This is a genomic window from Paenibacillus kyungheensis (assembly GCF_028606985.1).
Taxonomy (GTDB): domain Bacteria; phylum Bacillota; class Bacilli; order Paenibacillales; family Paenibacillaceae; genus Saccharibacillus; species Saccharibacillus kyungheensis.
The window spans coordinates 4,367,844-4,425,514 of record NZ_CP117416.1; the positions used below are offsets into that span (position 1 = coordinate 4,367,844).

Annotated in this window: 60 protein-coding genes, 11 tRNA genes and 3 rRNA genes (2 of these 74 cut by a window edge); 8 read left to right on the forward strand and 66 right to left on the reverse strand. The window is 41.3% G+C overall.

The genetic code is table 11. The features are described 5' to 3' along the window. Positions 1–631: the 5' portion of an O-methyltransferase gene (locus PQ456_RS18890; protein ID WP_273613641.1), read on the reverse strand. 38 nt of this gene lie to the left of the window's left edge; the window shows 631 of its 669 coding nt (coding positions 1–631); it begins with the start codon at positions 629–631; its stop codon lies beyond the left edge, outside the window. A gap of 141 nt (positions 632–772) precedes the next feature. Here PQ456_RS18890 and PQ456_RS18895 point away from each other — a divergent pair, with 141 nt between their 5' ends. Beyond that, entirely contained in the window at positions 773–1,672 is a 900-nt protein-coding gene (locus PQ456_RS18895; RefSeq protein WP_273613642.1) for a LysR family transcriptional regulator, read from the forward strand. 26 nt (positions 1,673–1,698) lie between these two features. Here the strand turns inward: PQ456_RS18895 and PQ456_RS18900 are convergent, their stop codons facing one another. Then, the gene (locus tag PQ456_RS18900) at positions 1,699–2,994 is read right to left on the reverse strand and encodes an MFS transporter (protein ID WP_273613643.1); all 1,296 of its coding nucleotides are present in this window, start codon (positions 2,992–2,994) and stop codon (positions 1,699–1,701) included. A gap of 593 nt (positions 2,995–3,587) precedes the next feature. On the opposite strand from PQ456_RS18900, the gene PQ456_RS18905 reads away from it, so the two are divergent. The 7 genes from PQ456_RS18905 to PQ456_RS18935 all read left to right on the forward strand — a co-directional run bounded on the left by PQ456_RS18905 (position 3,588) and on the right by PQ456_RS18935 (position 12,800). Further along, positions 3,588–5,219, forward strand: coding sequence for a helix-turn-helix domain-containing protein (locus tag PQ456_RS18905; RefSeq protein WP_273613644.1), 1,632 nt, complete (start codon positions 3,588–3,590; stop codon positions 5,217–5,219). Next, entirely contained in the window at positions 5,220–7,004 is a 1,785-nt protein-coding gene (locus PQ456_RS18910) for a sensor histidine kinase (RefSeq protein WP_273613645.1), read from the forward strand. It begins immediately after the preceding gene. A 22-nt stretch (positions 7,005–7,026) separates the two neighbouring features. Beyond that, positions 7,027–8,010, forward strand: a complete 984-nt coding sequence (locus PQ456_RS18915; RefSeq protein ID WP_273613646.1) for a substrate-binding domain-containing protein — start codon at positions 7,027–7,029, stop codon at positions 8,008–8,010. Positions 8,011–8,029: 19 nt separating this feature from the next. Then, positions 8,030–9,319, forward strand: coding sequence for an extracellular solute-binding protein (locus PQ456_RS18920; RefSeq protein ID WP_273613647.1), 1,290 nt, complete (start codon positions 8,030–8,032; stop codon positions 9,317–9,319). A 209-nt stretch (positions 9,320–9,528) separates the two neighbouring features. After that, positions 9,529–10,860 carry an ABC transporter substrate-binding protein gene (locus PQ456_RS18925; protein WP_273613648.1) on the forward strand — a complete coding sequence of 444 codons (1,332 nt, stop codon included), beginning with the start codon at positions 9,529–9,531 and terminating at the stop codon, positions 10,858–10,860. 103 nt (positions 10,861–10,963) lie between these two features. Next, positions 10,964–11,860 (forward strand): carbohydrate ABC transporter permease, encoded by an 897-nt coding sequence (locus tag PQ456_RS18930; RefSeq protein ID WP_273613649.1) that lies wholly within the window; start codon positions 10,964–10,966, stop codon positions 11,858–11,860. Between the two features lie 88 nt (positions 11,861–11,948). Further along, positions 11,949–12,800 (forward strand): carbohydrate ABC transporter permease, encoded by an 852-nt coding sequence (locus PQ456_RS18935; protein WP_273613650.1) that lies wholly within the window; start codon positions 11,949–11,951, stop codon positions 12,798–12,800. Between the two features lie 147 nt (positions 12,801–12,947). On the opposite strand, the gene glmS is transcribed toward PQ456_RS18935, so the two are convergent. From glmS to rpsL, 64 genes are all read right to left on the reverse strand, one after another. Beyond that, positions 12,948–14,780 carry a glutamine--fructose-6-phosphate transaminase (isomerizing) gene (gene glmS / locus PQ456_RS18940; RefSeq protein ID WP_273613651.1) on the reverse strand — a complete coding sequence of 611 codons (1,833 nt, stop codon included), beginning with the start codon at positions 14,778–14,780 and terminating at the stop codon, positions 12,948–12,950. Positions 14,781–15,597: 817 nt separating this feature from the next. Further along, the gene (glmM, locus tag PQ456_RS18945) at positions 15,598–16,941 is read right to left on the reverse strand and encodes a phosphoglucosamine mutase (protein ID WP_273613652.1); all 1,344 of its coding nucleotides are present in this window, start codon (positions 16,939–16,941) and stop codon (positions 15,598–15,600) included. A gap of 177 nt (positions 16,942–17,118) precedes the next feature. Next, positions 17,119–18,729: a CdaR family protein gene (locus tag PQ456_RS18950; protein ID WP_273613653.1), complete on the reverse strand. Its 1,611-nt coding sequence runs from the start codon at positions 18,727–18,729 to the stop codon at positions 17,119–17,121. After that, entirely contained in the window at positions 18,729–19,553 is an 825-nt protein-coding gene (cdaA, locus tag PQ456_RS18955) for a diadenylate cyclase CdaA (protein ID WP_273613654.1), read from the reverse strand. Before cdaA ends, PQ456_RS18950 begins: the two co-directional genes overlap by 1 nt. Positions 19,554–19,860: 307 nt before the next feature. Beyond that, positions 19,861–20,472, reverse strand: a complete 612-nt coding sequence (locus PQ456_RS18960) for a zf-HC2 domain-containing protein (protein WP_204827021.1) — start codon at positions 20,470–20,472, stop codon at positions 19,861–19,863. 125 nt (positions 20,473–20,597) lie between these two features. Continuing rightward, on the reverse strand, positions 20,598–21,167 hold the full coding sequence (sigW, locus tag PQ456_RS18965) for an RNA polymerase sigma factor SigW (RefSeq protein ID WP_069325697.1): 570 nt from the start codon (positions 21,165–21,167) through the stop codon (positions 20,598–20,600). 304 nt (positions 21,168–21,471) lie between these two features. Next, a complete protein-coding gene (gene ppc / locus PQ456_RS18970) occupies positions 21,472–24,267 on the reverse strand; it encodes a phosphoenolpyruvate carboxylase (RefSeq protein WP_273613655.1) in 2,796 nt (931 codons plus the stop codon). A gap of 369 nt (positions 24,268–24,636) precedes the next feature. Beyond that, positions 24,637–24,710: transfer RNA gene (locus PQ456_RS18975), tRNA-Gly, on the reverse strand. A gap of 7 nt (positions 24,711–24,717) precedes the next feature. Further along, positions 24,718–24,791 (reverse strand) — tRNA-Pro (locus PQ456_RS18980). Between the two features lie 27 nt (positions 24,792–24,818). After that, positions 24,819–24,895: transfer RNA gene (locus PQ456_RS18985), tRNA-Arg, on the reverse strand. 20 nt (positions 24,896–24,915) lie between these two features. Beyond that, positions 24,916–24,990, reverse strand: a tRNA-Gly gene (locus tag PQ456_RS18990). Between the two features lie 8 nt (positions 24,991–24,998). After that, positions 24,999–25,080, reverse strand: a tRNA-Leu gene (locus PQ456_RS18995). A 12-nt stretch (positions 25,081–25,092) separates the two neighbouring features. Next, positions 25,093–25,168 (reverse strand) — tRNA-Lys (locus PQ456_RS19000). A gap of 5 nt (positions 25,169–25,173) precedes the next feature. Next, a tRNA-Gln gene (locus PQ456_RS19005) sits at positions 25,174–25,248 on the reverse strand. Between the two features lie 24 nt (positions 25,249–25,272). Further along, positions 25,273–25,348, reverse strand: a tRNA-Val gene (locus PQ456_RS19010). Positions 25,349–25,359: 11 nt separating this feature from the next. After that, a tRNA-Glu gene (locus PQ456_RS19015) sits at positions 25,360–25,431 on the reverse strand. Positions 25,432–25,440: 9 nt separating this feature from the next. Further along, positions 25,441–25,513, reverse strand: a tRNA-Thr gene (locus PQ456_RS19020). Between the two features lie 3 nt (positions 25,514–25,516). Next, a tRNA-Asn gene (locus PQ456_RS19025) sits at positions 25,517–25,592 on the reverse strand. A gap of 52 nt (positions 25,593–25,644) precedes the next feature. Then, positions 25,645–25,761 (reverse strand): 5S ribosomal RNA (rrf, locus tag PQ456_RS19030). Between the two features lie 62 nt (positions 25,762–25,823). Further along, positions 25,824–28,746, reverse strand: a 23S ribosomal RNA gene (locus tag PQ456_RS19035). 281 nt (positions 28,747–29,027) lie between these two features. Then, positions 29,028–30,580: ribosomal RNA gene (locus PQ456_RS19040) — 16S ribosomal RNA — on the reverse strand. The 16S, 23S and 5S rRNA genes sit together here with 11 tRNA genes alongside, the layout of an rRNA operon. 339 nt (positions 30,581–30,919) lie before the next feature. Further along, positions 30,920–31,150 carry a hypothetical protein gene (locus PQ456_RS19045; RefSeq protein WP_069328383.1) on the reverse strand — a complete coding sequence of 77 codons (231 nt, stop codon included), beginning with the start codon at positions 31,148–31,150 and terminating at the stop codon, positions 30,920–30,922. Between the two features lie 168 nt (positions 31,151–31,318). Beyond that, positions 31,319–31,945, reverse strand: a complete 627-nt coding sequence (locus tag PQ456_RS19050) for a stage II sporulation protein M (protein ID WP_273613656.1) — start codon at positions 31,943–31,945, stop codon at positions 31,319–31,321. 114 nt (positions 31,946–32,059) lie between these two features. Further along, positions 32,060–33,169: an Mrp/NBP35 family ATP-binding protein gene (locus tag PQ456_RS19055; RefSeq protein WP_273613657.1), complete on the reverse strand. Its 1,110-nt coding sequence runs from the start codon at positions 33,167–33,169 to the stop codon at positions 32,060–32,062. A 235-nt stretch (positions 33,170–33,404) separates the two neighbouring features. Then, positions 33,405–34,574 carry a sulfate adenylyltransferase gene (gene sat / locus PQ456_RS19060; RefSeq protein WP_273613658.1) on the reverse strand — a complete coding sequence of 390 codons (1,170 nt, stop codon included), beginning with the start codon at positions 34,572–34,574 and terminating at the stop codon, positions 33,405–33,407. Between the two features lie 139 nt (positions 34,575–34,713). Further along, a complete protein-coding gene (locus tag PQ456_RS19065; protein ID WP_204827276.1) occupies positions 34,714–35,406 on the reverse strand; it encodes a phosphoadenylyl-sulfate reductase in 693 nt (230 codons plus the stop codon). A 365-nt stretch (positions 35,407–35,771) separates the two neighbouring features. After that, positions 35,772–36,164: a 30S ribosomal protein S9 gene (gene rpsI / locus PQ456_RS19070; protein WP_069328378.1), complete on the reverse strand. Its 393-nt coding sequence runs from the start codon at positions 36,162–36,164 to the stop codon at positions 35,772–35,774. A gap of 19 nt (positions 36,165–36,183) precedes the next feature. Then, the gene (rplM, locus tag PQ456_RS19075) at positions 36,184–36,621 is read right to left on the reverse strand and encodes a 50S ribosomal protein L13 (RefSeq protein ID WP_273613659.1); all 438 of its coding nucleotides are present in this window, start codon (positions 36,619–36,621) and stop codon (positions 36,184–36,186) included. A 268-nt stretch (positions 36,622–36,889) separates the two neighbouring features. Continuing rightward, entirely contained in the window at positions 36,890–37,669 is a 780-nt protein-coding gene (gene truA / locus PQ456_RS19080; protein WP_273613660.1) for a tRNA pseudouridine(38-40) synthase TruA, read from the reverse strand. 144 nt (positions 37,670–37,813) lie between these two features. Beyond that, on the reverse strand, positions 37,814–38,179 hold the full coding sequence (rplQ, locus tag PQ456_RS19085) for a 50S ribosomal protein L17 (protein ID WP_069328375.1): 366 nt from the start codon (positions 38,177–38,179) through the stop codon (positions 37,814–37,816). Positions 38,180–38,214: 35 nt separating this feature from the next. Continuing rightward, complete coding sequence (locus PQ456_RS19090) at positions 38,215–39,159, reverse strand: DNA-directed RNA polymerase subunit alpha (protein ID WP_069328374.1); 945 nt, start codon at positions 39,157–39,159, stop codon at positions 38,215–38,217. 139 nt (positions 39,160–39,298) lie between these two features. Then, positions 39,299–39,694 (reverse strand): 30S ribosomal protein S11, encoded by a 396-nt coding sequence (rpsK, locus tag PQ456_RS19095; RefSeq protein ID WP_017815387.1) that lies wholly within the window; start codon positions 39,692–39,694, stop codon positions 39,299–39,301. Positions 39,695–39,710: 16 nt separating this feature from the next. Beyond that, positions 39,711–40,076, reverse strand: a complete 366-nt coding sequence (gene rpsM, locus PQ456_RS19100; protein ID WP_069328373.1) for a 30S ribosomal protein S13 — start codon at positions 40,074–40,076, stop codon at positions 39,711–39,713. A 23-nt stretch (positions 40,077–40,099) separates the two neighbouring features. Next, entirely contained in the window at positions 40,100–40,213 is a 114-nt protein-coding gene (gene rpmJ, locus PQ456_RS19105; protein ID WP_003333770.1) for a 50S ribosomal protein L36, read from the reverse strand. 113 nt (positions 40,214–40,326) lie between these two features. After that, positions 40,327–40,542: a translation initiation factor IF-1 gene (gene infA, locus PQ456_RS19110; RefSeq protein WP_017815385.1), complete on the reverse strand. Its 216-nt coding sequence runs from the start codon at positions 40,540–40,542 to the stop codon at positions 40,327–40,329. A gap of 2 nt (positions 40,543–40,544) precedes the next feature. Continuing rightward, positions 40,545–40,841: a KOW domain-containing RNA-binding protein gene (locus tag PQ456_RS19115; RefSeq protein WP_204827282.1), complete on the reverse strand. Its 297-nt coding sequence runs from the start codon at positions 40,839–40,841 to the stop codon at positions 40,545–40,547. Between the two features lie 29 nt (positions 40,842–40,870). Next, positions 40,871–41,620: a type I methionyl aminopeptidase gene (map, locus tag PQ456_RS19120; RefSeq protein WP_204827274.1), complete on the reverse strand. Its 750-nt coding sequence runs from the start codon at positions 41,618–41,620 to the stop codon at positions 40,871–40,873. 5 nt (positions 41,621–41,625) lie between these two features. After that, on the reverse strand, positions 41,626–42,273 hold the full coding sequence (locus PQ456_RS19125) for an adenylate kinase (protein WP_069328371.1): 648 nt from the start codon (positions 42,271–42,273) through the stop codon (positions 41,626–41,628). A gap of 94 nt (positions 42,274–42,367) precedes the next feature. Next, on the reverse strand, positions 42,368–43,666 hold the full coding sequence (gene secY, locus PQ456_RS19130; protein ID WP_204827272.1) for a preprotein translocase subunit SecY: 1,299 nt from the start codon (positions 43,664–43,666) through the stop codon (positions 42,368–42,370). Next, positions 43,666–44,106 carry a 50S ribosomal protein L15 gene (gene rplO, locus PQ456_RS19135; RefSeq protein ID WP_069328369.1) on the reverse strand — a complete coding sequence of 147 codons (441 nt, stop codon included), beginning with the start codon at positions 44,104–44,106 and terminating at the stop codon, positions 43,666–43,668. Before rplO ends, secY begins: the two co-directional genes overlap by 1 nt. Positions 44,107–44,151: 45 nt before the next feature. Then, a complete protein-coding gene (gene rpmD / locus PQ456_RS19140) occupies positions 44,152–44,337 on the reverse strand; it encodes a 50S ribosomal protein L30 (protein WP_204827271.1) in 186 nt (61 codons plus the stop codon). Between the two features lie 12 nt (positions 44,338–44,349). Next, entirely contained in the window at positions 44,350–44,847 is a 498-nt protein-coding gene (gene rpsE, locus PQ456_RS19145; RefSeq protein ID WP_069328367.1) for a 30S ribosomal protein S5, read from the reverse strand. A gap of 26 nt (positions 44,848–44,873) precedes the next feature. Continuing rightward, positions 44,874–45,239 (reverse strand): 50S ribosomal protein L18, encoded by a 366-nt coding sequence (gene rplR, locus PQ456_RS19150; RefSeq protein WP_204827270.1) that lies wholly within the window; start codon positions 45,237–45,239, stop codon positions 44,874–44,876. A gap of 81 nt (positions 45,240–45,320) precedes the next feature. Then, complete coding sequence (rplF, locus tag PQ456_RS19155) at positions 45,321–45,863, reverse strand: 50S ribosomal protein L6 (protein WP_273613661.1); 543 nt, start codon at positions 45,861–45,863, stop codon at positions 45,321–45,323. Between the two features lie 31 nt (positions 45,864–45,894). Further along, positions 45,895–46,293, reverse strand: coding sequence for a 30S ribosomal protein S8 (gene rpsH, locus PQ456_RS19160; RefSeq protein WP_069328364.1), 399 nt, complete (start codon positions 46,291–46,293; stop codon positions 45,895–45,897). A 32-nt stretch (positions 46,294–46,325) separates the two neighbouring features. Next, positions 46,326–46,511 carry a type Z 30S ribosomal protein S14 gene (locus PQ456_RS19165; protein WP_037291562.1) on the reverse strand — a complete coding sequence of 62 codons (186 nt, stop codon included), beginning with the start codon at positions 46,509–46,511 and terminating at the stop codon, positions 46,326–46,328. A gap of 68 nt (positions 46,512–46,579) precedes the next feature. Then, complete coding sequence (rplE, locus tag PQ456_RS19170; protein WP_204827268.1) at positions 46,580–47,122, reverse strand: 50S ribosomal protein L5; 543 nt, start codon at positions 47,120–47,122, stop codon at positions 46,580–46,582. A 33-nt stretch (positions 47,123–47,155) separates the two neighbouring features. Then, positions 47,156–47,512 (reverse strand): 50S ribosomal protein L24, encoded by a 357-nt coding sequence (gene rplX, locus PQ456_RS19175; RefSeq protein ID WP_069328362.1) that lies wholly within the window; start codon positions 47,510–47,512, stop codon positions 47,156–47,158. 56 nt (positions 47,513–47,568) lie between these two features. Beyond that, entirely contained in the window at positions 47,569–47,937 is a 369-nt protein-coding gene (gene rplN, locus PQ456_RS19180) for a 50S ribosomal protein L14 (protein WP_069328361.1), read from the reverse strand. A gap of 37 nt (positions 47,938–47,974) precedes the next feature. Next, a complete protein-coding gene (gene rpsQ / locus PQ456_RS19185; protein ID WP_017815371.1) occupies positions 47,975–48,238 on the reverse strand; it encodes a 30S ribosomal protein S17 in 264 nt (87 codons plus the stop codon). 48 nt (positions 48,239–48,286) lie between these two features. Continuing rightward, on the reverse strand, positions 48,287–48,487 hold the full coding sequence (rpmC, locus tag PQ456_RS19190) for a 50S ribosomal protein L29 (protein ID WP_017815370.1): 201 nt from the start codon (positions 48,485–48,487) through the stop codon (positions 48,287–48,289). Next, the gene (gene rplP, locus PQ456_RS19195; protein ID WP_069328360.1) at positions 48,477–48,911 is read right to left on the reverse strand and encodes a 50S ribosomal protein L16; all 435 of its coding nucleotides are present in this window, start codon (positions 48,909–48,911) and stop codon (positions 48,477–48,479) included. The genes rpmC and rplP overlap by 11 nt, the downstream gene beginning before the upstream one ends. Before the next feature lie 2 nt (positions 48,912–48,913). Further along, positions 48,914–49,579 carry a 30S ribosomal protein S3 gene (rpsC, locus tag PQ456_RS19200; RefSeq protein WP_069328359.1) on the reverse strand — a complete coding sequence of 222 codons (666 nt, stop codon included), beginning with the start codon at positions 49,577–49,579 and terminating at the stop codon, positions 48,914–48,916. A gap of 20 nt (positions 49,580–49,599) precedes the next feature. Then, positions 49,600–49,947 (reverse strand): 50S ribosomal protein L22, encoded by a 348-nt coding sequence (gene rplV / locus PQ456_RS19205; RefSeq protein ID WP_069328358.1) that lies wholly within the window; start codon positions 49,945–49,947, stop codon positions 49,600–49,602. A 36-nt stretch (positions 49,948–49,983) separates the two neighbouring features. Further along, positions 49,984–50,262 carry a 30S ribosomal protein S19 gene (gene rpsS, locus PQ456_RS19210; RefSeq protein WP_069328357.1) on the reverse strand — a complete coding sequence of 93 codons (279 nt, stop codon included), beginning with the start codon at positions 50,260–50,262 and terminating at the stop codon, positions 49,984–49,986. A gap of 62 nt (positions 50,263–50,324) precedes the next feature. Beyond that, positions 50,325–51,155 carry a 50S ribosomal protein L2 gene (gene rplB / locus PQ456_RS19215; RefSeq protein WP_069328356.1) on the reverse strand — a complete coding sequence of 277 codons (831 nt, stop codon included), beginning with the start codon at positions 51,153–51,155 and terminating at the stop codon, positions 50,325–50,327. Between the two features lie 13 nt (positions 51,156–51,168). Beyond that, entirely contained in the window at positions 51,169–51,462 is a 294-nt protein-coding gene (gene rplW / locus PQ456_RS19220) for a 50S ribosomal protein L23 (protein WP_069328355.1), read from the reverse strand. Continuing rightward, positions 51,462–52,085, reverse strand: coding sequence for a 50S ribosomal protein L4 (gene rplD / locus PQ456_RS19225; RefSeq protein WP_273613662.1), 624 nt, complete (start codon positions 52,083–52,085; stop codon positions 51,462–51,464). Before rplD ends, rplW begins: the two co-directional genes overlap by 1 nt. 25 nt (positions 52,086–52,110) lie before the next feature. After that, on the reverse strand, positions 52,111–52,734 hold the full coding sequence (rplC, locus tag PQ456_RS19230) for a 50S ribosomal protein L3 (protein WP_069328353.1): 624 nt from the start codon (positions 52,732–52,734) through the stop codon (positions 52,111–52,113). A 44-nt stretch (positions 52,735–52,778) separates the two neighbouring features. After that, positions 52,779–53,087, reverse strand: coding sequence for a 30S ribosomal protein S10 (gene rpsJ, locus PQ456_RS19235; protein WP_028609655.1), 309 nt, complete (start codon positions 53,085–53,087; stop codon positions 52,779–52,781). Positions 53,088–53,416: 329 nt separating this feature from the next. Further along, positions 53,417–54,607, reverse strand: coding sequence for an elongation factor Tu (gene tuf / locus PQ456_RS19240; protein WP_204827267.1), 1,191 nt, complete (start codon positions 54,605–54,607; stop codon positions 53,417–53,419). A gap of 110 nt (positions 54,608–54,717) precedes the next feature. After that, entirely contained in the window at positions 54,718–56,793 is a 2,076-nt protein-coding gene (gene fusA, locus PQ456_RS19245) for an elongation factor G (protein ID WP_273613663.1), read from the reverse strand. A gap of 51 nt (positions 56,794–56,844) precedes the next feature. Further along, positions 56,845–57,315: a 30S ribosomal protein S7 gene (gene rpsG / locus PQ456_RS19250; RefSeq protein WP_069328350.1), complete on the reverse strand. Its 471-nt coding sequence runs from the start codon at positions 57,313–57,315 to the stop codon at positions 56,845–56,847. 49 nt (positions 57,316–57,364) lie between these two features. Beyond that, on the reverse strand, positions 57,365–57,671 hold the 3' portion of the coding sequence (gene rpsL / locus PQ456_RS19255) for a 30S ribosomal protein S12 (protein ID WP_069328349.1). 113 nt of this gene lie beyond the right edge of the window; 307 of the gene's 420 nt are visible here — the last part of the coding sequence; its start codon lies off the right edge, out of view; the stop codon is at positions 57,365–57,367.

A 57,671-nucleotide genomic window follows, 5' to 3' on the forward strand; every position in this document is an offset into this window, starting at 1 on the left:
TACTACCTACCGTCTGAATCGATGTAGCTGTGATACGAGGATCGTTAGCTAATAATTCATAAAATTGGCGAATCCCTTGTACACGGCTATCATTACTATGTTGATCTAAGATAGCTCCTTCTCGAACCACATTGTCTCCAATAATGACAGTGCCCGGATGAGACATTTGCAAAGCATATTGTAAATAACGAGCATTATTATTTTTGTCTGCATCAATAAAAATGAGATCAAACGCTTCTATTTGTTCTGTTTCCATCTGGGATAATTGTTCTGAGGCATCACCGATACGAATATCCACTTTGTCCTCTAACCCAGCGAATGTAATATTCTGCCCGGCTACTTTGGCATGATGAGGATCATATTCCAGTGTAATTAATCGTCCATCTACAGGTAAAGCACGTGCCATCCATATAGTACTGTATCCACCCAATGTACCTATTTCTAAAATGCGTTTGGCTTTGTTCATCATCACGATTAATTGAAGTAATTTCCCTTGAGCAGGTGATACATCATACTCGGGTAAAGATGCTTGCTGATTGTTACGTAATACTTGTTCTAGAATAGTATCTTTGGGGATAAGATTTTCTTCAATATACTGATCCATCTGACTCCATACTTGAATATCGCTCATACTTATTATCCTCCTATTTATAAAAATTTCTTGTGGTTTCTATAAGTATTGTAGCTTGTATATATTCATATTAATAATATATAGTTATTACTTATTCATATCTAAAATATATGAATACATACGAAAGTAGGGATTAGAAGAATGTTAAATATGCATGCTCTTTATTTATTTCATACGATTGCTGTTCAAGGTAGTGTGACTAGAGCTGCTGATCTATTAAATATTAGTCAGCCTGCGATTACAGCACAGATTAAGAAGTTAGAAAAAGAAATAGGGATCACTTTATTGATTCCACAAGGACGAGGAATTGCTTTAACGAGCGAAGCTAAAGAGTTGTTGGGATTTACACAGCGTATTTTTGCGATTACCGGACAGGTCGAACAATGGATTAACGAGTATCATCAAGGACAGCGTGGGCAGATTCGTTTAGCGGCTACTTATTTGCCTGCTCATTTTCTATTGCCTGCATGGATCGCCAAGTTCAAGCAACAATACGAGCATGTAGATATGACCATAACTACAACCAATTCTACAGATGCTTTACGTCAGTTATTACAAATGGAAGTCGATATTGCTATTTATGGGGGACTCGCTGAAGAACAGACAGCAGATATTCAAGCAGAAGAATTATTTCGAGATGAACTGTGGTTTGTCGTAGCACCCAATCATCGTTATGCCCATCAACATATTTCACTACAAGAGATGATGAAAGAACCTTTTGTCATGCGTGAGCAAGGAAGCTCGACACGAGAGCGTTTGTTAGCCTTATGTCGAACTCACAATACTCCTCCTCCGCAGATTCCTTTACAATTTAATGGATTGCCAGAAGCAATTCAAGCTGTTATTGCTGGTTATGGAGCTAACTTCGTATCTTCGTTCGTTGTACGAGATTATGTAGAACGAGGACAATTAGCGCGTGTATTTGTTAACGATGTGTATTTGCAAAATAGTATTGCTATTTGCACTCGTCTTCATGAGCCTTTATCGATAGCCAGTCAGCAGTTTATTCATACGATTCGACAGGATAGCTTTATTAAATGATTCTCATCTGTTAGACGTACAATCCTTTACTGTGCTTCTTCTGGTGGAGATATCGGCATATATAGACGAACCGCCAGAGCAAGCACCAATGTAATACCTAACATAACACACGAACCGATAATTACCGACCATGAGATCGACCATAATTGAGCGGTCAGCCCTAGAATAAACACAGACAACATTTGCATAACAGCGGCTACCAGACTATAAATACTACTAATGCGTCCCATCATATCGACAGGTACATGATTTTGATAAAAAGTCATAAATCCTGTATTCATAAATGCCATAAAAAAAGCTAATACAAAAAATCCAATCGCTGCACCTGTAAAAGAATCGGATAAGCTATAGATCACATAGCCTGCTCCGAATCCAATCGCCCCGACTGCTAACAATATCGTGACAGTTAAACGCTTCACAATCACCATATTTACAAGTGCTCCCACACCTAGTCCTATACCTGCTACACTTACCAGATAACTATATTGACTATCTGTACCTGCAAGCACTTCTTTGACAAAAGCAACTTCCATCGAGTCTAGCCCGGCTGCCAATACCATCAGAATTTGAAATAGAAAATAAATAAGCATTACATTCCAAGCTTGTCGGCTAAATGCTATCACTAATCGCCAATCGTGCTTGATCATTTGCCATGAGCGGTTAGATTTTGCCATTTTAGTAATCGGCTCTTGGTTAACTGGATGGTCTATTGTAACAGTTCCTTTTTCAAGATCAGGTAATATCCATGTCATAATACTAGAGATACCAAAAGCAACCGCAGTAACAAAAATCGCCATTTGCGGACTAGTGATCAAAAATAACAAACCTGCGATCGCTGGGCCAATCAAAAAGGCGCCTGAATGAATCAAACTTTGAATAGAATTAAAACGTTTACGATGTTCTGTTGGAATCAACTTGGTTGTATATACCATAGAAGTCGGTCTAAAAATAGAACTTGCCATATAGATTACCAGTACTACTGCATAGATCAAGCCAATATGATGTAAAAAAGGAAGCGTAAAAATAAGCACTGCTCGAATAAGATCGAAAGTAATCATTAATCGACGTTTATTCAGCCGATCCACTACACTTCCTGCCCAACTATTCGTACATAAGGTTGCAAATGGCTTGAGGATATACAGACCTGCGATTGCAAGCGGAGACCCTGACATATCGAGCATAGTAAGATTGAGTGCAATTAAGAAAATCCAGTCTCCAATATTAGCAATAGCTACACCGGTTAATAAAATCGAAGGATATTTCCAAAAGTGAATATGGTTTTTCCATTTAGAGTACTTGCTAGAATGAGGATTAAAAGTCATTATAATGTCTCCTTAAAGGCAAAGACACGAATCAGGTCATAATCAATCTATGTATATCATTCTCTTTATCTAACTTATATACTTTGGGATAACTATTGATAGGTCAATCTAGTATATACATAGCTATGGCCTGATCCAGTGTCTATTCCTGATATTTTGGGATATTGTTATTGCTTTTTTATGATAGGTTTGGAGAGGAATTAATATTAGTCGCTGTCGTTGCAATACACTCATAATCAATTCTCCTTTCGTATGGTTTTACATAATTTTACTGATTATACCATGCGCAAATCATTTTTTTGGAAAAAGCTTCATTTTTTAAGTGATCAATGTTTATTTTTATTGTGGTGTCACTTTTCTACAAGATTTAATCTGGATATTTCTGCCCTTGATATAGTCATAACAGCAGTTGTCAGTCTTTTTAAAACATGATAAAGTGAACAAATTCCTACGTGATTATAACTTATAAATAAGCGATACATTATATAACATATTGCTAACTTTTTAATATAAATTATAGATCGTTTGCTCAGTAAACATCTTTTTATGTTGCTTCATGTTACAATGCCGAATGCTTGGAAGGAGAGATATCGATGTATAAAGTGATGTTAGTTGATGATGAGATGATTATACGTGAAGGTCTCAAGACTCGGATTGATTGGCAAGCGTACGGATTTGAATTGGCAGGAGATTATGCGAATGGGTTAGAAGCGCAAACAGCTATCGTTGCTGATCCGCCTGATTTGATTATTTCAGATATATGCATGCCTTTTGTTGATGGATTGGAATTGGCTGAATTTGTTCATCATCACTATCCAGATATCAAAATGATTATCCTGACAGGATTTGATGAATTTGAATATGCGAGAAGAGCGATTCGGCTTAAAGTGTCTGATTTTATTCTCAAACCGGTTACAGCCAAAGAGATTCGTGAATTACTCAAACAGATCAAGCTAGAAATGGATGATCAACGTCAATTGCATCATAATATCGATCAATTGCATACGCAATGGTCACAAAGTCTTCCATTACTTAAAGAGCGATTCTGGGAAAAGGTATTAACTTCAGGAGTCAGTCATACTGAATGGGAGCAACACCGACTTCAATTTGCTTTGCCTTCGTTGTCCTCTGCTTATCAGCTTGTTGTTATTGAACCCGATAACGATACGATAACAGATTCTTCTACACAGACTGTTCCACCTGTGCCAGCATTAGTAGATTCACTCTCTTCTATTATTCAAACTATATTACCGGCAGAGTGGGAATATACTTCGATAGTGTATCAATCCCGGTATGTATATTTATTTTCTTATCCCTCTGTAGATCACTCATCTACACCTGCAATCTTTGAACAGATCACCCAAACGATTAACCAATTCTATCAATTATCTAGCCAGCAGATCGATACATCTTTTACAATCGGTCTGGCTACCGGATGTACCGATATCACAGACATGCCCCAGCAATATGAACAAGCGATGCAAGCATTAGAGTATCGGTTTCTTTTCGGTACAGGTACTCTTTTATCTTTTGCCGATCTACAACAATCCTCCTCTCCTATACCAGATATCGATTGGGAAAAAGAAATTGTAACTCATCTTAGCAACAATGATCTAGAAGAAGCACAACGTTTATCTGCTCAGATGGCACAGCAAATGATTACCCGGCGAACATCGCCTACAGAATGTATTTTACAATTTCGTCAGATCGCTTTGCGTATCCAAGATTGGTTACAGCAATTAGGATTAGGTTCTATATTAAGTACGTTTGTAAATCAACCGCAATGGTTAACTGCTCCCACACTGCAACAGATCTTGCAAGAATGGTTTGCTGTGTTAGATCATGTGTCTGCGCATTTGAACAAACAAATACAGATCAATAGTCAGCAACATATTCAAAAAGCGATCTATTATATCGAGCAACATTATGCAGAAGCTCATTTATCATTACAAGACATCTGTAGTCATGTGTTGATGAGTACAAGCAGTTTTAGTCAAGCATTTAAGCAATATACAGAAGTGACTTATGTAGAATATCTTACTCGTATTCGAATCGATAAAGCCAAACAATTACTGCGTTTAACCGAATACAAATTTTATCAAATCGCTGAAAAAGTAGGCTATACCGATCCTAATTATTTCAGTTCTTCTTTTAAAAAACATACCGGTATAACGCCCAAGCAATACCGGGAACAGCATCGTCATGTAAAGGAGTTGTACAGATAAATGTTACGTGATCTATTCAGAATCTTTACCACCTGGAAATGGAAAAGCTTGACGACCAGCTTACTGGTTGCTTTTTCCGGTCTGATTCTGATCGTGATCGCAATTATCAGTCTTAACAATTATCGGTTGACTGTCGATGCCGCAGAACAGAATTCTCAGGTGTATATTCAAGAGATTATGCGTCAGGTGAATACGAATATCCAGACGTATATTGATAATATGGAAAATATCTCATTGCTTGCTTTGACCAATAAAGATGTGACCTACTATATTTCTAGCAATAGCTTTATCGGCAAAAATGATATTCGTCCTTATGAGAAACGTATTTCCGATTTATTTCAAAATATTCTCTACAGTCGCAATGATATCGCTTCGATTATGGTGTTTGGTTACAATGGGCGTACTGTATCTGATCGGCGGATCACTGCACTTAACCCTAATATTGATCCTAAGCAACAATCATGGTATATCAATGCGCAAAAAATGAATGGCAAATCGATCGTATCTCCCCCTCATATTCAAAATGTGATTAGTGGCGAATACCGCTGGGTCGTTTCTTTAAGTCGTGAACTTAAAAGTAATGATGGTATAACACCTGAAGGCATTTTTTTGGTCGATCTGAATTTGAGCGTTATTGATAAATTATGTAGTCAGATTTATTTAGGCAAAAAAGGCTATGTATTTATTGTAGATGGTACAGGCAATATTATTTATCATCCTCAGCAACAATTGTTGTATAGCAATCTAGCGACAGAAGAGATTCCGCAAGTGTTGACTACAGCAAGTGGTCAATCGTTTACTGCTGATGATAATAAAGGCAAACGGATCTATTCTGTACAAGATACCGGATTAGGTTGGAAAATCGTAGGCGTGACTTATAGTGATGATCTGATCGCTAACAAATCTTCGATTCAACATTCGATTTTACTGTATGCTCTGCTTGGGATCGGTATCTCTATTATCATCTCTCTGCTATTATCGTTGCATCTGACCAAGCCTATCAAACGGTTGCAACAAGATATGAAGCAAGTCGAACTAGGTAATTTTCATATTCAGACCTCTATTGAAGAAGATAATGAAATTAATCAATTGGGGCAATCATTTAATGTGATGGTCAATGAAATTAAACATCTGATGGATGAGACTGTACAGACTAGCGAACAAAAGCGCAAAACTGAACTTTTGTTATTACAGGCACAGATTAATCCTCACTTTCTCTATAACACACTCGATTCTATCATCTGGATGGCAGAACAAGAAAAGCATGAAGAAGTAGTCGATATGACATCTGCTCTTGCCAAAATGTTCCGTGCTAGTATTACACGTGATCAAGAATTAGTATCAATTCGGGTAGAGATTGAACATATACGTCATTATTTATTTATTCAGAAAATGCGATATCGTGAACAATTGGATTATGTATTTGATATCCCTTCAGATATACTGCAATACAAAACGGTCAAAATTCTGCTTCAACCGTTTATCGAAAATGCAATTTATCATGGAATACGTAGTAAGACTACACCCGGTATCATCTATATCTCAGCACGGCAAGAACAAGATGACTTGCTGTTTGAAGTGCGAGATAACGGACTTGGTATGACTACTGAGCGTCTTGCTCAAGTCAATAAGGGCACAGTAGCTACTAATACACAGCATGGGATCGGCATTGGCAATGTTAATGAACGGATACAGCTTTATTTTGGAGCAACGTACGGTATGAGTATACACAGTGTATTAGGAGAAGGTACCGTTGTGACGATTCGCGTACCTGCTATTTTGTGACCTACAGAAAGTGAGATTGAGTATGAGGAATCAACGTATTAGCTGGTGGATCGCCATTTTACTGGTAGCCGGTGCGCTGTATATTATCAGTTATTTTGTCTGGTTTACTTCTACTGCTGAAGAAGAAGGAACGATTATGATTATTCTTAAGTCCAATAGTCCTCAATCCGACTTCTGGCAGACAGTTCGTAGCGGTGCAGAAGAAGCTGCCAAAGAAAAAGGAATTCAATTTCTTGTATCCGGGCCTTTAGATGATACAGATATCAATAATCAGTTAAATGCTCTTCAAAATGCACTTGTGATCAAGCCCCTTGCTGTCGTTATCGCACCGTTAAATGATAAGCGTGTGTTGGCTGGTATTACTCGACTACAAAATGCTCGTATTCCTGTAGTCGTTATGGATACTCCTTTACCTGTTAATAATGCTCCTTCTTCTGTATCCAGCGATCATGTACAGATGGGAATGCAAGCAGGAAGAATGGCAGCTTATCAGACCAATACTTCACCTTATGTTGCGATTATCGGCGATTATCAATCCTCCAGTATTTTCAAAGCACGTGAGCAAGGAATCAAGCAAGTACTAGGCAATATGCCTCATCATCGTACTGTCACTTATTATTCAGGAGAATCTGAACAACTAGCCTATGTATTAACCAACAAATTATTAGATGAATATCCACGTCCTAATGCATTAATCGTGATGAACGAGCCCATCGCTGTCGGTGCAGCACGAGCACTCAAAGAACGTCATTTGGATTCGATAATGTTTATCGCTTTTGATAGTTCTTTTTACGAGATCGAATTGTTGGAAGAAAAAACGCTAGATGCTTTGATTGTACAAAAGCCTTTTAATATGGGTTATTTGGCTGTACAAAAAGCTCTCACTGATCCAAGTGTGCTGGATAGCCAACACTCGGTGACAATGATTCCTTCTACCGTTATTACACCAACAACTATGTATACTCCTGAAAATCAAAAGTTATTGTTTCCCTTTTATGAAAAATAAAACAGAAGGATAGGTAGATATGCGAGCAAATCGTTGGATAGATTTTCGAATCACTAGCTTGTTGATACTGGTTCTTCTATTAAGTGGTTGTAGTTCTTCTGCTGTCACACCTGTTCCTGTAGGAAATACTGAACAACAAGCAGTGATCAAATTTGTAGCCGCTGAATACAGTTCAAGCACCAAGCCTGTACTTGAACGATTAGTTCGTAATTTTATGCGTGAAAATCCTTCAATTACGGTAGAGCTGCAAGTGGTCAATTGGGATCTTATTGATGGCGTGTATACTTCGATGATTAGTGAAGGACAACCTCCTGACTTACTTAATATGAATATGTATGCTCGCTTCGGGCATGATCAATTGCTGAACAATATGGATGAACTGATTTCAGAAGATCTAAAAAATAAACTTTCTCCTCATTTGTTAAAGCTTGATCGTATTGACGGACAACAATATGCGATTCCTTATGTAGCGACTATTCGCAAATTATATTATGAACAAAATCTGTTTCGACAAGCAGGCATATCATCACCGCCACAGACATGGTCTCAATTGACCAAAGATGCTACCAAATTGAAAGCAATCGGTGCGTATGGCTTTGGTGTTGATTTAACAGATAACGAGATCCCTGCCTATTTATCTTATTTCTTTTTTGGAGCAGGTGGCGGTTGGATGAAAAATGGAAAATGGGATATCAATTCTCCTCAAAATGTTACTGGTCTGACGTATCTCAAACATTTATACACTAAAGGTCTGACTGATCCTGAACCTACAGTTACGATTCGAGACGAGAAACAGCGTATTTTGGGAGATGGGCAATTAGGCATGATGATTAGTGGTAATTATTTTGCGGCTGTTACAGAACGTGAATTTCCAAATACAGCGTGGGGTAGTGGCATGATTCCTGTAAAAGATGGACAACCTGAAATGAATTTTGGGGTTCAAGATGTTATGTTATCATTCAAAACAGATCATACGAATAAAGAAGCATTATCTACTTTTTTGGATTATTTGTACAATGACGAGAATTATGAAAATATTATCCGTCAAGAAGGAATGATCCCTGTTACAACCACTGTTGCGAATAAATTATCTTTAGAAAATCCATTGATGGAAGCTGATATCAATCGACTACAAAAAGCTTACTTTTACCCATTGCAACAACCAGAATGGGGAGATATTATGGCATTAACTCGCAAAATGGGTAATGCTATTTTATACAATGGAATCACCCCTCAAGCCGCTTTGGATCAAGTACAACAATATGCGGAACGACAACAAACGCTTTATCAAAACCCTACTCATCCGTAATATATATCACTTATATAACATATTAAGTAACTATATTTAACTTAAAGTTCATGAAATTCTATAAAATCTCGTAAAATATTCAAGATTTAAAATAATATATTCAATATATTTGCATAATCAAATCCCTTATGATAAACACAGACGCCAAATCGTTGTATTGCTAACACAAAGGCGTGATTTAAATTATCAATTAGGGGGTTTGATTTTTTATGTCATGGAAAAAAAGATTATCTGTATTAAGTGCAGCGGCATTGCTGACTGTATTTACATTATCAGGTTGTGGCAGTAGCAACGATTCAGCAAGCGGAACGGCAAGTACAGGAACAACTGCTTCATCCGGTAAAGGTCTTACTGGAGACTTTGAAGTTCAATATTTTGTAGGCGGTTATGGCGATGCCTGGTGGAAAAAAGTTGTAGAAGAATTCCAAACCGCTAACCCCGATCTGAAGATTAAAGTCAGCGCAGGACCGAAAATCAATGATCAAATGAAACCCCGCTGGATTGGTGGTAATCCACCCGATTTCGTTTATATCGATGGCGCAGGTCTGAATGCTCGTCAAATGATTGAAGACGGACAATTGGAAGACTTAACGGAATGGTACAAAACAGCCAAAACAGTAGACGGTGATCTAATCTCTGAATCTCTTACTCAAGCACCGGAAGATTACGATGGCAAAACATACAATATTCCACTCGCTTTAAGCTCATGGGGTATTTTCTGGGATCAAAAATTGTTTGCTGATAATAATTGGAAAGCGCCAACAGACTTCGATTCATTCATATCTGTAAGCAAAGAAATCAAAGCAAAAGGAATCACTCCTTTTATCCATACCGGTATTTATCCTTATTACATCAACAACTCTATTTTGTATCCAGCTATGGTATCTGCTAACAATGATGACTTTTCCATTTTGCAGAAAATAGCCGCTAATGATCCAGAAGCTTTCAAAAGCCCGGCTATTATGACTGCACTAAACCAAATTGTGACTATGCGTGATGACGGAATTATCGATCCGGCTGCTGTACAGCTTAATCATACCGATTCACAAATGTTATTCCTGCAACACAAAGATGCTTTTATCGCTAATGGATTATGGATGCCTAATGAAATGTCCAAAGATGTACCTGAAGGTTTCGACTTTGGATTTATGCCATCGATCACACAGAAACCAGGTGGTAAATCGATCGCTGTTACTTCTACAGCTACCGTTGGTGTAGCATCTAAAGCCAAAAATAAAGAAGCAGCTTATGCGTTTATTCAATTTATTTTTGCCAAAAAACAAGCTTCTCAATGGGCTGAATTAAGCGGAGCTCCTTCCAATATCAAAGGAGATATCAGTGCTTCAAACGCTCCTGCTTTTGTTAAACAAGCCGCTGAATATTTAAATTCTAAAGATACTATTGTTGTACCTACGATCACATTTAATGCTGATGTAGAAAAAGCAATGAATGATGCAACAGTCGCTCTAACTATCGGTACTATTGATCCGAATGGATGGATCGAACGGGTATCCGCTGCCGCTCAAAAAGCAGCAAATTAATAAAGATGGATCACAGGAGAGAGCCTGATGCTTATCATCCGGTTCTCTTCTGTTTTACATTCAGAATTATGAATATATGGGATTGAAAAAGGATGGTGGCTTGATGACTTCGCGGCACTGGCAACGGAATATATTTATTTTATCGTTTATTTTACCTACGCTTATTCTATACGCATTGTTTATGGTATATCCCATTATTCAAGCACTCTATTATTCTTTATTCGACTGGTCAGGTTCTTCTGAAAATAAAGACTTTATCGGTCTCAAAAATTTCGTCGATCTGATGCACGATCCGATTATGTGGCAAGCGATAGGTAATGATTATTTTCTAGTAGCAGGTAAAATGATTGGTATTATGGTTTTGGCTACTTTTTTTGCAGTATCGTTAACCCGCTTCCGGCTTAAATTTGCTTTGTTTTTCCGCTCTATTTTCTTTATTCCCAATATTATTTCTGTCGTTGTTATCGGTGTCTTATGGGCATTTATCTACAATCCGCAGATTGGATTTTTAAATTCGATTCTTTCACTGATTACAGGTACTGAAGTCAAAACCGCATGGTTAGGCTTCCCATTTCATACGATCTGGATGTTACTCCCTCCATCAATCTGGGCAGGGATTGGATTTTATATGATTTTGCTAATTGCCGCAATTCAAGGGATTCCTGAATCCTACTATGAAGCTTCTTCACTAGAAGGTGCAGGGCAATGGCATCAATTTACGCATATTACATTACCGCTGATCTGGGAACAGATTAAAGTTTCGGTATTAAATATTATGATGACTACACTGAACGGCTCATTTGTCATCGTAATGATTATGACCAATGGTGGGCCAGATAATTCGACTCAGGTTATGGGCTCTTATCTGTATCAGATGGCTTTCCAACAATATCATTTTGGGTATGGGGCTGCTATTGGCGTGATTATTTTGATTATGTCGTTAATCACAACGATCGCATTACAACGTATTATGCGTCAAGAAACTGTAGAAATGAATTAATATTGATTATTCACACAGAGATTAAATAAACCTATCGGTCTGAATTCCGCATATTGGAGCATCAGAACGTCAATCAAGGAGGAGCTCGATGGGCAATATTATGGGTATTCGCAATCCTATTATTCGTATCTTTTTCTATCTGGTGTTAGCAGTTTGGAGTATTACTGTATTATATCCGTTACTGTGGACATTGCTGGATGCGCTCAAAGACAACAAACAGTTTTATGCTAACCCACCTTGGGCTTTGCCTGATCTTCCGTTGTTATGGAGCAATTTCAGTTATGTATGGGAAACGTATAACTTTGGCAAATATTTTACTAATTCATTGATTATCACATTGGGCTCTACATTGTTAGGATTGGTATTATCTGCTACCACTGCTTATGTACTAGCACGATATCCGTTTAAAGGGAGTAATGCGTTATTTCTACTTTATATCAGTTCTATGATGGTTCCTTTTAGTCTGGCATTGATTCCGTTGTTCTTTTTAATGAATAAGCTGAACCTGATTAACACTTCTATCGGTTTGATCTTGGTCTATGCTACCACTTTGATTGCTTTTGGTGTCTTTGTACTAGTGGGCTTTTTCAAAACATTGCCGAAAGAATTAGAAGAAGCCGCTGCGATGGATGGTGCTTCTTACTTTGGAACGTTTTTCCGTGTTATGCTTCCATTGTCTCAACCGGGACTTGTTACAGTAGCTATCGTCAATATCCTCAATATTTGGAACGAATACTTTGTGGGACTGGTGCTTATTAATGATCCAGATCATTACACCTTGCCTATCGGAATAGCCGTAATGCAAGCTGAAATGCAATATCGTACCGAATGGGGGCCATTGTTCGCAGGATTATTTATCAGTATTGTACCGGTATTAATCATGTATATTTTTTTCCAGCGTCAGATTGCCAGTGGAATTACAGCCGGAGCTGTGAAGTAAGACTTCAATAGAACTCAATGATTAGATTCAATAGTAAAAAAAGCCGAGTCACAATCAGGAATGACCCTGACTGGACTCGGCTTTTGATTATATCTATCAATTTATAGATTCATCTCTACAACATAAAGTGGTGATCAGTAGCCAATACTATTCTACCGTTACACTTTTCGCAAGGTTACGTGGTTTGTCTACATCATGTTCAAGTGCTAATGAAGCGTAATAAGCAAGCAATTGCAATACAACAACAGACAAGGCTGGAGTTAATAATGGCAGTGTTCTTGGAATCGATAGTACTTTATCTACCGATTTCATTAGCTCTTCACGACGTTCTTCATAGCTCACAACCATCACTTCTGCACCGCGAGCTTTTACTTCTTTGATGTTGCTTAATGTTTTCTCAAGCACATCTTCTTGTGTAGCTAGAGCGATAACAGGAATACCTTCTTCGATCAAAGCAAGAGTACCATGTTTCAATTCGCCTGCTGCATAAGCTTCAGAGTGGATATAAGAAATCTCTTTTAATTTCAGAGAACCTTCTTGTACGACTGCATAATCCACACCACGTCCGATAAAGAACAAATGTTTATGTTGAGCGATATGCTCTGCATATTCTTTGATAATCGGTGCTTGTGTTAATACTTGCTCGACTTGCTCAGGCAATGAATCCATTGCTGCAAGAATATGAGCGATTTCTTCGGTTGTTTTGGTTTCACGAATTTCAGCCATATATAGACCCAATAGATAGAAAGCAATCAATTGAGACGTATATGCTTTCGTCGATGCTACTGCAATCTCAGGACCAGCTAATGTAGCGATCACATCATTAGCATCACGAGCGATTGAGCTACCTACTACATTCGTTACAGCAATAACATGAGCGCCATTAGCCTGTGCTTCACGTAGCGCTGCTAATGTATCTGCTGTTTCACCGGATTGACTCACTACAATAACTAATGTATCTTTTGCAATGATTGGTGAACGGTAACGATATTCGGAAGCTACATCTGTTTCTACCGGAATTTTCGCTAGACTTTCAATAATATTACGTCCTACAAGACCTGCATGATACGCTGTACCACATGCTACGATCTGAATATTACGAATATTTTTAATTTGTTCTTTCGTTAAGTTCAAGTCTGTGAAATGAACACCTTTACCGTCTTCGTTAATACGACCAAGCATTGTATCACGGTAAGCTTTAGGTTGTTCATGAATTTCTTTTAACATAAAGTGATCAAAGCCGCCTTTTTCTGCGGTAACTGCATCCCAATCAACATGGAATATTTCCCGAGAAATAAAGTTGCCTTCAATCGTCATTAATTCTACTGCATCTTCAGTCAACACAGCCATTTCGCCATCTTCCAAAATATACACATCACGGGTATATTTCAAGATTGCTGGAATATCAGAACCGATAAAGTTTTCACCTTTACCTACGCCGATAACAAGTGGACTTGCTTGACGTACAGCTACTAATTTATTAGGCTCATACTCTGTTAATACGCCAAGTGCAAAAGCACCACGCATAAAGGTTACTGCTTTTTGTACTGCTTTAACGATATCGCCGTTATATTCACGAGCCACTAAGTGAGCGATAACTTCTGTATCTGTTTCCGATACAAATACAACACCAGAAGCGATCAATTCATCTTTAAGCTCCAAATAGTTCTCAATAATACCATTATGCACAACAGAAAATTTGCTTGTTGCATCTGTATGTGGATGAGAGTTAACATCAGATGGTTTACCATGAGTTGCCCAGCGTGTATGTCCAATCCCTGCATTACCCACCAAAGGATGCTCTTCTAGCTTAGCTTCCAAGTTATTCATACGACCCAAAGCTTTAACCACTTGCAATCCTTTACTTGTAAAAACAGAAATCCCCGCTGAATCATAACCACGGTATTCCAACTTACGAAGACCATCCACCAAAATAGCTTGCGTATCTTTATTCCCAATATATCCAACAATACCACACATCGTTGTATTCCTCCGTTCGAATGTTCGTCTCATGACGTTAGTTGCACATAAGAACAGGAGTCAGGGATATACAGATCATGACATTAGAATAGATATGCACTGTAGATCATCTCTGCACTATATTTAGTTTGGAGTTCTATTATCGATAGTTATCGATTATTCAGCTTTCAATGTACATTCTATGTGATGCTGCAATCCTGCTCATGTTCTATGCACATTAGTAGTTTTGATAAAAGTAACCCTGCTATAATATGCTGATTATTCAGCTTTTTGTACCATTTTATGCACCAAACAGAATCTTTGTCGCAGAGATCACTCTCTCCTTTTAAATTCTGCTTCACGGTTTGATGCGTCACCGGGAGGCCCCCGCCGAACATTCGAACACCTCCACCTCGTCAGCTTGATCTAATTTCTCCGTAGCGATCAAGCTCTGGCGCTTAGTGAATCTTGATTCCAACCTCTATCCTCACTTTCTATATTTGAGTACGTTAGATTTCATTTACATTACAGTTTCATTACATTTGGTAACTTGTACATTATATCTATTAATCTTTTATAAAACAATGATAAAAATCTGACAAAATACTCACAAAGTAATTTCATTGCTTTTAACCCGCTATTTTGTCATAAACCAGTCACTTATACATTTCTGAAATGCGTCTATGCTCTCTAACTAACAGACTATTACTATTTAACCTTATTTATTAACCTGACGCACGATATTCGATAAAAAGAGGCTGCCTTATTCGATGTAACTGACAGTATATCTGCCAATACACATCGTCATCTGGCAACCTCGTGTTTAAATGTTACTGATTTAAACGACTAATTCTTTTTTAACTACATCTACAATTTGATCCACATATTGCTCTAATTCATTTTTGTTTGGACCTTCAGCCATAACACGGATTAAAGATTCGGTTCCAGACGGACGAACCAATACACGACCGTTGTCACCTAATTGATCTTCAACTGCTTTGACAGCTGCTGCAATCGCAGTATTGCCTTCATAACGTGCTTTGCTTTCTACACGTACATTTACCAATACTTGTGGATATTTGTCCATCATCGATTTTAATTCACTTAATGATTTACCAGAACCCACCAATGTATCAACCAACTGCACCGCAGTTAAGATTCCATCACCTGTTGTAATATAGTCGAGGAAAATCACATGACCGGATTGTTCGCCACCTAGCGTATATCCTCCACGTTTCATTTCTTCCATCACATAACGATCGCCTACAGCTGTGATTTTCGTTTCTAGAGCAAGCGATTTAGTTGCTTTGAAGAAACCAATATTACTCATTACAGTCGATACAATCATACTATCTTTCAATTTACCTGCGCGATTCATAGCATCACCACAGATACAAAGGATATAGTCACCATCAACTTCTTCACCTTTGTCATCAATCGCAATTAGACGATCAGCATCCCCGTCAAAAGCAAGCCCGATATGTGCACCGTGACGAAGAACTTCTTCTTTTAACTTCTCAGGATGAGTCGAACCGCAATGATCATTGATATTCAGACCGTTTGGTTCTGCTGCAATCGTAATCACTTCTGCACCTAATTCTTTGAAAAAGGTTGGTGCTAATTCATACGCTGCACCGTTTGCGCAGTCCATCACAATTTTCATTCCTGCAAAAGAATGAGTAATAGTTGATTTCAAATGCTCTAAATATTTGAATTTGGACGTATCGTCATTCACAATCGTACCTAATTCCGCACCGACTGGACGTGGCAATGTATCTTCTTTTGCATCCATCAATGCTTCAATTTCAAGTTCAGTCTCGTCGGTTAACTTAAAGCCGTCTCCACCGAAAAATTTGATCCCATTGTCTTCTACTGGATTATGCGAAGCTGAAATCATAACACCTGCATCTGCTTTGAGTAGACGAGTAATATAAGCTACTGCTGGTGTACTGACTACACCTAGACGGATGATATGTGCACCGATTGATAACAATCCAGCAACCAATGCAGATTCCAGCATCAGACCGGAAATACGAGTATCCATCCCGATGACCACTGTCGGCTTCTCTGCTCCGTGAGTAAGTACATAACCTCCACAGCGCCCGATCTGGTAAGCCATCTCTGCTGTTAATTCTTTGTTAGCAACGCCTCGTACACCGTCTGTTCCGAAATATTTACCCATTATTTATTGTGCTCCTTATTATTGTTCAAATTATCATTTCTAAGATTGTAGTGAATTGGTTTACTATATCGTTGATAAATACATCTATGAGAACGAATTACAATCTATTTCAGCAATCTTATCCTTTATACGCTGACCCTCACATAATGTCAATACTATACTTCATCTATCAACTGCTTATCGGTACGTACTGGGAAATACAGCTTTCGTACTTGTAGCCGCCTCTGATGTCGTACTATTACTATTAGTATTGTTACTACTGTTATCTGGAGGAATCGTTGTTGTCCCACCGTTCTCTGCTCCGGCAGACCCGTTACTTTCAGGATTCTGTTCAGGTGTGGTTCCTTCTGGAGTGGTAGGCGTTTCTTCTGAAGGAGTTGTCGTTCCCGGGTTACTGGTATCTGGTGTTGTTGTTCCACCTGTACCTGTACCCGTACCTGAATCAGTGCCACTACCTGAACCTGTTCCATCGGTAGTGCCTGTTCCTGAATTATCAGTATCCGCCGGATCCTTTGGCGTTGTATTGTCCGTTTTTTCACTGATCGTTACTGTCACTGTAGGGGTATTTGCTGGATCAGACAAAGCAATCGTATCTGGCAAAATAACCTGTACAGGAATTTTATAAGTGCCTGGCTTTCTACCGCTGATATTAGCTGATACTTCAATATCGGATGGCTTGAGTGCTTCTAATGCTTCAGGCGTTCCTTTTACATTCAAAGTCACTTGTTGATTCGCTGGATCAGTAATCACATTTGTATAATTATCACTTGTCCCTTTAAAAATAACAGGAATATTAGTGACATCTTTTTGTGAGAACGATTCTGCTGTGATTTTCACCTGCACTGTAGATGGTGCGATTCGGTCTGCACCTTCAGGAATATCTAATTTAACCGTCAGATTCGTAGTACCTGCTTCTTTAATCGATCCTAGATCGACCGTTGCTGTAATCGAATCTCCTAATGCGGCTAACGATTTCTCGGATCCATACACAGTCACTTCATTCACGCTTGCTTCTGTATTCGCCAATATCAGACTATTCGGAAGTTCACCGGTATAACTAAGATTTAGTGGCAAAGTCTTCACAGACGTCCCTATAGGCACTTCTACTTTGACGCTAGCGGGCGAGACAACAGCATCTTTAATAACTGATCCATCTTTGGCATAGACGATCAGAGACACCGTTTTGGAGACTGTGTCCGTAGCACCCTCAATATTCACAACACCTTGAACTTTCTGTACATCTTCAAGTCTGCTCTGAGGTAATGTAACGCTAACTTTATCGGTTCCATCGGTAATAACAGGATCTCCTGCTTGATTGCCTGTAGCAGGTTCGCCCTGGGTTACGATTTCCGGTACAAATGCATTAGACGTTTTCTCTTCAATGGTTACTTTAACAGTACTCGGACTCATCGATACATACTGTACACTAGCAGGCAATTCCGGAATCAATGGTAACGTCATTGTTCCTGCCTGAGTGACCTGACTTAAATCTACCTTCACTTTATAGCTCTCTGATGAGAAATATGAAGTCAAATCAGACTGTTGTCCTCTTACCTGAATACTCACACGTGTAGGATCTAATGATTTAAGCACATACTTATCTTCATCAAATCCATACGCTTGAACCTGCACGTTGTCGATTACATTGGTTCCCATCGCTGAAGAAACGGAGGTGGTGCGAATAGAAGCTGCTCCTCCATCGAGATGGACCATAACCCACAGTAGTATACTTACAACCAGAGCCAGTACTTTAGCAACTGTGTTGTTATTGATCCATTTGTCCATCATTACTTCTCCCCTCCTTTACGTTTCCAGAACGGGCTTTTTTTCTCTTTTGTTGCCACTTTTGGTTTCAAAGCATCATGCAATTTCGAGATCAAAGACTCTTCATGAATATCACGAATAACCTGTCCGTTCATAGCAAGAGACACTTGACCGGTTTCTTCAGATACGATTAATGAGACTCCGTCGCCCACTTCACTAATTCCTATCGCAGCGCGGTGTCTTGTTCCCAGTTCTTTGCTGATAAATGGATTCTCAGACAGCGGTAAATAACAAGCTGCTGCGGAAATTTGCTGACCTTGAATAATAACAGCACCATCATGTAGAGGCGTATTAGGTATAAAAATATTAATAAGCAACTCTGAACTCACCATCGACTGCATTTTGATACCTGATTCGGTATACTCGTTCAGACCTGTTGTACGTTCAAATACAATCAGAGCTCCTATTTTGCGTCTGGATAGATAATGAACAGCTTTAATCACTTCATTGACCATTTTAGTAATTTCTTCATCATCTGCTAACGTTCGACCAAAGATCTTACCACGACCTAATTGCTCCAGTCCACGTCGCAGTTCCGGTTGGAAAATAATAAATATAGCTAATACCCCAAACGTAAATGCCTGATTCATTAACCATTTTAATGTATACAAATCAAACCAACTACTGATTGCCCAGATAAACACAAGCACCAAAATACCTTTCAGCAATTGTACTGCTCGTGTACCACGAACCAATAGAATCAACTGATAAATAATATAGGTTACGATTAAAATATCAATGATATCTTTGATCGAATCTTTCCAAGTTAAGCTTGTAAAATAATCCATACTGAAACCCCCGTCATGTTCTATCTAGTGGACTTATCATCTATTATTTTCCTCATGACTGTATACACAGAAAGTAGGTTTTGTATAAAAGATTACCCAAACCTGCCACCAAATGCGCAATAAATCTATTTTTATGAATTATTTGTACCGATCCTAACTATTGTTGTGCAAAATACTACTACATCTAGGGTATAACGATACCTCTATCGTTGCAACCTACTATTTTCTTATTGTACACGTTTTATAAGCACACACGCAAAAAGACGCCTTCTTTAACAAGAGGCGCCTTTCAGGCAATAATAACAAATCAAGGAGAGGCGACTTCAGAAAACACATTTGCGATTTTGTACCAAACCCAGTCTACCGATTGATTAATACTTTGAACTTGCCCCGAAATATGCGCTGTACTTGCTTGGAATATCCCACCATCAATTACAGTGACATTTCCCTCCACATCTCCATAAATCTTAGCCTGTCCTTTTTCTATCGTTAAATTACCAGCGATCGTACGACCTTCCGGTACTATTACAGAATTTCCTTCAATAACCACTTGATCCAAATCTGTGCCTTTGACAATCATCTCAGGGCCTTCATTCCATAATGGAAGTGTTCCGAGCAAAATAATAAAGAAAGCTGCCGCTGCTGTTAATGCAGGATGTCGTTTTAGCCAAGTCCACCAAACATGTGTCTGTTTAGACTTGGGTAAAGACTGCATAATTCGAGCAGTGAGCTCATCAGATACTGGCGGCTTGCGGTGATTTACGGCGAAAAGAAGCATATCTGTTTGTTCTAACTGTTTGAATGCTATACGGCATTCTTCGCACTCAGCCAGATGCTGCTTCAATTCATCTGTTTCTTCATCCAGTAAGTCGCCGTCTAAATATTCGTGCATCAGTGAGACGGCCAGTTTGCAATCCATATGAGCCAATCCTTTCTGTTCAAATACTTTTTCGACACGTATAACCAAAAGGAAGCTGTTGAAACAGCTTCTACCTTCTTAAATACGAATCGTATTTCAATGGGTTTCATAATTTATCATTTAATTTATAGTTTAGGTTCTAATTTTTTACGTAAAAATTCCCGTCCACGATGCACACGGGTCTTAATCGTCGTAACGGGCATATCCATAACTTCACTAATTTCTTGTAAAGACAACTCTTGCAAGTATCTTAATACCATAACAGTCTTATATTTATCCGGCAAAGAATCAATCGCTTGATGAATCAATTGTTGCGTTTCTGAAAGCAAATATTCACTTTCCGGCGTTCGTTCATCCCCAGGCAACAGAGCATATCCATCTGTACCATCTTGGTCATTCAATTCTGCATCTAATGAATAACTAGGTTTACGCTTACGTAAACGATCTATACACAGATTCGTACCTATTCGGTAAATCCATGTTGAAAACTTTTGCTTTTGATCATATCGATCTAAATTTTTGTATACGCGCAAAAAGGTTTCTTGTACTACATCTTCTGCTTCATGACGATTGCTTAGCATCCGATAGCCTAAATGAAAAATTTTATCTTTGTATAATTCAACGATTTCGGCAAAAGCACGTTGATCCCCTTTAAGTGCTAGCTTCACCAATCTCGTTTCTATATTGTCCACCATCACTCCCCCAGACTTCGAACCCTATATGTATGTGTATTAATAGATTTATTTTACAATCCACTACAAATCGTAATTCAATCAGACCAAAATTGCAATCGTAATCCTGCGAATTTTAACGTTTTATACAAAAAAAGCCGAAATATATCATTATTTGTAGCAATAATGTATATTTCGGCTACTTCCAATCCATAATTGCTAGAGTTGATCATTACTGGAGGAATGATGATTGAGTTCTCTCCATTTTTATCTCTTCCATGTATCACCATTTAATAATACGTGAGATGGATTACATCTTGATTAGGTATCAACCGGTATTACGAAGCCCTGCTGCAATACCATTGATCGTTAATAACACTTCACGAAGCAAGTCTGGATTATCTTCATCTTGTTCACGCAGATTGCGTAGCTCGTTCAACAATTGAACTTGAAGATAACTGAGTGGATCAACATACGGATTACGCAAACGAACAGATTCTTGAATAACAGGTACATTATCCAAAATATCTTGTTGACGTGTAATCTGTAGCACCAGATCGCGAGTACGATTAAACTCTTCTTGAATCAATCCAAAAATACGTTCACGTTGCTCTTCATCTTTATACATTCCCGCATACTCTTTAGCTATAATCAAATCTGCTTTTGCAATAGCCATCTGTAGCGTATCCACTAGAGTAGTAAAGAACGGGAACTCTTGATACATTTGTTGAAGAACAGCCATATTTTCTTCTTTGTTTTGATAAAAATGTTCTATACCTGTTCCTGCTGCATACCATGCAGGTAACAAATAACGACTTTGTGTCCATGCAAATACCCATGGAATCGCACGTAAGTCTTCAAACCGATCACTATTTTTACGTTTAGACGGACGAGAACCTATATTAAGTTCTCCCACTTCTGGAAGTGGTGTAGAACCTTTGAAGAAACTCATAAAGGATTCATCACGGAAAATAAGATCTTGATACTTATTCAGTGATACCTCAGAGATTTCTTCCATGATTTGTTCCCATTTCTTATTGTGCTCGCCTTCAGGTTCGCCTACTTTTGCAATAATTGCAGACGTAATAAGCGCTGATGTGGCTTGCTCAAGACTACGATAAGCAATACCTTGTAAAGAATAACGAGAAGAAATAACTTCCCCTTGTTCAGTGATTTTGATACCGCCCCCTACCGTGTGAGGAGGTTGAGCCAAAATACTACGGTTTAGTGACATACCGCCACGACCCAAAGCACCGCCACGACCATGGAAAAATTTAAGTTTGATATCATACTCTGCACCCATTGCTGTGATTTCATTCAAAGCAAGGCGCAATTCCCAGTTAGCCGTCACCACTCCACCATCTTTGTTACTATCCGAGTAACCCAGCATGATTTCTTGCAAATTATTCATCGCTGCTACTGATTGACGGTAAGCAGGTAGATCCAATACTTGGCGCATAATCTGTGGTGCTGCATGTAGATCATCAATCGTTTCAAATAACGGTACTGCTTGCAGTGTAGAATGAACCGTACCATCAGGATCTTGACGGAACAGACCTACTTCTTTGGCAAATATCATTACTTCAAGAATATCACTAGCCCCTTGAGTCATACTGATCAAGTAACTAGAAATACAGTTTGTACCAAATTCTTTTTGTGCTTTGAAAATAGTACGGTATACAGCCAAGCACTCTTCTGTGCTTTCACTGTAATTCAGGTATGTTGATGTCAAAGGACGAGGATCTGTTAACAACTTGCCAAGAAGCTCAATCTTTTCTTCTTCGCTAAGTTTGGAATAATCCTCTACAATTTTCATGCTCGCTAAGATTTCAGTCAACGCATTCTCATGTTCTTGACTATGCTGACGGATATCTAATGTTGCTGTATGAAAACCAAACAGTTCTACCTGACGAATCAACTTTTTCACATATGTATTCGCCACATAATCTGCATAATGATGACGCAAGCTTTGATCAATCACTCGCAAGTCTTCTAAAAGTTCACCCATATGACTATAACTTTCGGCTGTTCCTTTTTTAGACTCATCTAATATATTATTTAATTTACGCAACATATAAGCAATTTTAATACGATAAGGTTCATTTTCATTATTCCAACTGAACTTCTTATCAATCGTTACATGTAGACGATCTTTTTGAATAGAAGATAACAATTCTTCAGAGACATCAATAATAGTCGTACTGAAACTTAATGATTTCATCAAGTCTGTCAAAATACGTTGATATTCCCGAATTGCAAGGCGGCGCTGCATTTGTAACGTTTTCCAAGTCACGTCTGCTGTAACAGAAGGATTACCATCGCGGTCTCCGCCAATCCAAGAACCAAAGCGTAAAAAGCTAGGTACATGCCATTCATGTTCTGGATAATACTTGCTCAACGAGCGTTCTAACTCCTGATACAATTCTGGTAATACATCAAATAAAGTCTCATGGAAATAATACATCCCATTACGCACTTCATCCAGTACAGTTGGCTTACGATCACGCAATTCATCTGTTTGCCATAATGTAATCACTTCGTTCAATAACTTTTCACGTAATTGCTCGCGCTCGCGGAAAGTCAGTGTAGGATTGTCTAAAAGAGTAACGTCTTCTGAAATGCGTTTATGAATATCCAGGATAGCACGACGCATAGCTTCTGTAGGATGAGCTGTCATTACCAATTCCAAAGAAAGGTCAGCTAAAATAGCTTCCACTTCATCAGCAGTAAAGTTTTTTTCTTTTAACTCTTGTACAGCGCTTTCCATAGAACCCGGTTGAATCGTTTCTCCAGCAGAGCGTTCATAATCGCGTTTACGACGAATACGGTGATTCTGTTCTGCAATATTCACCAATTGAAAATAAATAGCAAAAGCACGTACTACTTGGTGTCGATTATCAGAATCCAGATTTTTGATAAGTGTTTTGAATTCCTCAAAAACCTCAGGTAAAGCTACTGCACGCAATGATTTACTTAATTCACGAATTTTTTCAACAATATCCAAAAGTTCCTGTCCGCCTTGATGGACAAGCACCTCACCTAGAATATTCCCCAAAAAACGTACATCTCGCCGCAGCAAGTTGTTAGAATGATTTTTACTAGCATTCACTGTCAACTCAGACATGCTCTTCCTCCTATCTTTCACCGGTGTTAATTCCTCTATATGTTAACATCTTCTTAACATCATACAACAAAGCTACACTGATTACTTTAATTAATTTTGAACTTATGAATGATTATGCAAACTTTTAACCAATCAATCACAATGAAAATAAACCATATCCCACAAAATTTTCATAGTAATAATTCGTTAATTTTATCTCAGTAACAGCATTTTTTCAATGTTAGAGGTAATATCACATCTTTCGAGCAATATAGCACTTTAAATGTAAACCCAAAGTAAAAAAGTACAAAGCTAATATCAGACTATACACAAGCAATTTATATCTGTATATAGCAAAAAAAGACCGTTTCCGGTCTTTGAATTGAAAAATGGAGCGGGTGATGGGAATCGAACCCACGCTATCAGCTTGGAAGGCTGAAGTTCTACCATTGAACTACACCCGCAAAACGATCGGGATGACACGATTTGAACATGCGACCCCCTGGACCCAAACCAGGTGCTCTACCAAGCTGAGCTACATCCCGTTATGCGTTTATTCATTTGTGAAAAAATGGCGCGCCCTAAGAGATTCGAACTCCTGGCCTTTTGATTCGTAGTCAAACGCTCTATCCAGCTGAGCTAAGGGCGCATATAAATCTGTAAAAAGATTGGAGCGGACGATGGGAATCGAACCCACGACCCTCGCCTTGGCAAGGCGATGCTCTACCGCTGAGCCACGTCCGCAAAACCTATGCGCGTGGAGGGACTTGAACCCCCACGTCGTGAAACGCTAGATCCTAAGTCTAGTGCGTCTGCCAATTCCGCCACACGCGCATGTAAGAAAAATGGTGAGTCATGAAGGGCTCGAACCTTCGACACCCTGATTAAAAGTCAGGTGCTCTACCGACTGAGCTAATGACTCATAAATGGCTGGGGATATAGGATTTGAACCTATGCATGACGGAGTCAAAGTCCGTTGCCTTACCGCTTGGCTAATCCCCAATAAAGAAAAGATTGAATAAGAAATGGTGGAGATTGACGGGATCGAACCGCCGACCCTCTGCTTGTAAGGCAGATGCTCTCCCAGCTGAGCTAAATCTCCAAAAAGTAATATGACCCGTAGGGGACTCGAACCCCTGTTACCTCCGTGAAAGGGAGGTGTCTTAACCACTTGACCAACGGGCCCGATTGCGAAGCTCTCAACCGGATTCGAACCGGTGACCTCATCCTTACCATGGATGCACTCTACCTACTGAGCTATGAGAGCAAATGGCTCCCCGAACAGGACTCGAACCTGTGACAACTCGATTAACAGTCGAGTGCTCTACCAACTGAGCTATCAGGGAATAGTCACCGCTTCGCCGGATCTCTCCTGGAAACGGTCAATCGTCTTGCTTCGCTTGGCAACGTCCTACTCTCCCAGGACCCTGCGGTCCAAGTACCATCGGCGCTGGAGGGCTTAACGGTCGTGTTCGGGATGGGTACGTGTGGAACCCCTCCGCCATCATTACCAAACAGGCAGGTGTGTTGCTCCCTGAAAACTGAATCCGAAAACGAAAACATCGCGTGTTAGCTTATTGGATAAGCCCTCGACCGATTAGTATTGGTCAGCTCCATGCCTTGCGGCACTTCCACCCCCAACCTATCAACCTCGTCGTCTACAAGGGGTCTTACATACTGGGAAATCTCATCTTGAGGGGGGCTTCACGCTTAGATGCTTTCAGCGCTTATCCCTTCCGCACGTAGCTACCCAGCGATGCTCCTGGCGGAACAACTGGTACACCAGCGGTGCGTCCATCCCGGTCCTCTCGTACTAAGGACAGCTCCTCTCAAATTTCCTACGCCCACGACAGATAGGGACCGAACTGTCTCACGACGTTCTGAACCCAGCTCGCGTACCGCTTTAATGGGCGAACAGCCCAACCCTTGGGACCTACTTCAGCCCCAGGATGCGATGAGCCGACATCGAGGTGCCAAACCTCCCCGTCGATGTGGACTCTTGGGGGAGATAAGCCTGTTATCCCCAGGGTAGCTTTTATCCGTTGAGCGATGGCCCTTCCATGCGGTACCACCGGATCACTAAGCCCGACTTTCGTCCCTGCTCGACGTGTCTGTCTCGCAGTCAAGCTCCCTTATGCCTTTACACTCTTCGAATGATTTCCAACCATTCTGAGGGAACCTTAGGGCGCCTCCGTTACACTTTAGGAGGCGACCGCCCCAGTCAAACTGCCCACCTGACACGGTCCCTGTACCGGATCACGGTACGAGGTTAGAACTCAAATGCGATCAGGGTGGTATCCCAACGGCGCCTCAACCGAAGCTTGCGCTCCGATGTCTACGGCTCCCACCTATCCTGTACAAATCGCACCCCAGTTCAATATCAAGTTGCAGTAAAGCTCCATGGGGTCTTTCCGTCTTGTCGCGGGTAACCTGCATCTTCACAGGTATTAAAATTTCACCGGATCTCTCGTTGAGACAGCGCCCAAATCGTTACGCCATTCGTGCGGGTCAGAATTTACCTGACAAGGAATTTCGCTACCTTAGGACCGTTATAGTTACGGCCGCCGTTTACTGGGGCTTCGGTTCATAGCTTCGCTTGCGCTAACCACTCCCCTTAACCTTCCAGCACCGGGCAGGCGTCAGCCCGTATACTTCGCCTTGCGGCTTCGCACAGACCTGTGTTTTTGCTAAACAGTCGCTTGGGCCTTTTCACTGCGGCCCCCTCGTGCTATTCACACTACCGGGGCACCCCTTCTCCCGAAGTTACGGGGTCATTTTGCCGAGTTCCTTAACGAGAGTTCTTCCGCGCGCCTTAGAATTCTCTTCTCACCCACCTGTGTCGGTTTGCGGTACGGGCACCTGCTTCCTGGCTAGAGACTTTTCTTGGCAGTGTGAAATCATGACCTTCGCTACTGTAATTTTCGCTCCTCATCACAGCCTGGCCTTGGGGTATGCGGATTTGCCTACATACCAGCCTCACTGCTTGAACGGACATCCATCAGTCCGCGTCACTATCCTCCTGCGTCATCCCATTGCTCATAACGGCTTTCGGTGGTACAGGAATTTCAACCTGTTGTCCGTCGACTACGCCTTTCGGCCTCGCCTTAGGTCCCGACTTACCCTGAGAGGACGAGCCTTCCTCAGGAATCCTTGGGTTTTCGGCGGATCAGATTCTCACTGATCTTTTCGTTACTCATACCGGCATTCTCACTTGAATGAGGTCCAGCGCTCCTTGCGGTACACCTTCAATCTTCATTCAACGCTCCCCTACCCCTGATACAAAGTATCAAGCCATAGCTTCGGTGGTGTGTTTAGCCCCGTTACATTTTCGGCGCAAAGTCACTCGACCAGTGAGCTATTACGCACTCTTTCAATGGTGGCTGCTTCTAAGCCAACATCCTGGTTGTCTGTGCAACTTCACATCCTTTCCCACTTAACACACACTTGGGGACCTTAGCTGATGGTCTGGGCTGTTTCCCTTTCGACAATGGATCTTAGCACTCACTGTCTGACTCCCGGAATAAAGTCTGTGGCATTCGGAGTTTGACTGAACTTGGTAACCCTTGCGGGCCCCGCATCCAATCAGTGCTCTACCTCCACGACTCAACTTCCGAGGCTAGCCCTAAAGCTATTTCGGGGAGAACCAGCTATCTCCAGGTTCGATTGGAATTTCTCCGCTACCCCCACCTCATCCCCGCACTTTTCAACGTGCGTGGGTTCGGGCCTCCAGTACGTGTTACCGTACCTTCACCCTGGACAGGGGTAGATCACCTGGTTTCGGGTCTACGTCCACGTACTCAGTCGCCCTATTCAGACTCGCTTTCGCTGCGGCTCCGGCTTTTCACCTTAACCTTGCACGGGAACGTAACTCGCCGGTTCATTCTACAAAAGGCACGCCATCACCCAGTAATAGGGCTCTGACTTTTTGTAAGCACACGGTTTCAGGTTCTATTTCACTCCCCTTCCGGGGTCCTTTTCACCTTTCCCTCACGGTACTGCTTCACTATCGGTCGCTAGGGAGTATTTAGCCTTACCAGATGGTCCTGGCAGATTCATACGGGGTTTCACGTGCCCCGCACTACTCGGGATCCGTCTCGGAGAGAAGATGATTTTAGCTACAGGGCTTTCACCTTGTCTTGCGGGCCTTTCCAGACCTCTTCGCCTACCATCTTCCTTTGTAACTCCAAAGAGACGTCCCACAACCCCAACAAGCAAGCTCATTGGTTTGGGCTGTTCCGCGTTCGCTCGCCGCTACTGACGGAATCACTCTTGTTTTCTGTTCCTGAGGGTACTTAGATGTTTCAGTTCCCCTCGTCTGCCTCTGCACACCCTATGTATTCAGGTGTGAGTAACTGGAGATGAATCCAGTTAGGTTTCCCCATTCGGACATCCCCGGATCACAGCTTGCTTACAGCTCCCCGAGGCTTTATCGTTGTTCGCCACGTCCTTCATCGGCTCCTAGCGCCTAGGCATCCACCGTGTGCTCTTAGTAGCTTAACCTAAGTGTTTCTAAATCAATTAGAAACGGTGTATTTCAATTTCTCGCCTACTGCTGTTTAACACAGTCGTAGAGAAGAAACCTTCTAAAACGCGATGTTTCGTTTTCGGTATCCAGTTTTCAAGGATCAACAGTCTGAAAGAGGTTTACTCTTTCAAAACTGAACAACGAGTGAGTGGTGTCACCACTTGGATGACCACAGATCCACCGAAGTGTTCTGCGTTTGTCTTTCCCGAAAGAAAGACGTTCGAATGTTTCCGTTGCAGGAAACGATTCTCCATAGAAAGGAGGTGATCCAGCCGCACCTTCCGATACGGCTACCTTGTTACGACTTCACCCCAATCATCTACCCCACCTTCGGCGGCTGGCTCCTTGCGGTTACCCCACCGACTTCGGGTGTTGCAAACTCTCGTGGTGTGACGGGCGGTGTGTACAAGACCCGGGAACGTATTCACCGCGGCATGCTGATCCGCGATTACTAGCAATTCCGACTTCATGCAGGCGAGTTGCAGCCTGCAATCCGAACTGAGACCGGCTTTTAAGGATTGGCTCCATCTTGCGATATTGCTTCCCGTTGTACCGGCCATTGTAGTACGTGTGTAGCCCAAGTCATAAGGGGCATGATGATTTGACGTCATCCCCACCTTCCTCCGGTTTGTCACCGGCAGTCTGCTTAGAGTGCCCACCATAATGTGCTGGCAACTAAGCATAAGGGTTGCGCTCGTTGCGGGACTTAACCCAACATCTCACGACACGAGCTGACGACAACCATGCACCACCTGTCTCCTTTGTCCCGAAGGAAAAGACTATCTCTAGTCCGGTCAAAGGGATGTCAAGACTTGGTAAGGTTCTTCGCGTTGCTTCGAATTAAACCACATACTCCACTGCTTGTGCGGGTCCCCGTCAATTCCTTTGAGTTTCAGTCTTGCGACCGTACTCCCCAGGCGGAATGCTTAATGTGTTAACTTCGGCACCAAGGGTATCGAAACCCCTAACACCTAGCATTCATCGTTTACGGCGTGGACTACCAGGGTATCTAATCCTGTTTGCTCCCCACGCTTTCGCGCCTCAGCGTCAGTTACAGCCCAGAAAGTCGCCTTCGCCACTGGTGTTCCTCCACATCTCTACGCATTTCACCGCTACACGTGGAATTCCACTTTCCTCTTCTGTACTCAAGCTCTCCAGTTTCCAGTGCGACCCAAGGTTGAGCCTTGGGCTGTGACACCGGACTTAAAAAGCCGCCTGCGCGCGCTTTACGCCCAATAATTCCGGACAACGCTTGCCCCCTACGTATTACCGCGGCTGCTGGCACGTAGTTAGCCGGGGCTTTCTTCTCAGGTACCGTCACTCCGAGTTCAGTTACTAACCCGGACGTTCTTCCCTGGCAACAGAGCTTTACGATCCGAAAACCTTCATCACTCACGCGGCGTTGCTCCGTCAGACTTGCGTCCATTGCGGAAGATTCCCTACTGCTGCCTCCCGTAGGAGTCTGGGCCGTGTCTCAGTCCCAGTGTGGCCGATCACCCTCTCAGGTCGGCTACGCATCGTCGCCTTGGTGAGCCGTTACCTCACCAACTAGCTAATGCGCCGCAGGCCCATCCTCAAGTGACAGATTGCTCCGTCTTTCCAAATTCGTTCAGGCGAACAAATCATGTATTCGGTATTAGCTACCGTTTCCGGTAGTTGTCCCAAGCTTGAGGGCAGGTTGCCTACGTGTTACTCACCCGTCCGCCGCTAAGAATGAAAGAAGCAAGCTTCCTTCATTCTCCGCTCGACTTGCATGTATTAGGCACGCCGCCAGCGTTCGTCCTGAGCCAGGATCAAACTCTCCATAAAGTGTTTGACTTGCTCAATCTAAAACTGGCGAGAACCGAAGTTCTCTATTTGTAAAGGTCGGCTAAGACCTTCATTACTCACTCGTTGTTCAGTTTTCAAAGATCAAACATTTCGTTTGTTTTGCTTTTGTGCACCGACGCGTTATCGCATCAGCAACTCTTATAATATATCATGCTCATTTCATTTCGTCAACACTTTTTTTCAATCTTTTTTTCAAGCGATCTACAATGTTGAAATTTGTTAATCTCTCTCATTGCGTTCATCACTTTAAAACATTAAAAACAGTGCGAGAATTAATTTATCATATATTTATAGTTTACGTCAATAGTTTTCTATAATTTAATTATTAGTCTCTTTGTAGCGACCATTCCGTACATATTTTGATAGTTCTTTTTGTGGTGCAAAACGTGCATACATTTGGAAAATAGTTTTATATCTTTTATCTATTGATTTACGTATATCTTGATTTAATCGTTGATCACTTAGATCAAATAACATTTCGTCTAACTCTTTCCGTAATACATACGCCATCTCTTTGCACTCTTTATCGTTCAATAACATTCCAAGCATATAAATATCCTCCCTAAATTGTAACTCTTCACAGTATATCTTTCAGGCTGCTATTTATCAGTTCATACCTCTTGATAGAATTATGATAGATAACAGCCTTCTGGATAGTGATGAATTAACCTAATTAGGCATACTTGTAACTGTTTGTATGTGGTTTTTTATAAATAACTAAGCCTTCATCAACCAAAATGTTATTGTACTCTCGATGATTGCTGCTACAAAAAGGATAATTACGATCCAAAATGAAGCAGTAATTGTAGATCTCATAAATTGTTTCCACGCTATTTTAAGTTGATATCGTCCTGTTGGGTTCCAAGTAGTCAGACTATCTAATACTAACTTGCCTAATTTTAAGCTATAAGCTGCTGCGATAAGAATAGCTGGAATTTCAAATATTCCATGTGGTAATAATCCTTTGACTATTAAAGTCACCACATCCTGTCCTTGCATATCATAAGTTCGTAATAGAAATCCTATAATCATTCCGTTCATGACTAAGAAGAATACAGGGACAATCCCAATAAAGACTCCTAAATAGATGATAAGGATACTTTTAATTGCATTGTTCAAAAAGATGAATACAAAATAATTAAGTTCTACATGCTGTCCTTGATCAAGCTGCTCTTTAACTATTTGCAATTGTTGTAGTTGTTCTCTTAGATAGTTACCTAATGGTTCAACTAATAAGATACCTGCTATGATTCCTACTACAAACAGAACAGTTGAAACCAACAGCATGGATCGGTTGGATTTGAGATCGCACCAAAAGGTACGAAACGAAAATAATGAACCCATATGTGTACTCCTTTGCAATGTCATTTGATAAGAAGATAAAAAATAAAGAGAAAGGTATACTACTCCTTCCTCTCTATCTGCTCTTTATATATTCCTCATAATCTTGTTTAAGATTTAGTTGTGTTTCTCAATAACTTTCAGAGCTAACTCATTATACAGTTGACCGATTTCACTATCTTCTTTGTAGACAGAAGGTGAAAAATCCGGGTCTGTTGGTAAATTATCAGGTGCACCTAATGGAATTTGAGCGAGTAACTCTGTATGCAAGGTTTCTGCAAGTTGTCCACCGCCACCTCTACCAAATACATACTCTCTTTGTCCATCTCTTGCCTGGTAATAGGACATATTTTCAACAACACCTAGAATTTCATGATCGGTCTGTAGTGCCATTGTTCCTGCGCGAGCTGCTACAAATGCTGCTGTTGCATGAGGAGTCGTGACGAGTATCTCTTTACTTTGTGGCAGAATTTGATGAACATCGAGTGCGACATCACCTGTTCCTGGTGGAAGATCTAACAACATGTAATCCAGTTGATCCCAATCCACATCTGCAAAAAATTGACGAAGCATTTTGCCAAGCATCGGTCCGCGCCATATAACAGGATTATTTTCTTTAATAAAGAATCCCATCGACATCACTTGAACTCCAAATCGCTCCACCGGTTGAATACGTCCTTCTTCTACTGTAGGCCCTTCTTCTATTCCCATCATATCTGGAATACTGAACCCGTAAATATCAGCATCAATAATCCCGACTCTTTTTCCTTGGCGCACTAATGCGGTTGCTAAATTGACAGTAACAGTAGATTTACCTACTCCACCTTTGCCACTAGCTACAGCTATAAAACGAACACCAGAGTTAGCATGAATGATAGGGAGCTGCTCCAGACCTGCTGCATGACCTTTGTGGGTCTCAGATTCAGGCGGTAATGCTTCTTCTGTGTCTGGAGAGAGTAATTGACGTACTGTAGCCATTTCAAGCTCAGAAGGCGCTCTGAAACGAATATGTAGATCAATAGGTTCTACAATTTTAAGAGCTGACCGAATCGACTGTTCTAAAGCGTCTTTATACTCTTGACCTAACTCAATCCCCACTACGGTGAGAGAAATTCTGGAATCTTTGATCATAATATCACGAATAAATTGCATTTCTACCAGAGGAAAATCGTACTGTGGATCTGTAACAGTACTTAGTAATTCCAAAACATAGTCTCTTGATAACATATGAGGTGCACTCCTTATGTGATTAGATTCAATATACCGTTATAAAGATAACCATGAGATCATAACGCAATACGTTGTATTATACCATTTTATAATATTGATTCGCGAATCATACATTGTAAAAATACAAATAAAATGTTTCTGCATCTATTCGAGTTGTTCTATATACTAAAAACCGTTCTACTCTAGATCATCATAACATGACCCAAGTAAAACGGTTTTGTTGTTCTCACAATTATGAGTTGATATGTTCAGCCATACCTTCGATCAACACTTCTGCTACTTCTGGACGTGTGAATTCAGGCGGAGGGCATTGACCATCTCTTAGTAATGCTCTTACTTTTGTCCCAGAAAGGGTTAAATGATTTTCTTTCGGATGCGGGCAGGTTTTGCTAGAAGCCATATTGCCGCATTTGGTACAAAAAAAGCTATGTTCAAAAAATAGTGGCATAATTCCTAATTCTTCTGCTGTAAAATGCTTAAAAATTTCTTGAGCTTCATATGTTCCGTAATAATCACCCACACCTGCATGATCACGACCAACGATAAAATGAGTGCAACCATAATTTTTGCGAACCATTGCATGGAATATAGCTTCTCTTGGCCCCGCATAACGCATAGCCGCCGGAAATACACCTAAAAATGCTCGATCTTTTGGATAGTAATTTTCTAAAAGAACCAAATAACTACGCATCCGTACATTAGCAGGAACATCATCCGATTTGGTTTCACCTACTAATGGATTCAGAAACAAAGCATCTACAATTTCCATCGCACTTTTTTGAATATACTCATGAGCACGATGAACAGGATTACGAGTCTGGAATCCTACTACAGTTTTCCAACCTTTATCTGCAAAAATTTGTCTTGTTTGTTCGGGATCAAAATAAAACTCACCAAATTTCTCAGGCTGAGGACGTTTTAAGACTTGGATAGGTCCTCCAACATAAATGGAAGAACGACTAAGTAATTTTTGTACCCCTGGATGCTCTGGATCATCGGTTTTGAAGACTTTCACAGCTTCTTGTTGTTGATCTACGTTATAGATACTACGTACTTCTAATGTACCGTAGATTTCTCCATCCTGCTCTCCTACCAAAGCCACCTGTTCGCCGATTTGCAATGTGGATGTAATAGACTCGTCTAAAGCTAGAGTAATTGGAATACTCCATACCGTACCATTGAACAATCTCATATTTTCCAAAACAGAATGATAGTCCTTCTCTTCCATAAATCCTTCTAGTGGAGAGAAAGCACCTACACCTATAAGATCTAGATCAGATATAGTCCATGTATTGATAGGAATCTGTTTCCATTGCTGAGCTTGAGCCAATAACTGATCACGATCTTCCTCTTTTACAATACGTTGAATCAATCGACCACCATGCGGCAAAATTGTTGTCATTCTGTAATCGCTCCTGTCTTATCATAAATAGGTATGTTGTATTGTCTAACTGTGCTAAGTATACATGAAGCCGACCAGATGGTTAGAAAAATCACTTGGTCGGCTTATGTTATTTATATTTATCATGAAGTTAATTTGTTTATTTGTGCAATCCACATTCTGTTTTATCTGAATTAGCCCAGCGTCCTGCGCGAGGGTCTTCACCAGGCATCACCTGACGTGTGCATTGTTCACAACCTATACTAGGATAATGTTGATCATGAAGAGGGTTGTAGATAATATCGTTATCACGGATATACTTCCATACGTCTTCAGAAGTCCAATCTGCAATCGGATTAAACTTCATTAATCCAAATTTAGAATCGTACTCTATTTTTTTAGCATTTGCACGAGTTGGCGCTTGATCGCGACGAATACCTGTAATCCAAGAATCATATTGAGATAATATACGAGTTAAAGGCTCTACTTTACGAATATTGCAGCATGCATTAGGATCGACTGTCCATAAAGCTTCTCCATGAGCGGCTGCTTGTTCTTCCGGTGTTAGCTTAGGATCTACTTTTACAAACTCCAAACCATAACGTTCAATCATACGATCACGTGTCTCGTAGGTTTCTTTAAAATGGAAATCGGTATCTAAATAGAAAATATCAGTGGACGGGCTGATATTTTGTAACATATCAACAATAACTACATCTTCCGCTCCAAAACTACAAGCAAAAGTAAGACTTTCAAAATTATCCACAGCCCAACGAATCACTTGTTCAGCTGTAGCATGTTCTAATTCTTCAGCTTTCACTCTAGCTAATTCTTCTTTTTCCAATAGATTCATATTTAGTTCCCCCACCTTTGGAATTCATTTTCCCATTTTGGTTTTAAGTACGTTCAACAAATGACTATTTTTTAATCACATTTTTAAAGCCGACTAAACAACTAAGAATTATGTATATTATAGTACTTAATGGTTGAGGATTCAATAGTATTTTGAAAGTTAATCACAAGTTATTCACACTATTTTATAACTAGGAATAACTTTGTTGAAATGATTGTCGAAATTGTTACTTTATACACAAGGTTATGCACAAATCACATGTGGTCAAATGGTGGTCAAACGAGCTTCGATTGAAAGATAACCACAAAAAAGCCTCCCACCATTTCTGGTAAGAGGCTTCTGTAATCCTTGATAAACAAGGGATATTAACGTTTGGAGAACTGAGGTGCGCGACGTGCTGCTTTAAGACCGTATTTTTTACGCTCTTTCATACGAGGGTCACGAGTCAGGAATCCAGCTTTTTTCAAAGATCCACGAAGTTCAGGATCAGCTTTAAGCAATGCACGGGAAATACCGTGACGGATTGCTCCTGCTTGACCAGAAATACCACCACCGTGAGCTAATACGATTACATCGTAGCTTCCGATTGTTTCTGTCAAGTTAAGTGGTTGTTTTACGATCAGTTTAAGTGTATCTAAACCGAAATATTCATTGATGTCGCGTTTATTGATGACAATGCGTCCTTCACCCGGTACAAGGCGAACACGTGCTACCGAATGTTTACGACGACCTGTCCCATAGTATTGTACTTGTGCCATGAAACTGTCCTCCTTTTAATTAGCCGCGAAGTTCGTAAACTTCCGGTTTTTGTGCTGCATGTGGGTGTTCTACGCCAGCATATGCTTTCAATCTTAACTTCATTTGGTTACCCATACGAGTTTTTGGAAGCATACCATGAACTGCAAATTCGATTACACGTTCAGGTTTGTTTTTGATCATTTCATCAGCAGTGGTAACTTTAAGACCACCTGGATGCATGGAGTGACGGTAGTATTTTTTGTCTTGCAATTTTTTACCAGTCAAGTGGATTTTGTCAGCATTGATTACGATAACGAAATCTCCACCGTCTACATGAGGGGTAAATTGTGGTTTGTGTTTGCCGCGAATAAGTGCAGCTGCTTCACTAGCCAAACGACCAAGCGTTTTGCCTTCAGCATCGATAATGTGCCAATTGCGTTCTACTTCACTTGGCTTCGCAATGTACGTCGTACGCATGAAAAGTTCCTCCTTAGTGTGCTTTTGAAAATATATCATTAAGACATATTCTCATATATCTTCGTTCTTGAGTTAGTATTGTTAATACACAGTGTTACATAGTCATTAAGTGATGGATTAAAAATTTTTGGTGGTGTTATTCTTAATGGGGCTGTGGGATAGCCTTAAGAAAACACAAACTTTATTTTACAGCATAAAAACATGTTAAGCAAGAACTATTTGAAGTTTTTCTAGAAAAATTTTCGTAGGAATTCCCTTTGAAATTTTACTATGTATTAAACTCCTCATAGTGAACCCCCCACATCGTTAACGCTTTGCTAACTGCGGTAGGTCCTGCCATACTACGATCCTCTGCAGCAATCATTCTAGGAATAGCATCCGGTTCGTGTTTCCCTTCTCCCACTTGTACCAGAGTCCCTATAATGATACGTACCATATGCTGTAAAAATCCACTGCCTGTTATATAAAAGTGTAAAATACCTTGGTCTCTTGTATCAGGACGGGTCATAGAATAATCTACTTCCAAACGTGCCTCATAGATTGTACGGATATGACTTTGCTTTTCGGAATGTTTTGAAGCAAACGTTGTGAAGTCATAAGTGCCAATAAAGTAGGAAAGAGCTTCACGCATTGCTCCAATATTCAGTTTGCCTGGATGATGTAATTGCATATGCCTTAGAAAAACATCTGGATATTGATTAGCGTTAATCGTGTATCGATATGTTTTTCGTTTAGCTGAGCGCCGTGAGTGGAAGTCCAAATGAACCTCGCGCGCATTTGTAACAATAATATCTTTAGGCAAGCGACCATTTAAAGCAAGTGGCCAACGTTCTGCTGGAACAGTTGATTCAGTCAAGAAATGAAATACTTGTCCGATCGCATGTACACCCGCATCGGTACGACCTGAGCCATGAATCTTTGATTTTTCTCCAATGATCGAAGCAATTGCTTTTTCTAAATGATCCTGAATCGTATTTCCGTCTGGTTGGGTCTGAAATCCGTTATATCTTGTTCCATCGTAATTGACAGTCATACAAAGATTCCTCATATATCCTCACCTTTTATACAAAGCAAGGGAGCCCCTAATGGAGCTCCCTCCCTCATTATCCTCAAACACTGCATGTTCCAAACAGAGAAAAAAAGGGTTTTGTCAGAATCTGTTGACCCTGTCCACCCTTTCCTCATCTGCATGTTACGCGCGGTCTACCAATTCAAGATAAACCATAGGTGCAGCATCGCCGCGACGAGGTCCTAATTTAAGAATACGAGTGTATCCACCTGGACGCTCTGCATAGCGAGTTGCTAAATCAGAAAACAATTTTTGGATAGCATCTTGTCCACCATCGAGAGACTCGCGACGAACATAAGCAGCTACTTGACGACGAGCATGAAGATCTCCACGTTTAGAAAGGGTGATCAATTTTTCAGCGATAGAACGAACTTCTTTCGCTTTAGCTTCAGTCGTTTGAATACGCTCATACAAGAACAGGTCAGTTACCAGGTCACGAAACAAAGCTTTACGAGCGCTGGAATTACGACCCAATTTTTGGTATGCCATGTTGTTTTTCCCTCCTTCATTACACTATTAAATGATTAGTCTTCTTGACGAAGTCCTAATCCTAATTCTTCAAGCTTCTCTTGAACTTCCTCAAGCGATTTGCGGCCCAAGTTGCGGACTTTCATCATATCGTCTTCGGATTTCGTAGTTAGCTCTTGTACGGTATTGATACCAGCACGTTTCAAGCAGTTGTAAGAACGTACAGAGAGATCAAGCTCTTCGATAGTCATCTCGAGCACTTTCTCTTTTTTATCTTCCTCTTTTTCGACCATGATTTCAGCATCTTTTGCTTCGTCAGTCAGACCAACAAACAACATCAAATGCTCAGTCAAAATTTTAGCGCCCAGACTAACTGCTTCTTCTGGTCGAATGCTACCATCCGTCCAAATTTCAATAGTTAGCTTGTCATAGTTCGTTACTTGACCTACACGAGTATTTTCCACGCCATAGTTAACGCGGGAAATCGGAGTATAGATAGAATCTACAGGAATGACACCAATTGGTTGATCATCACGTTTATTCTTATCTGCAGCAACATAGCCACGACCACGATTTGCAAAAATACGCATATGAAGTCTAGAACCTGGAGCTAAAGTGGCGATATGAAGATCCGGATTCAGGATTTCAACATCACTGTCTGCACGGATATCTCCTGCAGTGATCGCCCCTTCTCCTTCCGCATCAATCTCCAACACTTTTTCTTCATCAGAGTGGATCTTAAGCGAAAGGGCCTTGAGGTTCAGAATGATTTCTGTAACGTCTTCCATCACACCTTGAACCGTTGAGAACTCATGCAATACACCATCGATTTGAACAGATGTTACTGCTGCTCCCGGAAGAGAAGATAACAAAATTCTACGAAGTGAGTTGCCAAGTGTTGTGCCATAACCACGTTCGAGCGGTTCAATGATGAATTTACCGTAGTTACCTTCATCATTTACATCTACGGTCTCAATTTTCGGCTTTTCGATTTCTATCACTGCAATATCCCTCCTTCAAAACGTCGCTCCTGTGAAACTGTCGCTGAATACTTACAAATAGACATGCAGTAGTATACCCGGTAAATGTATCTTTACCTTTGCCGGGGATTATACTACAAAATAAAGAGACATGCTTCAATTATACGCGGCGACGTTTTGGTGGACGGCATCCGTTATGCGGGATTGGCGTTACATCTTTGATTAGGTTAACTTCAAGACCAGCTGCTTGCAAAGAACGAATTGCTGCTTCGCGTCCAGCTCCTGGACCTTTAACCATAACCTCAACGGCTTTCATACCGTGTTCCATTGCTGCTTTAGCTGCTGTTTCAGCTGCTAATTGCGCTGCGAATGGAGTAGACTTACGAGAACCTCTGAAACCTAAACCGCCTGAGCTAGCCCAAGAGATCGCGTTTCCGTGAGGATCCGTAATTGTAACGATTGTATTATTAAACGTGGAACGGATGTGCGCCACGCCAGATTCAATATTTTTACGGTCACGACGTTTTGTACGTACGACTTTTTTAGCTTTAGCCATTGTGCTTTAACCTCCCTTACTTCTTCTTGTTCGCTACTGTACGACGAGGACCTTTACGTGTACGAGCATTAGTTTTAGTACGTTGTCCACGAACCGGCAATCCACGACGGTGACGAACACCACGGTAACATCCGATTTCGATTAGACGTTTAATGTTAAGAGAGATCTCACGACGAAGATCACCTTCAACTTTAGTACTACCAATTACTTCACGCAATTTTCCTACTTCATCTTCTGTAAGATCGCGGACACGAGTGTTCAGGTCAATACCAGTATCACTCAGAATTTTCTGGGAAGTCGTTTTACCGATTCCGAAAATATATGTCAAGGCGATCTCAACGCGTTTATCACGTGGTAAATCCACGCCAGCTATACGTGCCATTTTACGCTACACCCCCTAGATAATTATCCCTGTTTTTGTTTGTGTTTAGGATTCTCACAAATAACCATTACATTCCCTTTGCGGCGAATGACTTTGCATTTTTCGCAGATGGGTTTTACAGAAGGTCTTACCTTCATGCTAATTACCTCCTCAAGTTTTACGTCCGTAAAACTTACTTGTAATCATTGTATCTGCTGACAAGCAATGATTTCATAAACATCTATTATAACATAGATTAGTGTTAAAGTGTCTATTTGCGGTAAGTTATACGACCTTTTGTCAAATCATAAGGTGACAATTGTACAACTACTTTATCTCCAGTCAGAATACGGATAAAGTGCATCCGTAGCTTTCCAGAAACATGAGCGAGAATCTGATGACCATTCTCTAATTCAACTTTGAACGTTGCATTCGGCAAGGGTTCAAGAACCACGCCTTCTACCTCAATAACATCTTCCTTGGCCACAGTCAGTCTCCTTTCTGTTCAACACTGTTTTCGGCAGATTCCAAGAACTTGGTAACTGCATAACGCAATTTCCCGTTCGTGACCCGACCGCTTTCTTGCAAACTGTTTACTACTTCGCTGCTGATCACCGGCATTAGCTCCAGATGAAGCAGATTCTTCTTCTTCGGCTGGTCAAACTTTCGTTTGTTCCCGTCGGCGATATAAACAAACTTCTCATCCGGTATTGCAATGATAACAGCAGGTTGAGGAGCTCCTTGACCTTTTAACACTTTCACAATTTGACCGACCTGCGGGTTCATTGTTGTTTTCACAAGAATCACCTACGCATTTAGTTTAGTTTTGTGAAAATCTCCATACCGTCCGGTGTAACCGCAACTGTATGTTCAAAATGGGCACATAATGAGCCATCAACAGTAACTACTGTCCATTTGTCTTCAAGCGTTTTGACATGTTGCGTGCCGGCATTTACCATCGGCTCGATTGCCAGAACCATTCCCGGCTTCAGCCTCGGTCCGCGATCCTTAACTCCATAATTAGGAATTTGAGGTGCTTCGTGCAGCTTCGTTCCGATACCATGTCCTACGTATTCACGTACAACAGACATACCAGCATCTTCAATAAAACGCTGTATCGCATGCGATATTGTAAACAAGCGTACATCTGGCTTGACCAGTTCAAGTCCTGCATACAAAGAACCTTCAGTTACTTCCAAAAGTTTTTTTGCATCATCAGAAATCTGTCCTACCGGATATGTCCATGCAGAATCTCCATGATAACCACGGTACTCAGCTCCAATATCAAGTGTAACGATGTCGCCTTCTTGCAATTTGCGTTTATTCGGGAATCCATGAACTAATTGCTCATTAACCGAAGCACAAATGCTGGCAGGAAAACCATTGTATCCTTTGAATGACGGTAAGGCATTTTGACTGCGAATATAACGGTCTGCAATCTGATCAAGGTGTTCGGTCGTAATACCTGGCTCGATCGCTTGCTTGATTAGACGATGCGTCTCAGCTACAATTCGCCCTGCTTCCCGCATAAAGCCTAGTTCTGTTTCGGATTTGCAAATGATCATTCTGCCTAACCTCTTAGTAATGAAACAATATCCTTAGATACTGCATCAATACTTTGATCGCCATCAATCTCTCTCAACAGCTTTTGATCACCGTAGTAAGCAATAAGAGGCGCTTCTGTTTTCGTATGATACTCATTCAGACGCGTTCCTACACTTTCTTCGTTATCATCAGCACGTTGATAAAGTTCACCACCATCAATATCACATACGCCTTCTTGCTTCGGCGGATTGAATTCAATATGGTAAGTAGCTCCACAAGTCTTGCAAATACGTCGTCCGGTAATCCGAACAAGCAATTTGTTGAGATCTACTTTTAAATTGATCACGTGGTCCAGCTTACGCTCCATTGCTGCCAGCATTTTATCCAGTGCTTCAGCTTGAGCTAAAGTTCTTGGAAAACCGTCAAGCAAGAAACCTTTTTTACAATCGGGCTGAGCAAGACGCTCTTCCACGATTCCGTTCGTTACGTCATCCGGTACAAGTAAACCTTGATCTATGAATTCTTTGGCTTTTACTCCAATAGGAGTTTCCTGTTTGATCGCTAGACGAAATGCATCGCCTGTAGAAATATGAGGAATACCTAGCTCTTTCACAATCACAGCTGCTTGTGTTCCTTTTCCTGCTCCCGGAGGCCCCATGAATATGATGTTCACGTAATGTCACTCCCCCTAAGACTAATGCTGCAAGAACAGCACGAAAGGCGCCGGTTGTGAACAAGCATGACTTATTCCAGCCGGAACCTGCCGTCTATTTATTGATAAAACCTTTGTAATGGCGTTTAATGAGCTGGCTTTCGATCGTTTTCATCGTGTCAAGGGCAACCCCAATAACGATAAGAAGCGATGTACCACCGATTTGCACAGATTGTGGCAAACCTGAAATAGCTCCTAAGAATACTGGTAGTACCGAGATAACCGCCAGGAATAATGATCCTGTCATGGTCAAACGAGTCATAACACGAGTCAAATAAGTAGCCGTTGGCTTACCTGGACGAACACCCGGGATATATCCACCATTCTTTTTCATATTATCGGCCATTTGCGTAGGATTCATTTGCACAAATGTATAGAAGAAAGTAAAACCTATGATCATTATAACATACAGCACCATACCAAGCGGTTTGTCATACCACAAATTCTGAGTAATCCATTTCGCCCAGAGATGAGTAGACCAGAAGCTTGCTATAATAATCGGAAATTGTAGCAATGAAACGGCAAAGATAACAGGGATAACACCCGCTGAGTTAACTTTCAACGGAATATGTGTATTCTGTCCACCATACATTTTGTTACCTACAACGCGTTTTGCATATTGTACTGGAATTTTACGAATACCCTGTTGGATAAAGATAACTCCGACAACGATGAAAATCACGACAATAACAACAATGGCTAACTTCGCAACATTAAAGAACGTCTGACCTTGTTGCAGGAAATCCGATTGAACCATATCACGGATATGCTGTGGAATAGCTGCAACAATACCAGCGAAGATGATGATCGAAATACCGTTACCGATTCCTTTTTCAGTGATTTGTTCCCCGAGCCACATCAAGAATGATGTACCCGCCGTCAACACGATTGCAATAATGATGTAATCTACCGCAGTAGCATTAGGAATCATTTCTGCATTGTATAAACGGTTGAAACCAATCGATGTACCAAAGGCTTGGATCAGACCCAGAATAACAGTACCATACCGGGTAATCTGTGCCAGTTTCTTTTTACCGTGTTCCCCTTGTTTGGCCCATTCCGCAAATTTCGGAATGACATCCATCGATAATAACTGAACTATAATGGATGCAGTGATATACGGCATGATCCCAAGGGCAAAAATGGAGAAATGCCCCAAAGCTCCCCCTGAGAAAGTATTTAGAAGACCGAATAGTTCTTTACCTTGAGCGTTAGCAGACTGGAAAACACTTTTGTCTACACCCGGAACCGGTACAAACGCACCGATACGGTAGACAATGAGCACCAGCAAGGTAAAGATAATCCGATTTCTAAGATCCTCAACCCGCCATATATTCTTTAGGGTCTTGAACATTAGATCACCTCGGTTTTACCGCCGGCAGCCTCGATTTTCTCTACCGCAGATTGAGAGAACTTATTCGCTTTTACAGTCAATTTCACAGTGATGTCGCCATTACCAAGAATTTTAATTCCGCTTCTTGCATTTTTAACGATTCCCTGTTCCATCAAGAACGTAGGAGTTACTTCTGTATCAGCAGCAAAGCTGTTTAAATCTTCGATGTTTACGAGTGCATATTCTTTACGAGTAGGGTTAACAAATCCGCGTTTAGGCAAACGACGATACAATGGATTTTGTCCGCCTTCAAATCCTGGACGAACTCCTCCGCCTGAACGAGAGTTTTGTCCTTTGTGACCACGACCCGATGTTTTACCAGTACCACTACTTGGACCGCGACCTACACGTTTGCGTTCCTTGCGTGAACCTGGGCTTGGTGAAAGCTCATGCAATTTCATCGTTCGTTGCACCTCCTTATTGATAGTAGGTTAATTTTTAAAAAATTAACCTTCGATTTCTTTTACAGATACTAAATGTTGCACTTGTTTGATCATACCGCGCATAGCAGCATTATCGTTTTGCACTACTGAGTGGTTCAGTTTACGTAGTCCTAGTGTTTTAACAGTAGTACGTTGTTTCTCTGAACGACCGATCACGCTACGGACGAGGGTAATTTCCAATTTAGCCATGAGGTTCCCTCCTTAACCGAGCAACTCTTCGATAGATTTTCCACGAAGTTTAGCCACGTCTTCAGCACGTTTCAAACGAGACAAGCCTTCTAACGTTGCGTTAACCATGTTCATGGAATTCGAAGAACCCAGAGATTTAGTCAAGATATTGCCTACACCAGCAAGTTCTAGTACAGCACGAACCGGTCCACCAGCAATAACTCCAGTACCTTCGGATGCTGGTTTCAACAATACACGTCCTGCTCCGAATTTACCTGTAACAAGGTGAGGAATTGTTGTTCCAACGATCGGAACATGAATCAAGTTTTTCTTAGCATCTTCGATGCCTTTACGGATAGCGTCAGGTACTTCACCGGCTTTACCGATACCAGCGCCTACCCAACCATTACCATCGCCCACTACTACAAGTGCGCTAAAGCTGAAACGACGTCCACCCTTAACTACTTTAGCTACACGATTAATGTTTACAACTCTTTCAGTCAGCTCTAAAGTGTTTGGATCAATACGCAAGTCGTTAACCTCCTTTTTACAATGTTTTAGAATTGAAGACCAGCTTCACGAGCTGCATCTGCCAAGGCTTGAATCCGTCCGTGATACAAGTAGCCTCCGCGATCAAATACAACAGCTGTGTGCCCTTTTTCAGATGCACGTTTTGCAACCAGTTCGCCAACTTTAGTAGCAGCTTCTACGCTACCGCCGTTTTTAATATCTGCAAGTTCTTTATCAAGAGTCGAAGCGGAAACCAAAGTTACACCCGCCACGTCATCGATCAATTGAGCGTAGATATGTTTAGCAGAACGGAATACGTTCAAACGTGGACGTTGAGAAGTACCAGTGATGTTCTTACGAACACGTAGGTGTCTTTTCAGACGTGCTTTATTTTTATCTGCTTTTGTAATCATGACTGTACATTTCACTCCTTTCACGTTGCCTTCACAGGCTCACTTCAACACGCATAAGGTAAAGGAACGTATTCCTTTATCTTATTTTTTCTTACCAGCTTTACCTTCTTTACGAAGAATACGCTCGCCTTCATACTTGATACCTTTACCTTTATATGGTTCTGGTTCACGTACGGAACGGATTTTTGCAGCGTAAGCTCCTACGCGCTCTTTATCGATTCCATTAACGATGATTTTCGTATTTGTAGGCACATCGAACTCGATGCCTGGTTCAGGAGAAATTTCTACTGGATGAGAGTAACCCACGTTTAGAACAATTTTGTCGCCAGATTTGCTTGCGCGGTATCCAACACCAACTAGTTCTAGGGATTTGGAGAAACCTGTAGTTACTCCACTCACCATGTTACTTACTACACTACGAGTAGTGCCGTGCAGGGAACGATGAGTCTTATTATCAGAAGGACGTTCGATTGTGATCGTGTTCTCTTCGATATTTACTTTCATATCTTTATGAATCTCACGGGAAAGCGTACCTTTCGGTCCTTTAACCGTAATTTGAGTATTATCCAAGTTGATTTCAACACCACTTGGTACTTCGATTGGTTTGCGACCAATACGAGACATAGAGTTGCACCTCCTTATTATATGACGTTAATTACCAAACGTAGCAAACAACTTCGCCGCCGCTTTTCGATTGACGAGCTTCTTTATCAGTTACTACCCCTTTAGAAGTAGAGATGATAGCGATTCCCAGTCCACCTAGTACGCGAGGGATTTCATTGCTTTTCGTGTAAACACGAAGTCCTGGTTTACTGATACGTTTCAAACCAGTAATTACACGTTCGTTATTTTGACCGTATTTCAAGAAAATACGGATAATTCCTTGTTTGTTATCCTCAACAACTTCAGCATCACGAATGAAACCTTCACGTTTTAGGATATCAGCGATTTGCTTCTTCATCGTAGAAGCAGGAACTTCAACTGTTTCGTGACGCACAACGTTGGCGTTACGAATACGAGTAAGCATATCAGCAATTGGATCTGACATAGTCATGTGTGTAAACCTCCTTCCCCTTAATCAAATGTTTACCAGCTTGCTTTTTTCACACCAGGGATCTGGCCTTTATGAGCCAATTCACGGAAGCAAATTCTGCAAATTTTGAACTTTTGCAATACCGAGTGTGGACGACCACAACGTTCGCAACGTGTGTATGCACGTACTTTGAACTTCGGAGTGCGTTGTTGTTTAACTTTCATTGAAGTTTTAGCCACTTAGCCTGACACCTCCTAATATTTTCGGAGAACTAGGGTTTATATCCGAACCCTGTACATTTCAATAATTATTTTACGAAAGGCATTCCCAATTGGGTAAGCAATTCGCGAGACTCTTCGTCAGTTTTAGCAGTCGTTACGATAACGATGTCCATACCACGAACTTTGTCTACTTTATCATACTCGATTTCCGGGAAGATCAATTGCTCTTTCAAACCCAGTGTATAGTTACCACGTCCGTCAAATGCTTTAGAAGAAACACCGCGGAAGTCACGTACACGTGGAAGTGTGATGTTGAACAATTTATCTAAGAAATAGTACATACGATCGCCACGAAGTGTTACTTTAACACCGATAGGCATGTTTTCACGAAGCTTAAATCCAGCGATAGATTTTTTAGCACGTGTGATAACTGGTTTTTGACCAGAAATCAATTGAAGATCGTTAACAGCAGAATCCAATACTTTGGAGTTCGATACTGCTTCACCTACACCCATGTTGATAACAACTTTTTCAACTTTCGGTACTTGCATAACCGTTGTATAGTTGAATTTTTGTACCAAAGCCGGGGAGATCTCATTCAAGTAAAGCTCTTTCATTCTTGTTGCCATTTTGGAAGGTCCTCCTTTCCGTAACAATTAGTATTAGTCGATTGTTTCACCGGAGCGTTTAGCTACGCGAACTTTTTTGCCGTTATCCAATGTTTTGTAACCGATACGGGTTACTTTTTTTCCGTCCTTAGGATCAACGTGCATTACGTTCGAAACGTGGATCGGCGCTTCTTGCTCAACACGTCCTCCTTGCGGATTCAGTTGAGTTGGTTTTTGGTGTTTGGTGATCATATTCACGCCTTCAACCAACACGCGGTTTTCACGAGGATACGCTGCGATAACGCGACCTTTTTTACCTTTGTCTTTACCGCTGATTACAAGAACCGTATCATCTTTTTTCACGTGTAGTTTGTGGTTGTGAGATTCCAACACTTTTTTCACTTTCGCCATTTGTGTACACCTCCTATAACTCACTTCAGGCCATAGCCTTTATATCTTACAATCGTTTAGATAACTTCCGGAGCCAAAGAAACGATTTTCATGAAGTCTTTATCACGCAATTCACGAGCAACTGGTCCAAAGATACGAGTACCACGAGGGCCTCTGTCATCTTTAACGACTACTGCTGCATTCTCATCAAATGCGATGTAAGATCCGTCTTTACGACGAACGGAACTCTTTGTACGAACGATTACCGCTCTTACAACATCACCCTTTTTGACAACGCCGCCTGGTGTTGCTTGTTTTACAGAACAAACGATCAAATCGCCGATTGCAGCTGTACGACGTCCAGTACCACCTAGTACGCGGATACACATAAGTTCTTTTGCGCCAGAGTTATCGGCTACAGCCAAACGTGTAAATGGTTGAATCATTGTTAGTTCCTCCTTCCAGACAGGTTAGCATCATTCATCAAATGATGATTGCTTCTTCTACAACTTCCACTAATCTCCAGTTTTTATCTTTAGATAATGGACGTGTCTCCATGATTTTAACAACATCACCAATTTTAGCAGTGTTATTTTCATCATGAGCCTTGAATTTTTTCGTATATTTAATACGTTTGTGATACAAGTCATGCTTTTTATAAGTTTCTACAGCAACAACGATGGTTTTATCCATTTTATCACTGACCACTTTGCCTACTTGTACTTTACGGGCATTGCGTTCGCTCATAGTTAATCTCCTTCCTAGCTGATAGCATTTAAGCTCTCAAATATTGGATTACGATGTGATTCCAAGTTCTCTTTCACGAACTACTGTTTTAGCACGTGCAATTTGTTTACGCACAGCACTGATACGAGTAGGGTTATCCAATTGACCGGTAGCAAGTTGAAAGCGCAGGTTAAAGAGTTCCTCTTTAAAACCAGCAATCTTTTGCTCGATTTCAGCAGTGGTAAGGTTGCGCAATTCATTAGCTTTCATTTGCTTCACCACCCAATTCTTCACGTTTCACAAACTTAGTTTTTACAGGCAACTTGTGAGAAGCAAGACGCATAGCTTCACGCGCGATCTCTTCAGAAACACCTGCAAGTTCAAACATAATTTTACCTGGTTTAACAACGGCAACCCATTTTTCTACGTTACCTTTACCACTACCCATACGAACCTCAAGAGGTTTTTGAGTGATTGGCTTGTCCGGGAAAATTTTGATCCATACTTTACCACCACGTTTGATATAACGAGTCATAGCAATACGAGCAGCTTCGATTTGACGGTTAGTGATCCAAGAAGGCTCAGTAGCTTGCAAACCGAATTCTCCGAAGTTCAATTCAGTACCGCCTTTAGCGCGACCTGACATGCTTCCGCGTTGTTGTTTACGGTGTTTTACACGTTTTGGTACCAACATGATTAGTTGCCTCCTTCCTGAGCAGCTTGTTTCTTAGCCGTAGGAAGAACCTCTCCACGATAAATCCATACTTTTACGCCAATACGACCATAAGTAGTATGCGCTTCTGCTGTACCATAGTCAATATCGGCACGAAGCGTATGAAGTGGAACAGTTCCTTCGCTGTAGCCTTCAGAACGGGCAATTTCAGCACCGCCAAGACGTCCGCTAACTGCTGTTTTAATTCCTTTAGCGCCTGAACGCATAGTTCTTTGAATTGCTTGTTTCAATGCACGACGGAAAGAAACACGACGTTCCAATTGTTGTGCAATACTTTCTGCAACTAGAATTGCATCAAGTTCTTGATTTTTGATTTCAGAAATGTTGATATGAACTTTTTTACCACCAGCAATTTTAGTTACTTGTGTACGAAGAACTTCAACTTCTGAACCACCGCGTCCGATAACCATACCAGGTTTAGCTGTATGGATCGTCACGTTCACACGATTAGCCGCTCTCTCGATTTCGATATGAGAGACAGCAGACTCTTTAAGTTTGGTTTTAAGGTATTCACGGATTTTAACGTCTTCGATAAGAAGATCGCCAAAGTCTTTACCAGCATACCATTTAGATTCCCAATCACGGATAATACCTACACGTAATCCGACGGGATTTACTTTTTGGCCCACACGTTTTCCCTCCTTCTATCTTATTTTTCAGCTACCACCAAAGAAATATGGCTGGTGCGTTTGTTAATTTTACTTGCACGTCCCATTGCACGAGGGCGGAAACGTTTCAGTGTTGGTCCTTGGTTAACGTAAACCTGGGAAATTACCAAGTTGTTAACATCAAAAGTCAACTCTTTTTCTGAGCTAATAAACTCAGCGTTGGCAATTGCGGAGTTAAGAAGCTTCTCAACAATTGGGGATGCGGATTTCGGCGTATGACGCAGAATTGCGATCGCTTCTCCAACTTGCTTACCGCGGATCAAGTCAACTACTAATTGAACTTTACGCGGAGCGATGCGTACAAACTTTGCGTGTGCTTTCGCTTGCATTGCGTGACCTCCTCTCTTACTTTAAATCCTTATATATTAACGTCTTGTTTTTCTGTCGTCATTAGCATGACCTTTGTACGTACGAGTTGGTGCGAACTCACCAAGCTTGTGTCCGACCATATCTTCCGTTACATATACCGGTACATGTTTGCGACCATCATAAACAGCGAATGTATGTCCGATAAATTGTGGGAAAATCGTCGAGCGACGGGACCAAGTTTTGATTACGACTTTTTTATCGTCTTCGTTCAATACTTCTACTTTTTTAAGCAAGTACCCGTCCACGAAAGGACCTTTTTTAAGACTACGGCTCATAGGTTGAATCCTCCCTTCATCTTTTCGTCACTTCACACTTTACAAGCATTCAAGCACAAATCTTACTTCGTGCGGCGGCGAATGATGTATTGATCGGAAGCCTTACCTTTTTTACGAGTTTTGTATCCAAGAGTAGGTTTACCCCATGGAGACATTGGAGATTTACGTCCGATTGGAGCTTTACCTTCACCACCACCGTGTGGGTGATCATTAGGGTTCATTACTACGCCTCGAACTTGTGGACGTTTGCCCAACCAGCGATTACGACCGGCTTTACCGATTTTAATCAATTCATGATCTTCATTACCAACAGATCCGATTGTAGCACGACATACTTTAAGTACGCGACGTACTTCACCAGAAGAAAGGCGAATGGAGACATATTTTTCTTCTTTACCAAGTAATTGAGCTTCCGTACCAGCTGCGCGAACAAGCTGACCACCTTTACCTGGTTTTAATTCGATATTGTGAATAACTGTACCAACTGGAATGTTTTCCAATGGAAGGCAGTTACCGATTTTGATATCAGATCCTACGCCAGAGAAAATTTGATCTCCAACTTTTAATCCTTTAGGAGCGATAATGTAACGTTTCTCTCCATCAGCATAGTGGATCAGAGCAATGTTAGAAGTACGGTTTGGATCGTACTCGATTGTAGCAACGTTACCTGGTATTCCATCTTTAGTACGTTTGAAGTCAATGATACGGTATTTACGTTTGTGTCCGCCGCCGTGGTGACGAACTGTAATTTTACCTTGGTTGTTGCGGCCTGCTCTTTTGAAAAGAGGAGCCAACAACGATTTCTCCGGTTGGTTCGTTGTAATCTCTTCGAATGTAGAAACACTCATGTTACGACGAGCCGGGGATGTCGGTTTGTACTTTTTAATTGGCACTGTTTATTCCTCCTTACTCTACAGATTCAAAAAACTCAAGCGGTTTACTTTCTGGAGCCAAAGTCACGATAGCTTTCTTCCATTCGGAAGTGTAGCCGGAATGACGTCCATAACGTTTCGGTTTAGCAGGCATGCGAAGAGTGTTTACTTTAGACACTTTCACTTTGAAAATTTCTTCAATTGCCTTTTTAACTTCCGTTTTATTAGAACGAATGTCTACTTCGAAAGCATATTTCAGTTCACTCATGTACTCGGCAGTGCGCTCAGTAATTACCGGACGCTTAATAATATCACGAGGATCTTTCATTACGCGAACACCTCCTCTACCTTGTGAACTGCATCCTTAGTAAGGATCAGCTTATCGTACGTAAGTACGTCTAGAACATTAACGCCGTCAGCTGCAACGAATTTAACACCTGGGATATTACGAGCAGATAGTGCAACATTATCATCATAACTAGGAGTTACGATCAATACTTTGCGATCTACTTTCAGGTTGTTCAAAATTGCTGCGAACTCTTTTGTTTTCGGTGCGCTAAAGCTTAGTGCATCCAAAACGATGATTTCGTTAGCTACTACTTTAGAAGATAAAGCAGATTTGATCGCTAAACGACGAACTTTTTTAGGCAGTTTGTAAGCATAGCTGCGTGGAGTCGGTCCAAATACTACGCCGCCGCCTTTCCATTGTGGAGAACGAGTAGAACCTTGACGCGCGCGTCCTGTTCCTTTTTGTTTCCATGGTTTACGTCCACCACCACGAACTTCAGAGCGTCCTTTTACTTTGTGATTACCTTGACGAAGGGAAGCACGTTGCATAATGACTGCATCATGAAGCACATGAGTGTTAGGTTCGATACCGAATACGGAATCACTCAATTCAACTTCGCCAACTTGGCTACCGTCGATACTATAAAGTGCTACTTTTGGCATTTCCTGTTCCTCCTTTCTTGATTGGTTATTTTTTAACCGTTTCTCTTACTTTTACATAACTATTTTTAGCACCAGGGATAGAGCCTTTAACGAGAATTACGTTACGTTCAGCATCTACTCTGATAACTTCGAGGCGTTGGATCGTTACTGTATCATGACCCATGTGACCTGGCAGACGTTTACCTTTCGGTACACGGTTCGCTTGGATAGAACCCATTGAACCTGGTCTGCGATGATAACGGGAACCGTGAGACATTGGTCCGCGGCTTTGGCCCCAACGTTTGATAACGCCGGCAAAACCTTTACCTTTAGAAATACCCGTTACGTCAACGAACTCACCTTGAGCAAACAAGTCTGCTTTGAGTTCCTGGCCAACCTCGACATTAGCGAGGTCAACACCGCGAATTTCGCGAACGTAGCGCTTAGGCACAGTATTCGCTTTAGTAGCGTGTCCTGCTTCCGGTTTGTTAGATCTGCTTGCTTTTTTATCAGCAAAACCGATTTGTACCGCTTCGTATCCGTCATTTTCCAGGTCTTTCTTCTGCAGAACCACACATGGTCCAGCTTCGATAACCGTTACAGGAATTACGTTACCTTCCGCGGTAAAGACTTGAGTCATACCCAGTTTTCTTCCTAAGATACCTTTCATGTTGACACCTCTTTTCATTTTACGTGTTACCACATCTATGTGGATTATAATTTAATTTCGATATCTACGCCAGACGGTAAGTCCAAACGCATCAATGCATCCACAGTTTGTGGAGTTGGGTTAACAATATCGATCAAACGTTTATGTGTACGTTGCTCGAATTGCTCACGAGAATCCTTGTATTTATGAACCGCACGAAGAACAGTGATAATCTGTTTTTCAGTAGGAAGCGGAATTGGTCCAGATACTCCTGCGCCAGAACGTTTAGCTGTTTCAACGATTTTCTCTGCGGATTGATCAAGAATTCTATGATCGTATGCTTTTAAACGAATACGAATTTTTTGCTTTGCCATTTTTAGTCCCTCCTTCTATCGCCCAATTTGGTATCGGACATACTCAGTGAAAATTTTCCGGCATACCGTCCATGGCAAAGGAGCCGGGTGTGTCGGTAACCTCTCACGTCATCGCAACGTCTCAGAACAACATTTATTATTGTATATGATAACAAACAGTTATGCAAGTCTTTTTTGAAACATTTACACAAAAAAATAAGACCTGTCTCCCTTATAAGGAAACAGGCCTCATTTGGTCTTTCGTTTACAGTACAATGTTACTTCGTTACAGTACAATGTTGCTTATATTAAAATCTTCAAATCATTTCTGATTCACAATGAAGATTTAATTATTTTTGGATAGATGCTACAGCGCCAGCGCCTACTGTACGTCCACCTTCGCGAATAGCGAAACGTGTACCTTCTTCAATCGCGATTGGATTGATTAGGGATACAGTAACAGTGATGTTATCACCAGGCATAACCATTTCAGTACCTTCTGGTAAAGAAATAACGCCAGTTACGTCAGTTGTACGGAAGTAGAACTGTGGACGGTAACCAGTGAAGAAAGGTTTGTGACGCCCGCCTTCTTCTTTAGTCAAAACGTATACTTGAGCAGTGAACTCAGTATGAGGTTTAACAGTACCTGGTTTAGAAAGTACTTGACCACGTTCGATTTGGCTACGCTCTACACCACGCAACAATGCGCCGATGTTGTCGCCCGCTTGTGCGGAATCCAACAATTTACGGAACATCTCTACGCCTGTAACAACGGATTTTTTAGTTTCTTCATGGATACCAACGATTTCGATCTCTTCGCCGACTTTAACAGTACCACGCTCTACACGACCAGTTGCAACTGTACCACGACCAGTGATCGAGAATACATCCTCAACAGGCATCAAGAAAGGTTTGTCAGTGTCGCGCTCTGGATCTGGAATGTAAGTATCGATTTCTTCAAACATTTCAACGATTTTTTTAGCCCATTCGCCATCAGGGTTAGCCAATGCTTCACGAGCAGATCCACGAGTGATTGGAGTATCGTCACCAGGGAACTCATATTCGTTAAGAAGGTCGCGTACTTCCATTTCAACCAATTCCAAAAGCTCTTCGTCTTCAACCATGTCGCATTTGTTTAAGAATACAACGATGTAAGGTACGCCTACTTGACGAGACAACAAGATGTGCTCGCGAGTTTGTGGCATAGGACCGTCAGCTGCAGATACAACCAAGATCGCTCCGTCCATTTGTGCAGCACCAGTGATCATGTTTTTAACGTAATCGGCGTGACCTGGGCAGTCAACGTGTGCATAGTGACGGTTAGGTGTTTCGTACTCAACGTGTGCAGTTGAGATTGTGATACCGCGTTCGCGCTCTTCTGGAGCTTTATCGATTTGATCAAATGCTACAGCAGCACCACCGTAAGTTTTAGACAATACAGTTGTGATTGCAGCAGTCAAAGTTGTTTTACCATGATCGACGTGACCAATAGTTCCGATGTTAACGTGCGTTTTATTACGTTCAAATTTAGCCTTTGCCATGTTAAACGTTGCCTCCTTGAAGGTAGAGTTGTTTATATTTTAGTTTGAAATGTACAGAGAGCAGTCATGCTACTTCCTGTACATCCCAGAAGTGAAAACGGATTAAGAACTTAGCCGTTTGCTTTGGAGCTAATTTCGTCAGCGATGCTCTTAGGTACTTCTTCATAATGAGAAAGTTCCATTGAGAACACACCGCGACCTTGTGTACCAGAACGAAGTGTTGTGGAATATCCAAACATTTCAGATAAAGGTACTTTTGCACGAATGATTTGAGTACCACCGCGTGAATCCATACCTTCGATACGGCCACGACGAGAGTTTAACATACCCATAACATCACCCATGTATTCTTCAGGTACTGTTACTTCAACTTTCATGAGTGGCTCAAGCAATACAGGACGACATTTGTCTTTTGCAGCTTTAAGCGCCATAGATCCGGCAATTTTAAATGCCATCTCATTGGAATCGACATCATGATAAGATCCGTCCACTACAGTAGCTTTTACGTCTACTAGTGGGAAACCAGCAAGAACACCGTTCTTCATAGCTTCTTCAATACCTTGTAGTGCAGGACCAATGTATTCTCTTGGTACTGAACCACCGACAACTTTACTTTCGAACTGACTACCAGTACCTGCTTCAAGAGGTTCGAACTCAACCCATACATGACCGTATTGACCACGACCACCGGATTGACGAACAAATTTACCCTCGACGCGAGCTGGTTGACGGAATGTTTCACGATAAGCAACCTGAGGTTTACCTACGTTAGTGTCCACTTTGAATTCGCGACGCATACGGTCAACGATGATTTCAAGGTGAAGCTCACCCATACCCGCCAAGATTGTTTGGCCAGTTTCTTCATCCGTATGAGCACGAAGAGTTGGATCTTCTTCAGTCAATTTGGACAAAGCAATACCCATTTTATCTTGGTCAGCTTTTGTTTTTGGTTCAACTGCGAGTTCGATAACTGGATCAGGGAAGTTCATTGACTCCAAGATAACAGTTTCTTTCTCATCACACAGTGTATCACCTGTACCTGTATCTTTCAAACCAACAGCTGCCGCGATATCACCGGAGAAAACTTCGCTGATCTCTTGACGAGCGTTAGCATGCATTTGCAGGATACGACCAATACGTTCGCGTTTGCCTTTAGTAGCATTAAGAACGTAAGAACCGGATTGCAATACGCCAGAATATACGCGGAAGAACGTAAGTTTACCCACGTAAGGGTCTGTCATAATTTTGAACGCTAGTGCAGAGAATGGCTCTTCATCCGAAGAATGACGAACTGCCTCTGTGCCGTCTTCGTGCAAACCTTTAATTGCCGGTACATCCGTAGGAGCCGGAAGGTAGTCGATAACAGCATCCAACATAGGTTGAACACCTTTGTTACGGTAAGAAGAACCACAGATTACAGGGAAGATTTTAACGTCACAAACACCTTTACGTAGAGCAGCCTTAATCTCAGCGACTGTTGGCTCTTCTCCTTCAAGGTATTTCATCATTAGATCTTCATCTAGTTCTGCAACTCTTTCGATCAAGTCAGCACGCAGTTCTTCAACTGTTGCTTTAAGATCTTCTGGAATTTCGATAGATACTGGATCGCGTCCAAGATCATCTTGATATTCGATAGCTGTTTGCTCGATGATATCGATAATACCAACGAAGTCATTCTCTGCGCCGATCGGCAATTGAATCGCTACTGCGTTCGCTTGCAGACGTTCACGCATGTCTTTAACAACGTTAAGGTAGTCAGCACCAATAATATCCATTTTATTAACATATGCTATACGAGGTACACCATAACGATCTGCTTGTCTCCAAACAGTCTCGGATTGTGGTTCTACACCCTCTTTTGCACTAAATACGCCTACTGCTCCGTCCAATACACGCAGGGAACGTTCAACTTCAACTGTAAAGTCAACGTGACCTGGAGTATCAATGATATTAACGCGGTAGCCTCTCCACTGAGCCGTAGTAGCTGCGGACGTAATAGTGATCCCGCGCTCTTGCTCTTGTTCCATCCAGTCCATTGTAGCAGCGCCTTCGTGAACTTCACCGATTTTGTGCGTACGGCCTGTATAGAACAAGATACGTTCTGTAGTGGTAGTTTTACCAGCATCGATATGAGCCATGATACCAATATTACGTGTATTTTCTAAGGAGAACTCTCTTTTTGCCATGAATGGGTGCTCCCTTCAAAAATATCAATTTTTGAAATAAAGGCTTTAATCCTACCAGCGGTAGTGAGCGAATGCTTTATTCGCTTCAGCCATTTTGTGTGTATCTTCGCGTTTTTTCACTGCTGCGCCTGTATTGTTAGAAGCATCAATGATTTCAGCTGCTAAACGTTCTTCCATTGTTTTTTCTCCGCGGCTACGTGAATAGTTCACTAACCAACGAAGTCCCAATGTAGTACGTCTTTCAGGTTTAACTTCGATCGGAACTTGATAGTTAGCACCACCTACACGGCGAGCTTTAACTTCGAGAACTGGCATGATGTTCTTAATTGCCGCCTCAAATACTTCCATAGGATCGTTACCTGTACGTTCTTGAATCAATTTGAAAGAATTGTAAAGGATGCTTTGAGCAACCCCACGCTTTCCGTCGACCATAATGCGGTTAATCAAACGTGTAACCAACTTGCTGTTATACATAGGATCTGGCAATACGTCTCTTTTCATTACTGGACCTTTTCTTGGCATGGTTATCCCCCTTTCTTAGATATGCAGCGCAGTGGTCTGCGCTAACGAATTATTTTTTCTCTTTTGGACGTTTTGTACCGTATTTTGAACGTGATTGCATACGATTGTTTACGCCTGCTGTATCCAAAGCACCACGAACGATATGATAACGAACCCCTGGTAAATCTTTAACCCGTCCACCGCGGATAAGTACCACGCTGTGTTCTTGAAGGTTATGACCGATACCTGGAATGTAAGCAGTAACCTCGATACGGTTCGTTAAACGAACACGAGCATACTTACGAAGTGCGGAGTTCGGTTTTTTTGGAGTCATAGTACCTACACGAGTACATACACCACGTTTTTGTGGAGCGCTA

What these genes read in the sequence shown, in the direction of transcription:
- PQ456_RS18920 (WP_273613647.1), top strand. Translation starts at nt 8,030, where the DNA reads ATGCGAGCAAATCGTTGGATAGATTTTCGAATCACTAGCTTGTTGATA.
- rplR (WP_204827270.1), bottom strand. Translation starts at nt 45,239, where the DNA reads ATGATTACAAAAGCAGATAAAAATAAAGCACGTCTGAAAAGACACCTA.
- rpsM (WP_069328373.1), bottom strand. Translation starts at nt 40,076, where the DNA reads ATGGCACGTATAGCTGGCGTGGATTTACCACGTGATAAACGCGTTGAG.
- rpsQ (WP_017815371.1), bottom strand. Translation starts at nt 48,238, where the DNA reads ATGAGCGAACGCAATGCCCGTAAAGTACAAGTAGGCAAAGTGGTCAGT.
- PQ456_RS19115 (WP_204827282.1), bottom strand. Translation starts at nt 40,841, where the DNA reads ATGAACCCGCAGGTCGGTCAAATTGTGAAAGTGTTAAAAGGTCAAGGA.
- PQ456_RS18950 (WP_273613653.1), bottom strand. Translation starts at nt 18,729, where the DNA reads ATGATGGACAAATGGATCAATAACAACACAGTTGCTAAAGTACTGGCT.
- PQ456_RS18895 (WP_273613642.1), top strand. Translation starts at nt 773, where the DNA reads ATGTTAAATATGCATGCTCTTTATTTATTTCATACGATTGCTGTTCAA.
- ppc (WP_273613655.1), bottom strand. Translation starts at nt 24,267, where the DNA reads ATGTCTGAGTTGACAGTGAATGCTAGTAAAAATCATTCTAACAACTTG.
- PQ456_RS19045 (WP_069328383.1), bottom strand. Translation starts at nt 31,150, where the DNA reads ATGCTTGGAATGTTATTGAACGATAAAGAGTGCAAAGAGATGGCGTAT.
- rpsJ (WP_028609655.1), bottom strand. Translation starts at nt 53,087, where the DNA reads ATGGCAAAGCAAAAAATTCGTATTCGTTTAAAAGCATACGATCATAGA.
- rplQ (WP_069328375.1), bottom strand. Translation starts at nt 38,179, where the DNA reads ATGGCATACCAAAAATTGGGTCGTAATTCCAGCGCTCGTAAAGCTTTG.
- cdaA (WP_273613654.1), bottom strand. Translation starts at nt 19,553, where the DNA reads ATGGATTATTTTACAAGCTTAACTTGGAAAGATTCGATCAAAGATATC.
- rplF (WP_273613661.1), bottom strand. Translation starts at nt 45,863, where the DNA reads ATGTCTCGTATTGGTCGCAAACCAATCGAAGTACCAAGTGGTGTTGAA.
- rplV (WP_069328358.1), bottom strand. Translation starts at nt 49,947, where the DNA reads ATGCAAGCGAAAGCACACGCAAAGTTTGTACGCATCGCTCCGCGTAAA.
- PQ456_RS18930 (WP_273613649.1), top strand. Translation starts at nt 10,964, where the DNA reads ATGACTTCGCGGCACTGGCAACGGAATATATTTATTTTATCGTTTATT.
- PQ456_RS18910 (WP_273613645.1), top strand. Translation starts at nt 5,220, where the DNA reads ATGTTACGTGATCTATTCAGAATCTTTACCACCTGGAAATGGAAAAGC.
- rpsK (WP_017815387.1), bottom strand. Translation starts at nt 39,694, where the DNA reads ATGGCTAAAGCTAAAAAAGTCGTACGTACAAAACGTCGTGACCGTAAA.
- rplP (WP_069328360.1), bottom strand. Translation starts at nt 48,911, where the DNA reads ATGTTGGTACCAAAACGTGTAAAACACCGTAAACAACAACGCGGAAGC.
- PQ456_RS18935 (WP_273613650.1), top strand. Translation starts at nt 11,949, where the DNA reads ATGGGCAATATTATGGGTATTCGCAATCCTATTATTCGTATCTTTTTC.
- rplN (WP_069328361.1), bottom strand. Translation starts at nt 47,937, where the DNA reads ATGATTCAACCATTTACACGTTTGGCTGTAGCCGATAACTCTGGCGCA.
- tuf (WP_204827267.1), bottom strand. Translation starts at nt 54,607, where the DNA reads ATGGCAAAGGCTAAATTTGAACGTAATAAAACGCACGTTAACATCGGA.
- sigW (WP_069325697.1), bottom strand. Translation starts at nt 21,167, where the DNA reads ATGGTGGACAATATAGAAACGAGATTGGTGAAGCTAGCACTTAAAGGG.
- truA (WP_273613660.1), bottom strand. Translation starts at nt 37,669, where the DNA reads ATGAGGAATCTTTGTATGACTGTCAATTACGATGGAACAAGATATAAC.
- PQ456_RS18905 (WP_273613644.1), top strand. Translation starts at nt 3,588, where the DNA reads ATGTATAAAGTGATGTTAGTTGATGATGAGATGATTATACGTGAAGGT.
- map (WP_204827274.1), bottom strand. Translation starts at nt 41,620, where the DNA reads ATGATCATTTGCAAATCCGAAACAGAACTAGGCTTTATGCGGGAAGCA.
- PQ456_RS19065 (WP_204827276.1), bottom strand. Translation starts at nt 35,406, where the DNA reads ATGAATCTATTGGAAAAAGAAGAATTAGCTAGAGTGAAAGCTGAAGAA.
- rpmC (WP_017815370.1), bottom strand. Translation starts at nt 48,487, where the DNA reads ATGAAAGCTAATGAATTGCGCAACCTTACCACTGCTGAAATCGAGCAA.
- glmM (WP_273613652.1), bottom strand. Translation starts at nt 16,941, where the DNA reads ATGGGTAAATATTTCGGAACAGACGGTGTACGAGGCGTTGCTAACAAA.
- rpsH (WP_069328364.1), bottom strand. Translation starts at nt 46,293, where the DNA reads ATGACTATGTCAGATCCAATTGCTGATATGCTTACTCGTATTCGTAAC.
- PQ456_RS18900 (WP_273613643.1), bottom strand. Translation starts at nt 2,994, where the DNA reads ATGACTTTTAATCCTCATTCTAGCAAGTACTCTAAATGGAAAAACCAT.
- rpsG (WP_069328350.1), bottom strand. Translation starts at nt 57,315, where the DNA reads ATGCCAAGAAAAGGTCCAGTAATGAAAAGAGACGTATTGCCAGATCCT.
- sat (WP_273613658.1), bottom strand. Translation starts at nt 34,574, where the DNA reads ATGACAACAATTTTGCCGCATGGTGGTCGATTGATTCAACGTATTGTA.
- rplC (WP_069328353.1), bottom strand. Translation starts at nt 52,734, where the DNA reads ATGAAAGGTATCTTAGGAAGAAAACTGGGTATGACTCAAGTCTTTACC.
- PQ456_RS19055 (WP_273613657.1), bottom strand. Translation starts at nt 33,169, where the DNA reads ATGTTATCAAGAGACTATGTTTTGGAATTACTAAGTACTGTTACAGAT.
- rplD (WP_273613662.1), bottom strand. Translation starts at nt 52,085, where the DNA reads ATGCCAAAAGTAGCACTTTATAGTATCGACGGTAGCCAAGTTGGCGAA.
- PQ456_RS18960 (WP_204827021.1), bottom strand. Translation starts at nt 20,472, where the DNA reads ATGGATTGCAAACTGGCCGTCTCACTGATGCACGAATATTTAGACGGC.
- PQ456_RS18925 (WP_273613648.1), top strand. Translation starts at nt 9,529, where the DNA reads ATGTCATGGAAAAAAAGATTATCTGTATTAAGTGCAGCGGCATTGCTG.
- rplW (WP_069328355.1), bottom strand. Translation starts at nt 51,462, where the DNA reads ATGAAAGATCCTCGTGATATTATTAAGCGTCCGGTAATTACTGAGCGC.
- rplO (WP_069328369.1), bottom strand. Translation starts at nt 44,106, where the DNA reads ATGAAATTGCATGAGCTTTCACCAAGCCCAGGTTCACGCAAGGAACGC.
- rpsS (WP_069328357.1), bottom strand. Translation starts at nt 50,262, where the DNA reads ATGAGCCGTAGTCTTAAAAAAGGTCCTTTCGTGGACGGGTACTTGCTT.
- rpmJ (WP_003333770.1), bottom strand. Translation starts at nt 40,213, where the DNA reads ATGAAGGTAAGACCTTCTGTAAAACCCATCTGCGAAAAATGCAAAGTC.
- PQ456_RS19050 (WP_273613656.1), bottom strand. Translation starts at nt 31,945, where the DNA reads ATGGGTTCATTATTTTCGTTTCGTACCTTTTGGTGCGATCTCAAATCC.
- rpsI (WP_069328378.1), bottom strand. Translation starts at nt 36,164, where the DNA reads ATGGCACAAGTACAATACTATGGGACAGGTCGTCGTAAACATTCGGTA.
- PQ456_RS18915 (WP_273613646.1), top strand. Translation starts at nt 7,027, where the DNA reads ATGAGGAATCAACGTATTAGCTGGTGGATCGCCATTTTACTGGTAGCC.
- secY (WP_204827272.1), bottom strand. Translation starts at nt 43,666, where the DNA reads ATGTTCAAGACCCTAAAGAATATATGGCGGGTTGAGGATCTTAGAAAT.
- rplE (WP_204827268.1), bottom strand. Translation starts at nt 47,122, where the DNA reads ATGGCAACAAGAATGAAAGAGCTTTACTTGAATGAGATCTCCCCGGCT.
- rplM (WP_273613659.1), bottom strand. Translation starts at nt 36,621, where the DNA reads ATGCGTACGACGTACATTGCGAAGCCAAGTGAAGTAGAACGCAATTGG.
- glmS (WP_273613651.1), bottom strand. Translation starts at nt 14,780, where the DNA reads ATGTGTGGTATTGTTGGATATATTGGGAATAAAGATACGCAAGCTATT.
- rplX (WP_069328362.1), bottom strand. Translation starts at nt 47,512, where the DNA reads ATGGCGAAAGTGAAAAAAGTGTTGGAATCTCACAACCACAAACTACAC.
- fusA (WP_273613663.1), bottom strand. Translation starts at nt 56,793, where the DNA reads ATGGCAAAAAGAGAGTTCTCCTTAGAAAATACACGTAATATTGGTATC.
- rpmD (WP_204827271.1), bottom strand. Translation starts at nt 44,337, where the DNA reads ATGGCTAAATTGGAAATTACCCTCGTCCGTAGCGTGATCGGTCGTTCA.